Origin of the sequence: Bacillus cereus group sp. BfR-BA-01360, from assembly GCF_022663595.1 — a bacterium.
GTDB lineage: Bacteria > Bacillota > Bacilli > Bacillales > Bacillaceae_G > Bacillus_A > Bacillus_A cytotoxicus.
Window position 1 is genome coordinate 57,672 of the sequence record NZ_JAKUFV010000014.1, and the last position, 47,669, is coordinate 105,340.

Genomic DNA, 47,669 nt, shown 5'->3' on the forward strand with positions numbered 1-47,669 from the left:
GACGAATCACTTGACGGCTTTTTTTATCACCTGTATTTGTTACAGTACATGTATTAACAACATATACATCTGCTGTTTTTTCAAAATCTACTCTTTCATAACCACTTTGTTTAAACAATTGCCAAATCGCTTCTGTTTCGTAGTGGTTTACTTTACAACCTAACGTATGGAACGCAACAGTTGCCATTGATATCACCCCATCAATTCAAAATGATAAGAAGCGGCGCTTAACGCATAGAGCGGTGCCGTTTCTGTTCTTAAAATTCTTGGTCCTAAACTACATGGTACAAATTTATATTCACGAAGTGCGGATACTTCTTCCTCACTTAAACCACCTTCTGGACCAAATACAATGAGCAGTTTTTGGCCAGGTTCAATGGTTGTAAGAGCTTTTGCAAAATTTGCTTTTTCACCTTGCTTCGCCTCTTCTTCATAGGCAACAAGACAAACATCATACTCTTTACTCATTTCAAGCAATTGTTTAAATGATACTGGAGCATATACATGCGGAATTTCTGTCCGGTGTGATTGCTCCGCAGCTTCCTTCACAATCTTTTTTAAACGTTCTACTTTTTTATCCGTTTTTTTCGCATCCCATTTCACGATTGAACGCGATGCTTGAAATGGCAAAAATGCAGCTGCCCCAAGCTCAGTTCCTTTTTGAAAAATTAACTCAAGCTTGTCTCCTTTCGGCAGTCCACTAGCAATCGTTACGAGTATGGGTAACTCGCTCGTTGTCTCTATCCATTCTACAATAGTGCTATCGACAAATTCATTGGTAATTTCAGCAATTGTACACGCTGCCGTTTTCCCATTTACACAACAATAGATGCGGTCTCCAGCTGACATACGCATCACTCTGGCAATATGATGTACATCATCGCCAACGATACGAATCGTTGTACCATTTACATTCTTCTCTTCTACAAAATAACGTTGCATCTCATCACCTTAGTAAAGTTTCGTTCCTTTCGTAAGCCCATACTTACGAAAAGAACGAAACATTCTCATTTTAATAGAACAAACGGCAAGTCCCTCACCTTTATAGCGAGAGACTTTTCCGTTCATATATTTATAAAATATATATTACGCATTTTGTGCAATGATTGCTACCCAATCTTCCATTCTTAACACTTCTTTAATTGTAAATCCAGCTTTCTCTAGCGCTTCAGAAATTGTTTTTTCCTTAGCTGCAATAATGCCAGACGTAATAAATAATCCGCCTTGTTTTACAACCCTTGCTGCGTCTTCAGGGAACATAAGGATAATTTCCGCAAGTAAATTTGCTACAATTAAATCGACCGGTCCTTCAATACCTTCTAACAAGCTATTTTGCCCTACCGATACAACATCATCTGTTTTATTTAATCGGACATTCATCTCCGCGCTTTCCACTGCTACTGGATCTAAATCATAAGCTTGAACAGAAGCTGCCCCTAGTTTAGCCGCCGCAATACTTAATACTCCTGAACCAGTCCCAACGTCAATGACTGTATCCCCAGGCTTTACTGTTTTCTCTAACGCACGAATACACATCGTTGTTGTTGGATGCGTTCCTGTCCCAAAGGCCATACCAGGATCTAACTCAATAATCTTTTCATCTGGAGAAGAAGGTGTATACTCTTCCCACGTTGGCACAATTGTAAATGTATCAGAAATTTGAACTGGATGATAATATTTTTTCCAAGCAGTAGCCCAATCTTCCTCATCAACTTCATTAATTGTAATGTTCCCTGTACCAATTTCAATGTCGTAAGACGGAAGTACATCAATAGATGATTTTAAACTTGCAATTGTTTCTTGTAAAGAATCCGTTTGCGGGAAATACGCTTTTATTACTACTCCATCCGCTGGATACTCAGCTGGGTTGAGTGCATAAATTTCACCATACTGCTGCTCACGTTCTTTTGTAAGCTCTGCCGGGTCTTCAATCGCTACACCGCTAGCACCTGCTTCGTGTAAAATATGAGAAACAGCTTCTACTGCTTCTTCTGTTGTATGAATACTAATTTCTGACCATTTCACAATTTACCAACTCCATTTTTCGTTTCCATTATTCTCCTTTGAAAGCTCGTTTAAGCTTCCCAAACAAGCTGTCGTCTTTGTCTTCTTGCCCTGCAAATTCACGCAATAATTCTTTTTGATGCGCTGTTAAATTTGTCGGTACCACGACGCGAACGACTACATATTGGTCTCCTTGACCATAACCACGTACATTTGGAGCACCTTTTCCTTTTAAGCGGAATTCTGTACCTGTTTGTGTTCCTGCTGGAATTTTCAGCTTCACTTTCCCATGAACAGTTGGCACTTCCACTTCAGCACCAAGTGCTGCTTGCGCAAACGTTAATGGCATTTCACAAATAATATGATCTCCATCACGCTCAAAGAATTCGTGCTCTCTTACATGAACAACTACGTACAAGTCTCCCGCTGGCCCTCCGTTTACGCCAGCTTCCCCTTTACCGGCAACACGAATTTGTTGACCATTATCAATACCTGCTGGAATTTTAACGTTAATTTTTTTACGTTTACGTACTTTTCCAGTTCCGTGACATGTTGTACATTTTTCTTTAATCATTTGGCCTGTTCCTGAACAATGTCTACATGTTTGACGATTTACAATACGACCAAATGGTGTGTTTTGTTCTACACTGATTTGACCTGTTCCTGAACAATATTTACATGTTTCTTTTGTAGTTCCTGGTTTAGCCCCACTACCGTGACATGTATCACAAGGGTCTTCTACTGGAATCTCCACATTTAATTCTTTACCAAAAATCGCCTCTTCAAACTCTAGCGTCACTTGATATTGCAAGTCTGCACCTTGACGCGGTGCATTTGGATCACGACGTCTGCTACCTCCGCCAAAGAATGAGCTAAAGATATCTTCAAATCCAAAACCACCACCAAAGTCTCCGCCGCCGAAACCTTGACTTGAACCAGCGTGACCAAACTGATCATACTGCGCACGTTTTTGCTCATCACTTAGCACTTCGTATGCTTCTTGAACTTCTTTAAATTTTTCTACTGCATTTTCTTCTTTACTTACGTCTGGATGATATTTTTTAGCCAAACGACGATACGCTTTTTTAATTTCATCTTTTGAAGCACTTTTACTTACGCCAAGCACCTCATAATAATCTCGTTTACTCATAAAATCGTAACCCCCGAATCGTTCACATAAACGTAATTTTAACATTGAAAGAAAGTGCTTTGCAACAAACTTCCCTCTCTTACAATATGCAACAAGAAAAACGTAAGAGCCTTCTTAAAAGACTTAGGCTCTTATTAAGCCTTATTCGTGAAAAAAGCCAAAGTCAAGGCACGCTTGACTTTGACTTTTTGTCATCTTACTTATGCTATTTTACTTTATTATTTCTCTTCTTTTACTTCTTCAAACTCAGCATCAACTACATTGTCATTTTTTGCACCAGCGTTTCCTTGTGCACCTTCTGCTTGCTGAGCACCAGCAGCCGCTTGAGCTTGCTCATATAATTTTACAGTTAATTGTTGTACGATTTCTTGAAGAGCATCTTTTTTCGCACGAATTTCATCAAGATCATTTTTCTCAATCGCTGCTTTTAAAGCATCTTTTGCTTCTGTTGCTTTTGCAACTTCAGCTGCATCTACTTTACCTTCTAAATCTTTTACAACTTTATCTGTTTGGAATACAAGTTGATCTGCTTCGTTACGAAGTTCAACTTCTTCTTTACGTTTTTGGTCAGCATCAGCGTTTGCTTCTGCTTCTTTTACCATACGTTCTACTTCTTCATCAGAAAGACCTGAAGAAGATTGAATTGTAATTGCTTGTTCTTTATTTGTTCCTAAGTCTTTTGCACGTACGTTAACGATACCGTTCGCATCGATGTCGAATGTTACTTCGATTTGTGGAATACCACGTGGTGCTGGTGGGATATCAGTTAACTGGAAGCGACCTAATGTCTTATTATCAGCTGCCATTGGGCGTTCACCTTGTAATACGTGAATATCTACCGCAGGTTGGTTGTCAGCTGCAGTTGAGAACACTTGTGATTTGCTTGTTGGAATTGTAGTGTTACGTTCAATTAATTTTGTAAATACTCCGCCCATTGTTTCAATACCTAAAGAAAGTGGAGTTACATCTAATAATAGAACACCTTCTACATCACCAGTAAGCACACCGCCCTGTACAGCAGCACCTAATGCTACTACTTCATCAGGGTTAACGCCTTTATATGGTTCTTTACCAGTTTCACGTTTAATTGCTTCTTGTACAGCTGGAATACGAGTAGAACCACCAACAAGAATAACTTTATCTAAATCACTTGCAGAAAGACCAGCGTCTTTTAAGGCACGACGAGTTGGTTCTAAAGTTCTTTCAACAAGGTTCGCTGAAAGTTCTTCAAATTTCGCTCTTGTTAAGTTTAGTTCTAAGTGTAATGGACCAGCAGCTCCAGCACTAATGAATGGTAATGAAATTTGAGTTTGTGTTACACCAGAAAGATCTTTTTTCGCTTTTTCAGCAGCATCTTTCAAACGTTGAAGTGCCATTTTATCTTGACTTAAATCAATGTTGTTTTCTTTTTTGAATTCAGCAACTAAATAATCTATGATTACTTGGTCAAAGTCGTCACCACCAAGACGGTTGTCACCAGCAGTTGAAATAACTTCGAATGTTCCATCTGCTAACTCAAGGATCGATACGTCGAATGTACCTCCACCTAAATCATATACTAGAATTTTTTGCTCTTCATCTTGTTTTTCTAAACCGTAAGCAAGAGCTGCTGCTGTTGGTTCGTTAATAATACGTTCTACTTCTAAGCCAGCGATACGACCAGCGTCTTTTGTTGCTTGGCGTTCTGCATCGTTAAAGTATGCTGGTACTGTAATAACAGCTTTTGTTACTGGCTCACCTAAGTACGCTTCAGCAGAAGCTTTTAAGTTTTGTAAAATGATTGCAGAAATTTCTTGAGGTGTATATTTTTTACCTTCAATTTCTACTTTGTAGTCTGTACCCATATGACGTTTAATAGACATAATTGTATTTGGGTTTGTAATTGCTTGACGTTTTGCAACCTCCCCAACTTGACGCTCATCATTTTTGAATGCTACAACAGAAGGTGTTGTACGGTTGCCTTCTGGGTTTGGGATAACCTTTGGTTCTCCACCTTCCATAACAGCTACACAAGAGTTTGTTGTACCTAAGTCAATACCGATAATTTTACTCATGGCGAAACCTCCTACATTTATGTAAATTATTGATTTACTTTTACCATTGATGGGCGAATCACACGGTCCTTCAGTTTATAACCTTTTTGAAATTCTTCTACAACCGCGTTAGATTCAAATTCGCTGTCTTCTACTTGCATAACAGCTTGGTGTTCATGAGGATCAAACTGCTTTCCAACAGCTTCAATCATCTCAACACCTTCTTTATTTAACGCTTCTAACAATTGACGATACACCATTTCCATTCCTTGTAATAAGGATTTCGTTTGCTCATCACTTGCTTCCACTTGCATCGCTCTTTCAAAATTATCAAGAGCAGGTAAAATATCTGATACAAGACTTTGCGCTCTATATTTTTCCGCCGCTTGCTTATCAAGCTGAACACGGCGTTTGTAATTTTCAAAATCAGCTTGTAGACGCAACATGCGACCTTCCGTTTCCGTCAATTTCGCTTGCAATTCATCTACTTTTTCTTGTAAAAGAGCCGCCTCACTTTTTTCTTCTACTACAGTTTCTTCAGTTGCTTCTTCTGTTACAGATTCTTCACTGTTTTTTTCTATAGTAGCTTCTTCAGTTTGCGCTTCTTTTGTCTCTTCAACCACTTGTTCGTTACGCTCTTCCACAACTTTCACCTCCTTAAAAGTGTTCAAGTGCTCACACTGAGCATGAGCACCCAAGCATATATTTATGTTACACACCAGCAATGATTTTCTTTCATTACTCGAGCGAATTTATTATTTTGATTTATACAGCCCATTTAATCCCTCTGTAAAGTGTTTTGTGAATAATTGTAAAAGGGTAATAACTCGGGCATAATGCATTCTCGTCGGACCTAATATTGCAATTGTTCCAAGCTGTTCTTCTCCAACAGAATACGTCGCAGAAATCAAGCTGCAATCTTCCATTGCCATTGAGGAATTTTCGCGACCAATGTTCACTTGAATTCCTACTTGTTTCTTACGTAAAATATCGTAAAATTCAGCTTCGTTATCGATCATTTCTAACAAAGAACGCACCTTTTGAATATCATGGAACTCCGGTTGAGCAAGCATATTAGCTTTTCCCCCAAAGTATATCTTTTCCGATAAAGGCACTTGAAATGTACCGTCTAATATTTTCATTGCACTATCATAGTTATGGACATACTTATGAAGAACTGTCACAACTTCTTTCACAATTTTATTGTGTAATTCTACCATAGGTACACCAAATAGTTTTTCATTTAAAATATTAACCATTTTTTCTAAATCTGATAAATCAACAGATTCCGGAACGGTAATCGTCTTGCTTTGTACATGCCCTGTATCAGTTACAATAATTGCGACTGCTGTCTTTTGGCCCAGCGGAATAATTTGTACATTTTTGAGTTTATTTGTACTCAATTTCGGCCCAAGAACGATTGCTGTATAATTTGTGAGTTCGGACAAAATTTGAGCTGATTGCTGTGCAACCTTTTCTGCTTCAAAAATTCTTTCAGCAAATAAATCCTTAATTTGTACAATTTCCTCAGCGGACAAGCGTTGTGGCGCTAATAGATGATCCACATAAAATCTGTATCCTTTTTCTGAAGGAATACGTCCTGAAGAACTATGTGTTTTTTCAATAAACCCTAGTTCTTCTAAATCGGCCATCTCGTTTCGAATGGTAGCCGAACTAAATGTAATTTCATCTTTTTTAGCTAACGTTCTTGATCCAACAGGCTGTGCTGATCCGATAAAATCATCAATGATTGTTTGTAAAATTAAGAGCTGACGTTCCGTAAGCATCTCATCATCACCTCTGTTAGCACTCTTTATCTCCGAGTGCTAAATCTATTACTAACTTACCAAAATTGACATTCAATTGTCAACGGAAACGTCCCGAATTCGTGAAACTTTTTCCACAGAAATAATTTCGTTAATCCACTAAGAACGATTGAAACACTTCATTTCCTAGTAACTTCCCTGTTCTTGTCAAACAAACATGACCATCCTTCTCCTCAAGTAATCCATGTGCTTTATTGTGGGCCAATTGATTCGCAAAGACGTCCTCCATCTTCACCCCAAATTTCTGCTGGAATGCTTTTTTTAAAACGCCTTTTGTTTTTCGAAGTCCTAAGAACAATTCTTCTTCCATTCTCTCTTTTTCCGTTACTTGATGAACATCTAGATAAGGGAACCCTGTTTCGTCGATTTTAGCAAAATATTGTTTCAACGGACCAACATTTTGAATTCGTTCACCATTTATATAACTATGTGCCCCAGCGCCGAACCCATAGTAAGCTTCATTATTCCAGTATGTGAGATTATGTCTACTTTCATGACCTTCTTTTGCAAAATTACTAATTTCATACTGATGATACCCATGTTTCTCCATTTCATCCATGACCATCTCGTACATTTTTGCTTCATGTTCTTCACCTGGTAGCCGTAATTTTCCTTTATTCATTAAATTGTAAAATACCGTTTTCGGTTCAACAATTAAAGAATACGCCGAGAAATGCTGCACTCCAAGTGTAAAAGCGATATTTAACGTTTCTTTTACATCTTCAATTGTTTGCCCTGGCAATGCATAAATTAAATCAATATTAATATTTGCAAATCCTACTTCCTGCGCTTCACGAATGGCAACAAACGCATCTTCTCTCGTATGCTTACGCCCGATTTTTTCCAATAGTTCATCTCGAAATGTTTGCACACCAAAACTAATTCGGTTCACGCCTCCTTCTAATAGAAGGTTTAACTTTTCTTTTGGCAAATCACCAGGATTCGCTTCAAACGTTACTTCACAGTTTGGAGCAAACGGTCGTAAACGACGATTTATAATATCGAGCAATTTTTTTGTCTGCTCCATATTTAACGCTGTCGGTGTCCCTCCTCCTACAAATATCGTTTTCATCTGCTTAAAAGGCACCTTTTGCACCGTATTCACGATTTCCTTTTCCAAATACTCTAAATATTGATCAACAGGCTGACGCTCAATAAATACTTTATTAAAATCACAATAGTGACAAATATGCTGACAAAATGGAATATGGATATATGCAGCTTGCATCAAATTTTACTCCTACCTTTCTAAAAAGAGAACCTCCACGTTTCGGAGGTTCTTTACTTCTCTAACCCATCACGAATTTGTTTCATTCGCATTTTCCCCCAATCATACATCATTTCGACGATTGGTAAAAGCGTCATGCCTAAATCCGTCATAAAATACTCTACACGAGGTGGCACTTCTGGATATACTGTCCGATCCACAATTCCATCTTCCATTAATTCCTTTAATTGATTTGATAGAACTTTATGAGAAATATTCGGAAACAATCGTTGTAACTCACTGAAGCGATGAGGCCCCTCTACCCCCAGGTGCCAAAGAATGACAACCTTCCACTTCCCACTAATAATAGAAAGCGTTAGTTCCTTCTCACAATTAAAATCACCATTTCTTATTTTTTCTTGAATATCTTTACGAATATTTTCAGACATCAGTAGTCTCCTAACTTTTCTTACATAGTTACTTTTTCGTTACCTTGTCACTCAAAAGTGCATTCTTCCATATTACACTTTTATTCCTTACAATAAATAGTGTCATCACTATTGTAAAGGAGAGATATAAAGATGTCTAAAAAAGTATTAATGTTAACTGGCGATGCCGTTGAAGCACTAGAGGCTTACTATCCATATTACCGTTGTCTTGAAGAAGGATTTGATGTAACAATCGCTTCTCCAACAAATACAGAAAAATTACACACTGTTGTTCATGACTTTGAGGATTGGCAAACTTTCACAGAGAAACGCGGCTATCAACTTGAAGCGCATGCGGCTTTCGAAGATGTAAACCCTGAAGAATACGATGCTTTAATTATTCCTGGTGGACGCGCTCCAGAACATATCCGTATGCACCCTAGTTTCCCACATCTTGCTAAACATTTCTTTGAAGCAAATAAACCAATTATGATTTTATGTCATGCCGCTGTTGCTTTAACAGTAATTAAAGACGTTTTAAAGAACCGCGAATTAACAGCGTATACAGCTTGTCGTCCAGAAGTTGAAGCATGCGGTGCAACTTACATCCAAACTCGCTTCCATGTTGATAAAAATTTAATTTCTGGTCACGCATGGAACGACCTTCCACAACTTATGGGCGAATTTATTCACCAACTAAAAAATAAAGGAAACCGCTAAAGCGGCTTCCTTTTTTATTTATCATCGTCCATTCGTAATACAGCCATGAACGCTTCTTGTGGTACTTCTACCGATCCAACAGACTTCATGCGCTTTTTACCTTCTTTTTGTTTTTCAAGCAATTTACGCTTACGAGAAATGTCACCACCGTAACATTTCGCAAGTACGTTTTTACGCATCGCTTTAATTGTAGAACGCGCTACAATTTTATTTCCGATCGCAGCTTGAATTGGTACTTCGAACTGTTGTCTTGGAATTAATTCTTTTAACTTTTCTACGATTACTTTACCGCGATCATACGCAGAGTCTCGATGTACGATAAATGATAATGCATCGACCTGTTCTCCATTTAATAAGATATCCATCTTCACTAGCTTAGACACTTGATATCCGATTAATTCATAATCAAATGAAGCATATCCTTTCGTATTCGATTTCAGCTGATCAAAGAAATCATATACAATTTCTGAAAGCGGGATCTCATACGTTAATGTAACACGTGTTTCATCTAAATATTGCATATCAATAAACGTACCGCGTTTTCCTTGACAAATTTCCATAACCGCACCTACATAATCGTTCGGCACCATAATAGATGCTTTTACATACGGCTCTTCTACACGATCAATAGACTGTGGATCTGGCATATTAGATGGGTTATCTACAACAATTTCTTCACCATTTGTTAAATACACTTTGTAAATAACACTTGGTGCTGTTGTAATTAAATCAATTTTAAATTCACGTTCAATACGCTCTTGAATAATTTCCATATGAAGAAGTCCTAAGAAACCACAGCGGAAACCGAAGCCAAGCGCTTGTGATGTTTCTGGTTCAAACTCTAAAGCTGAGTCATTTAATTGTAGCTTTTCTAACGCTTCACGAAGATCATTATAACGAGCTGTATCAATTGGATATAGACCACAGAATACCATCGGATTTAATTTGCGGTAACCTGGTAATGGTTCTGCTGCTGGACGTTTCGCATGTGTAATTGTATCACCAACACGCGTATCTCCTACGTTTTTAATAGATGCCGCTAAGAAGCCAACATCACCTACCGTTAACTCATCTCGCTGCGTTGTTTTCGGTGTAAACACACCAACTTCGGTTACTTCAAACTCTTTACCAGTTGCCATCATGCGTACTTTATCGCCTACTTTTACTGTACCATTTACAACGCGGATATATGCGATTACACCGCGATATGGGTCATATAAAGAGTCAAATATCATACATTGTAGCGGCTCTTCTGGGTCACCATCTGGAGCTGGTACTTTCTCAACAATTTGTTCCAAAATTTCTTCAATACCAATTCCTGCTTTTGCAGAAGCAAGCACAGCTTCTGAAGCATCCAATCCAATTACGTCTTCTACTTCTTGACGAACACGTTCCGGATCAGCACTTGGTAAATCAATTTTATTAATAACCGGTAAAATTTCTAAATCGTTATCCAATGCTAAATATACGTTCGCTAATGTTTGCGCTTCAATTCCTTGCGCTGCATCTACAACAAGAATTGCACCTTCACAAGCCGCTAAACTACGAGATACTTCGTACGTAAAGTCGACGTGTCCTGGCGTATCGATTAGATGAAGGATATATTCCTCACCATCTTTCGCCTTATACGTTAATTGAACTGCATTTAATTTAATTGTAATACCGCGCTCACGCTCTAAATCCATAGAGTCAAGCAATTGAGCTTTCATTTCGCGCTGTGTTAACGCATTTGTTTTCTCTAAAATACGGTCTGCTAACGTTGACTTTCCGTGGTCAATGTGAGCAATGATAGAGAAGTTACGAATTTTGGACTGTCTTTTTGCTCTTTCTTCTTTGTTCATCTATGTTCTCAACTCCTAATAGTCTCGCCAATATACACTAGCACTGATTATATCAATAGAGCAGCAAAGATTCAATGAAAACTCGTGCTACTTGCAAGACAAATCATTCTATTTTTATCTTATGCGAGTACACATTAAGAGACAAATCTTTTTCAAACAAAGAGCTCGTCACAACAGTATAGCTTTTTGGACGAGCTGAACAAAAATAATAAGTGTCAATTCCTATTTCTATTTTTCGCTAGAGGCAAAAGGATGAATTTCATCTCGCTATTTTAGGGCAGTAACATCCCGATTGGCAAGGGCTCATAATCAATGGAGGGTGAAGAGCTCCCGCTAATTAAAATTTCACTTTGTCGGTCCATCGCTATCTCATGTCGAAGTGATGATATATTTTGATTTTGTGCTCACGCCATCATAAAAGGGGGCTTTTTACAACTTTCTAAATTAGAATGCTCCTAACGCATTAAAAATTCCTCTAATTTTTCCAATTGTTATATCTAGTCCAAACTTTACAATGTTACGAGTCAATTCCGCAATTTTCATTCCAACACCTTCTACTATATTAAAACTTCTAATTTTTTCTAACTGTTTTTGTTTTTCACTTGCAGAAAACGTCTCGCTCAAAATCTCTGTTTCCATATTTCCTTGTTTCGTTCCTGTCATATGAGCTATTTGTTCATATGTCGGCTGCCGATATCCTTTCATACTCTTCAATCCATAGTTTGCCATTCCAATTCCAGCAAGCATGATAAACAAACAGAAAATCACACCGCACACACATTGCAACGAAAAGCGACTCAATGTGTATATGCTCCTGTATTATCTTGATCAATTTGATGATGAAGCGCTGCATTTAAACCACTTGCGATTACATTTGCCATATCTTCAATAAATGCATCTACTTCTTTTGGTGTCACCATTAAGTTATGTCCAAGCGGAGCCAATACTTCATAAATTAATTTTCGCTTTTCCTCTTCTTCTAACATACCTACAGCCCCTAAAAACATATTTCGACTTTTTTCATCCGGCATATCTTCCTCTGTTAATTTCTTTTTCTCACCAAATGTAAATCCTGCTGGTAATAAAGAACGAGAAGGCTTATCTCCTTCCTTCATTTCGCGTCCAAAATGTTTTAAAATAAAGTCAATCGTGTCACTCGTAATAGAAACAGCATCTACAACTGTTGGAACACCAATTGCGATTACAGGAATACCAAGCGTTTCTTGACTAAGTTCTTTTCTTTTATTCCCTACTCCAGAACCTGGGTGAATCCCTGTATCTGAAATCTGTATCGTACTATTTACTCGTTCAATAGAACGTGCCGCCAAGGCATCAATTGCAATTACAAAATCTGGCTTTGTTTTTTCGATAATACCGAAAATCACATCGCTCGTTTCAATTCCGGTAATCCCCATGACACCCGGCCGAATCGCACTAACAGGACGATATCCATCCTCCACACTTTCAGGTTGCAATTTAAAAAGATGGCGCGTTACAAGGACATTCTCTACAACAATCGGACCAAGTGCATCTGGTGTTACATTCCAATTCCCTAATCCAACGATTAAACAACTCGCTTCCTTCTTAACCCCAATCTCTTCCAAAAAATAAGCAAATTCTTTTGCGAAAATACGCTCTACTTTTCGTTGCAGTTCTGTATCTTGCTGACGAATCCCCTGCACTTCAAGTGTTAAATAATTTCCAGCCTTTTTACCCATTGCTTCCGAAGCACTCTCATCAATCGTCACTTTCGTAATCGTCATCCCTTCTTCTTCACGCTCTTTTATAATCACCCCTTGAATACCGGTGTTTTCTTGTTGCCGTTCTTGCAACATTTGATGCGCCTCTACCGCAAGGTCAGTTCTAACAGCATATTTACTTAAATCCAATGGTTCTTTCATCGTATCTCCTCCATAATTTATAGTAAATATAGTTAGATTTCCCAAAGTTCTACGGAGCCATTCTTTCCTTTATATGAAATTTCATCGATATCGCTATTGCAATTATCTCCACCGTTTGATAGAATATCACTTGTTCTATGTAAGTATCGAGTCACTCGATCGCACCAGGGAGGTGAAAAGTATGGCAAACATCAAATCTGCTATCAAACGCGCTAAACTTAGCGAAGAGCGTCGTGCACATAACGCTTCTATCAAATCTGACATGCGTACTGCTGTTAAAACTGTAGAAGCTTTAGTTTCTAATAACGATCTTGAAAATGCTAAAGAAGCTTTCAAAACTGCTTCTAAAAAACTTGACAAAGCAGCTCGTAAAGGTCTTATCCACCAAAACGCTGCAGCTCGTCAAAAATCTCGCTTAGCGAAAAAAGTAAACGCGTAAGACGTTTAAAAACGATCCATTTGGGTCGTTTTTTTATATACAAAAAGTTCATGCTAATTGTCGCATGAACTTTTCCGGTCACATATGATTCAGTCTCATTAAGAAAAATTCTAGAACTAACTTCTTATCCATTTTCCCTGTCTTCATACTATAGTCCGCTTCCGCTAACTCGAAAATTACCTTTTTCAATTCTTCAAATGAGAAAAGTTTCGTTTGATTCATCGCCAATTTTACTCGGTACGGATGAACACCAATATGCGAAGCAATTTGATTTTGTCCGTATCCTCGCTGCTGTAGTTCTTTTACTTGATGTAATAAACGGAATTGACTCACTAGCAACGCTAATAATTTAATTGGTTCTTCCTGTTGTGTAAATAAGCCATCTAATATTTTCATTGCTCCTGCTATATCTTTTTTTACGACTTTTTCTGTTAAGGCAAAAACATTTTGCTCAACTGACTTCGGTACAAGTTCACTTACAAGTTTTGTTGTAATGTCTCCGCCCGTTCCAACATACAGTGTTAACTTATCCATTTCCTTTGCTAACATTGTTACATTGCTCCCTACGAGCTCCAAAAGCAAACTTACAGCCGCCTCTTCAACATGCACATGAACTTCTTCAGCACGCTTTACAATCCATTTCCTAACATCTTGTACTTGCATAGCATTCGCTTCTACTACCTCAGCCGTTTTCTTTAATAACTTCGTAATTTTTTTTCGCTCATCTAACTTTTCATATGGAGCGATAAAAATCATGATCGAAAATGGAGATGGTTCAGCAATATATTCCTCAAGGATTTTTATATTTTGCTCCAATTTTTCTTTCTGTGATGTTAAAAATAACGGGGACTTTATTAATAATATTTTTCGCTCTCCAAAGAATGGAAGCGTCCTTGCATCCTCTACTACATCCTCTAAATACGCCTCTTCTAAATCATATGTAACAATATTAAAATCACGATCTTCTTCGGCAAGTGCCTCTACTGTAATTAAATCGATTGTTTCATTTATAAAATAGGCTTCCGTTCCATACAATAAATAAAACGGAGCAAACTGTTTCTTTTTAATTTTCTTATGTATATCACTCATACTTTTCCTACTCCCTAATTTGGCAATATACCTTTATACTACTGGTGGATGTAATGTTTTACAAGTCCAAAGGAACAGGTATTTGCCTGTTCCTTTATTTATATAAAACGCCACGCAATAAGCCCCGGGAATCTTATTGGTGTGCGGTAAACCACTTTACTTTTATTATTTACAGCAACTCTCCAAGTATAAGTACCAACTGTTAACATGCTTGGTAATGTAAATCTTTCTTATTTTTTGGGATATTCACCTTCTAAAAAAGAGAATACACGGGATACTCTTACTATCTATGCGGAGAAATTGTAGATTTTTTTCTGACAATATTTTATACTAAAGTGGAATGTTGGGGAGGGATGCTAAATGAATGAATTTGAGCAAAACGTTCAAAGCAAACGTAATGATGCTGTTGATTCAGGGGTAGGATTTATCGTCTCATTTGGTTTTTTCGCAACACTTTTTATTATTGCAACAATCATTAAATTTATAGGTTCCTAAAGACCGCTACTTGCGGTCTTTTTTCATCCTTTTCTGTGTTTCATCATATGTTAATTTGCTTTGAAATGTTCCATTCTTTCCTTGAAAAGTATACAAAATGGCTCCTTCCCTATCTGTCCGCCACACTTCCACTTGCATTTCCTCAAGGCGCTTTAATACTTGGTCATGCGGATGTCCATATCGATTATGCTCTCCTACCGAAATAATCGCTTTCTTCGGCTGAATAAGCCGCAAAAACGGAGCAGTAGAAGATGTCTTGCTCCCATGATGCCCAACTTTTAGTATGTCCGCTCGCAAGTTTGGATATTGTTTTACTATACGTTCCTCACCCTTTTCTTCTAAATCTCCTGTAAACAACCATGTAAATTCTCCTATTTTCGCCCATAGAACAATAGAAGAATCATTATCACTTGTTTCGCTTCCCTCCGGTGATAATACTCTAAATTCCACTTCATCAACTTTCCATCCGTCGCCTTCTTTCACCTTATTGATTCGCATGTCTTTTTTCTGCGCAAGGTACTTCAATTCAGCTTCTAATACAGAATCTTTTCTCTTTTTTCCAAATATAATTTCTTTTACATCAAGAGCTGATACTACCTCTTTAGCCGCTCCCATATGATCGACATCACCATGTGTCACAATCAACTTATCAATCGTGCGAATTCCTTGCTTTTGTAAAAAAGGAATGAGCACATCATCCCCAATAGAAAATTCATGTTTCTTCTGTTGCCAATGTTCTTTTTTTATCGGAATTGTCCCTCCTGTATCAATAAGATACACTTCTTTATCATACGGAAGGCGAATCAATATCGCATCACCTTGTCCCACATCAATAAATGTCACGCTGCCACTTGCGCGAAAATATGGAGATAGATAATGACACATACATAAAAAAAAGAAGATACCAAAGGCGAAATATAAAAATATTTTCCTAATCGCTCTTTCCCACACGATACATATAATAATGATACTAAAGGAATAAAGCACTACAAGAAATGGAGGAGTTTGTCCAAACGTAAACCGTACAAAAGGAAAGGCTTCACAATACTGCAAAACATCATTAGACATGCGTAAACATATAGATAGTAGATGTGCAATTCCTTTTGCCAGTGGAGGGAAAATCATCATACATAAAAAAATAATGATGCTACACGGTAATACAATACAAGACAGGAATGGAACATAAATCAAATTGAGGGGAATACTGTATGGAGAAAAATAACCGAAATGATAGAGCGTAATCGGGATACTGGCAAGTTGTGAAATAAGAGAAAGGATGATTGCATTTTGAATCACTCCGCGGTTATGCTGTAACAATGTATTTGCAGATAACAATAACGCCAAACTACCAATAAACGAAAATTGAAATCCAATATCAAAAAGCATATATGGATCATATATGAGCATGAATATAGCTGTTACACTAATCGCATCTATACTGAATAAACGAAAGGAATGCATCACCCCTATGAGCAATAAAGTACCCATAATAGAGGCTCGCATAACAGAAGGAGATGCCCCCGCAAAAAACATATACAGCGGGATACAAATTATAAGAGCAGTTGTTGTTCTTTCCCTTGTTACACCAATTCGAAGCAAAACAAAATATACAATTGCCGATAGTAATACAATGTGTGAACCTGAAATAGCAAGCAAGTGAATCAAACCAAACTGTTGATATTGTTGTTCCACTTCATATGACATGAATTGGCGGTCTCCAAATAATAGTGCATTCATAAATGCACCCGATTGTTCGGGAAACATTTCTGCAACTGCCAACGTTGCTTTTTGTCTCAATTGAAAAAGCCAATTTACAAATGTAACATGATTGTTGCTACAATCCATTATTGCGGTTGCCTCAAACAAAAAATGAATCCTTTGTTTGTACAAGTAATTTTTATAATCAAATCCATAAAAATTCCGAGCGCTTGGCGGTTCCTTTAACGCTCCTCTAAAAGTACATACCATCCCCACACGTAACCCGCGCAGCACATTCTTTTCCTTCTCTGACTGCATGTTATAAAATAGTTGCACTTTATTTTTTGAGTTATCTTCTATTTGAAAAGAGAGGCGATTCCCATTAATAAGAGGAGTATTTTGAATCAAACCCGTTATGGATTCTAAATCATAACGTATAGAAGGCTTATTTTCCTGTTCAATATATGATGTATAAAGAAAACTACTAAGACACGCTACTATACAGAACATGAGGGTTTGACGCGAAGTACGGCATGTGCAGAATAAAAAATAGCACCCAAATAAAATCGTACCCAATAATTGGGACGAGGAACAGGCAATTGCAATTCCTATTACAAAAGAAATTGCAATATAGCCCCATTGCCTACGCAACTCATTCTCACTCCTTATAGCATTTGTTTCGCTTTTGTGAATACTCGTTGTAGTTCGTCCATTGTTAAATCTTCTTTTTCTAACGAAGAAAACAGTTCTTTCAATTGCGTATGACGCTCTTGTTGCTCTAATGATGCAATATCATATTCTAAAGGAACATGTTTTACAGTCACATTTGCTTGTTTAAATAACTCTATCGCATACGGATGATTTTTATAATCTTGCGCATAATACACGGCCGTAATACCGCTTTGAATAATCGCTTTACAGCATTGCAAACAAGGAAAATGCGTGACGTAAATTTCAGCACCCTCTGTTTTTACACCAAATTTCGCACACTGTAATAAAGCATTCATTTCTGCATGTATTGTACGCACACAATGATTATCAATGACATAGCACCCTTCATCTATACAATGAACACCGCCCTTAATTGAACCGTTATAACCACCTGCAATAATTCGCTTGTCGCGGACAATTGTCGCTCCTACTGCAAGCCTTGTACATGTGCTACGTAGCGATAACAAATGGCTTTGCGTCATAAAATATTGATCCCAAGAAATTCGTTCCATATCTTCACCCACCTTTTTGTCTATCTGTAGTGTAGCGAAAGAAGAAAAAGCTCGTCAATATTTTATTATATTCCCATAAAATTTGCAGTCGTATAATCAAAGAGGGCTTTACACTCCTTTCATCTTTTGCAATTCATATGGTACGACTCCCGTTTTGCTTTATGGAATCATAATTTGATCTTTCATCTTTTCAAGTGATTTCTCTCCAATCCCATCTATCTCCAACAAATCTTCTATCTTTTGAAATGCTCCATGCTCTTCGCGATATTTTATAATTGCCTCCGCTTTCCTCGGACCGATTCCTGTTATGTTTTCAAGCTGTTCTTTTGAAGCTTGATTGATCGGTATCTTTCCAGATTGTTGAACCGGTAGCGTTGTTTCATGTAATCGCTCTCCTTTTTTAGGAATATATAAAAGCATTTGATCCTGCATAATTTGAGCTAAATTTACTTGTGTTACATCCGCTTCTGGCAAAAACCCTCCTGCTTTTTCAATACCATCTTTCACGCGAGAACCTTCTCTTAGCTCATAAACTCCCTCTCTTTGCACAGCCCCTTTTATATCAACTATAATTTCTTTTTTCTGTTCTTTTGTTTCCAATTCTTTTGATTTATTTTTCTCTTCGCGTTTCATAGCTGTCGCTGATTGAAGTTGAACCGTTGCTTTCTCTTCTTGATTGTTTGTCTGCCATAAAAAAAGAACAATCACACATCCAGCAGCTCCTAATAAAGCAAACCACTTCTTTTGTAAATTCCACATCATTTTATTCCTCCAATTCATAAATTCACAACATAGTTCATATTGTTTAGGAGAAAGATGTTACGAAGGAGGGATGAAACATTGAACATCGGAATCATAGGGACAGGAAGCATGGGAAATATACTCATTGATGCTTTTTTAGAAACACGCGCTGTCAAACCTTCGTGCCTCACTATTATTAATCGTACGCCTGCCAAAGCATATCATATAAAAGAGAAGTATCCTTCTATTTGTATAGCAAAAACAGTGCAAGAAGTAATAGAACGTTCAGAACTTGTTTTTATTTGCGTCAAACCTTTAGATATTTATCCTATTTTAAAACAACATACCGCCTACTTGACCGATGAAAAATGTTTAATTTCTATCACTAGTCCTATATCAGCCAGCCAATTAGAAAAAGTGGTTTCTTGTCACGTTGCACGCATTATTCCAAGCATTACAAACCGAGCATTCTCTGGCGCTTCCCTATTCACATTTGGAAAAAACTGTTCTGAGGAATGGAAAGAACAATTACTGAACTTATTCAAAAATATTTCTACACCTATAATCATTGAAGAAGATATTACGCGCGTTTCATCTGATATTGCAAGTTGCGGACCAGCGTTCTTTAGTTATTTATTACAGGCCTTTATTGACGCAGCGGTAGAGCAAACAAAAATTACTCACGAAGAAGCTACTACTTTAGCAAGTGAAATGGTCATTGGGATGGGGAAATTGCTTGAAAAGGAAATTTTCACATTACCGACATTACAAGAAAAAGTATGTGTAAAAGGTGGGGTCACTGGAGAAGGAATCCAAATTTTAAAAGAACACGGCGGGGATATGTTCCACAAGTTATTCGAACGAACACATAAAAAATATGCAGAAGATTTAGCTGGTGCAGAAGAGCAATTTAGCAGGCACACGTAAAGAATACGCCATCTATATATAAAATCCTTTATTTTCTTCTCTTATTTTTGCAAAATAAAACGAAAAGCAACCAATGAATAGGTTGCTTTTCGTTTTATCCATTCTTTTTCACCATAAAAAAGATGCGTTCTGTCTGTTCTGTTACTTCCATACGTTCAAAATCACCCATAACACGGATTACAGAAAAACCCGCTTCTTCAAGCCATTTCGTAATCAATTCAACCGGATATGCACGCTGGATATGATATTCATCAAATCGGTGATATACCCCTTCTTCTGGATCTTGGACAAAGAATGATAATTCATGTTCCACACTATCTGGTACTTCTCCAGGAAAACAGTTCCAAATAAGGGCTATCTCTTCTCCATTTACTGTATACGTTTCATTTTGAAAGATGTGATGAACTTTATATAAAGAATGCACATCAAATAAAAATAAACCATCTTTCCGTAAATGTTGAAATACTCTCTTAAATGTTTCTTGTATCCCTTCTTCTTGCAATACATAATTTAATGAATCACAAAAAATCGTTACACAATCGAATTCTCCAGGAACATCTAACTCTCTCATATCCTGTTGATAAAATGGGATGAAATGCCCTTTTGCTCCTAATTTTTGCTGGGCAACTGCTAACATTTCTTCCGAAAGGTCTACACCAGTCATATCATAGCCTTTTTGTACAAGTGGAAGCGTTACATTCCCAGTACCACAAGCTACATCAAGGATTTTCGCTTCTTTCATCCCCGCCTGCTGCAAACTCTCCTCTGTAAACTCTACCCACTTGTCGTATGGGACATCATTCATAAGTTCATCGTACAGTAATGCGAATTGCTCATATCTCATTGGCTTAACTCTTCTGTAATATCTTCGCGCGGTACGTCGCCCCATAGGCGCTCTAGATTATAATGATCACGCTCATCTTTATGGAATACATGTGCTACAACATCACCAAGATCTACAAGAACCCAGCGCGCCTCATCAAACCCTTCCATACGCTTTACATCAATTTGAAATTCATGTGCCTTCGCTTTAATTTCACGCGCGATTGCTTGTACTTGCTTATCAGAATTCCCATGACAAATGATAAAGTAATCAGCAATTGGTGAAATCCCTTGCATATTTAATACTACGATGTCCTCTGCTCGTTTATCATCAGCTGCCTTTGCTGCTAGCATTAATAAGTCTTTATTATTCATCCAGTAATTTCCTCCTTTACAACTGCATTATACGTTTGAAATGTTAACGGATAAATCGTTTGGTTCTTTTCCATTAAAAATTGAATCGTACGCTTTAATGCAAATAATAATGCTTTATTTATATCCTCCTGCGCTAACTTTCGCGCCTCATCCACGCCTGGAAACTTGCGTCCAGGTTCAATATAGTCCGCTACATAAATAACCTTATCAAGCATTGTCATCTTCTCATGTCCACTCGTATGATATGTAATAGCTTGCAAAATTTCTGGATCTGTAATGCCTACTTCTTTTTCTACTAAGTATGCCCCAACCGGTGCATGCCATAACTCTTTATTATATTGAAGCAAATCTTTTGGCAAATCCGTCCGTTTAATGATATCTTCCATTTCTTGAATTGGTTTACACTTCGCATAATCATGAAAAATAGCAGCCATCTCTGCTTTTTTCTCATCCACACCATATCGCTGAGCCAATTCAATCGCTGTTTCCATTACACCAATCGTATGTATATAGCGCTTTTCATGCATTTGTTTTTTTACAATCTCAAGAGCTTTGTCACGATTCATACAACCCATTCCTCTCAATATATGACTGTACTTGTTCTGGAAGCAAATATTTACACGTCTTCTTATTCTTATACCTCTCTCGCAGTAAAGATGAAGAAACAGCAAATTCCGGAATTTCTATCGTCATAATTTTATAAGGTGTCTGTAAAGTATAGCCCGGCCTTGCAACGCCAACAAACGTTACAAGTTCAAGCAGTTTTTCGATGTTATACCACTTTGGCAAATACTCCACCATATCACCGCCAATAATAAAATAAAACGTTGTATCCGGGTGCTTCTTCGTTAATTGTAACATAGTGTCATATGTATAAGATGGTCCTTCTCTCTCAAGCTCCTCTAAACAAAGTGAAAAATAGCCTTCTTTCTCTATTGCTAACTCCAACATCTTTCGTCGATCTTCTACGCTTGTAACATTTCGATTCCGCTTATGAGGCGGTATTTGATTAGGTAAAAACCAAACTTCATCCAATTCTAATGTATGATACACTTCATTCGCAATTAACAAATGTCCATAATGCGGCGGGTCAAATGTACCACCAATAATTCCGATCTTTTTCAAAGGAAATGCCTCCTTTATTTTATCCCGCTATTTTGGGGCAACCCGATTCATGAGGGCCTTTAATCAGCGAGGAATCCTCCCTACTGATCAAAGTTTCACTTTCTCCCCCTCAAGAACTGCTCTTTTGGAAAAGCTTACTTCTGTTCATTTCATCTACAATACGTATTTTTTCGAAAAAAACTATACAAGTCCTCGACGATTATGGAAGTTGAATTTGCTTATTTTCTCTTGATTCTTTATATAAAACGATTGTACTTCCAATCACCTGAACAATTTCTGCCCCCGCACCTTGTGCTAGTTCTTCTGCAACTTCACGGCGGTCAAACTCACAGTTTTGTAATACGCTCACTTTAAATAATTCACGAGCCTCTAATGCATCTGCAATTTGTTTAATCATATTTTCATTTACGCCACCTTTTCCTACTTGAAAAATCGGTGTTAAATGATGCGCCTTTGCACGTAAAAATCTTTTTTGTTTTCCTGTTAACATATCATTATCCTCCAAGCTTTCTTATTACTAATTGTTTCATTCTATTAATGTCTGGCATCATTCCAGTCCACATCTCAAAGGCAAGTGCCCCTTGATAAACAAACATATCAATACCGCTTTGAATAATCGCTCCACTCAATTTTGCATCATGTAAGAACTTCGTTTCAAAAGGATTATAAATAATATCAGAAACAATTGCCCCTTGTTTTAAAGAGCCAATTTGCATTGGCGTATGTTGTACATGTGGATGCATACCTATCGTTGTCGTTTGAATCAGCACATCATAATTCTCTTGTGCTTCCGTCGCTTTCTCTAGTGAAAGCGCCTTTGAAACAACCCGTTCTTTGCTACTTGCAATCAACTGCTTTGCTGTTTCTACCGTCCGGTTGGCAATATCGATTTCTTTTACTCCTGCAGCTACTAGCGAACAATAAATAGCACGACATGCACCACCTGCACCGAGTAATAACATACGTTTGTGACGTAAGGGTTCTTTACTAATAGCCTGCAAAGAACGAACATACCCAATTCCATCTGTATTATAACCAACAAGCTTGCCGTTTCGATGAACAACAGTATTTACTGCACCGATTTGCTTTGCTAACGGATCGATTTCATCTAAATATTTCATAATAGCAACTTTATGTGGAGTCGTTACATTGATCCCTGAAACTCCTAACGCCTTTAACCCTTTCACAGCTTCCCCTAGCATCTCTTCTTCTACAAGAAACGCATGATAATGAGCATCTATTCCTAAATGTTCAAACGCATCATTATGCATAAGCGGTGATAAGGAATGTCCTATTGGATTTCCGATTACACCATATAATTGTTTCATAAATCCCTCTCCATTTAAATTAAAGATTTACGTAATGAAACACTAACTCCTTTTGGTATATGAGCAACAATTTTTGCTCCTGGTTCGTTCACAGTAACCCATCCTAATCCAGAAAATACAACATCTGTTTTTGGCTCACGAATATTAAATTCATATTTCACAAATTCAGGCATGCTTTCTAATTCCTCTGGAGTTGGTGGATTTAATAATTCCCCAGCATGTTTTTCATGTAATTGATCTGCTTTTTCTAGCTTTGTACGATGAATTGTTAAACGGTTTGAGAAATAGCAAGTAAATGAACGACGACCACCGCTCACATAATCAAAGCGTGCCAATCCACTAAAGAATAATGTTTGTTCTTCATTTAATTGGAATACCATTGGCTTAATCTCTTTTGTTGGTGTAATTATTTTTAAGCTTTGCTTCCCAACATAATGAGCCATTTGATGATGATTAATAATTCCCGGTGTATCATATAAAGAAGACGTATCATCTAATGGGATATCAATTAAATCTAACGTTGTTCCTGGAAAATGAGATGTTGTAATCACATTTTCAGTTTCTTCACTAAATTCTTTAATCATGCGATTAATAAATGTTGATTTCCCAACATTCGTACATCCTACAACATATACATCTTTACCGTTTCGATACTTTTCAATCGCCTCTGCAAGTTCTTGAATACCTTGCCCTTTCGCTGCACTAATTAAAAAGACATCTTCCGCTTTTAAACCAAGCTGCTTTGCACTATAGCGCATCCAATGTTTCATCTTATCATGTTTTACAGATTTCGGAATTAAATCTGCCTTATTTCCTACAAGTAACACTTTGTTGTTCCCAACAAAGCGATGTAATCCTGGTAACCAACTTCCATTAAAATCAAAAATATCAACAATTTTAACAACTAATGCCTCTGACTGGCCAATTCCATTTAAAATACGTAAAAAGTCATCATCCGTTAGCGGCACGTCCTGGATTTCATTATAATTCTTTAAACGGAAACAACGTTGACAAATTACTTGCTCTTTTTGCAAAGATGAAGCCGGTGCATATCCAACTTCATTTTTGTTTTCTGTCTGAATCTCTACACCACAACCAATACATTTAATCGTTTCAATCAAACTTTATTCCTCCCAATGAATTAAACCTTTTTTCTTCATGTTTTTCATAATTCTTCGCTCAATTTTTCGATTGAAGCGCGTTACTAATCCATCCGTTTGTGCAACTGGTACAACTAAAATCGTATGTAGCCCAACTCGATTGCCACCTAATACATCTGTTAAAATCTGATCTCCAATGACTACAACTTCCTCTGGCTTCAAATTCATTTGTTCTATTGCACGTTTAAACGCACGAACAAACGGCTTACGTGCACTATGAATAAATGGAATACCAAGTGGTTCTGCAAAATCCTTTACTCGTTTTTCATTATTATTTGACACAACCGTTACTTGAATGTTTTGTTCCTTCATTTTCAAAAACCATTGTTCAAGCTGCGGCGTGGCATTAGGACGATCCCATTCAATTAACGTGTTATCTAAATCTGTAATAACGCCTTTAATTCCACGTTTTTTTAGCTCTTCTGGTTGAATATGATATACGTTTTTCACGTATTCATTTGGTAAAAATAGTTTCAATTTCTTTCACCTCTTTGAGGATTTTTCATAAAATTTTTCGACAACATTTTTCGATAGACAGCATGTGGATAAACTTGTACACATTTTCCACATTAATATTTCAGTCGATTTAGAAATTATTAACATTTCATACACAATTTATCCACGACACTTTGTGGATAACCATGCGTTTGTGACCATCATATTTTTTTGATACATTAGATGCAACAAAGAACCTATCCTTAATTACTAGGAGGTGACTCATCTTGAATACAAATCATATAGAACAGTTATCTACCGAATTACTCACTGAGTCTTATTATAAAGCAAAAGAACTAAAATTAAATCCTGACTTTATTTTACTTATAAAACAAGAAATCATTAGACGTTCATTAGAGGACAAGCTTGTCAAATCTTCTTAAGTACATATAAAATAATGCCTTATTTGTAAAAAGAGCCATCGGTAAGATGGCTCTTAACTAAAATGAACTTTCCAACTTTCAGGAATTTTCATTAGACACATTGACACATCTCACTTCCTTGAGTCCATACAAGCTTATTATAGACTTCTACTGTTCACTACTATGAGGTTAATCGAGTTGCAATCTTTTCGCCTACACGGAGTTCTTGACCGCTTGTTAACGTTGAAACAGCTTCGATCATTCCTTTTTCAAACAGCAGAACAACTGTCGACCCAAATGTAAAGTATGCCATCTCTTCACCTTTTTGAACAGTGTTTCGTTTATGAAGAAGTTCAATACTGTTTACAAACATAGCTCCTACTTTTACTAGCGCCATACGCTTTCCTTCACTATCTACTTCTGTAACAGAACGATAATTCTTTGACAAAGGTTCTTTCCCATATTTCATGCCTGCTGCATTTACAGGATATGATTTTCCCCCTAGCTCAAACCGCTCTGTCACAGTACCGGAAAGTGGACTATGAATGCGATGATAATGACTTGGACTTAAATAAATCACCACATATGTACCGCCGGCATAACGACTTGCTCTTTCTTCATTGCCAAGCATATCTACAATCGAATAGCGCTTCCCTTTAATATCAAATGTTTTCGATTCTTCAATCGGTCCAAAATCTGCAAAAATTCCATCAACAGGGCTAACAACAGCTGCTGCCTCTGCATGAATCATTCGCTTTCCTTCTTTTAATTTACGTGTAAATAACTCATGTAACGTTCGATATTCTTTTAAATCTTTTTCCATCTCATCTTGATTAATTTGAAACACTTTTGCATAAGAGGGAATAATAATAGAACTGAAACGAGACTGTGCAAATTTACGTAATATATAAGAAGTAAAACGCCCATTTGTAAGTTCAATCATCAGTCGATATAATGTACGTCGCAAACTGCGAAACCTCCTAATCATTCTTAAAATAACAATTACATATAGCTTTCCCTTCTTTTCTTGCGATATCATGCCGTTTATCTAAATAAACACCTTTACGTTATTACAGACAGTCTACATATTATACAAGAAAAATATAGCCTCTTTCATAAAGTGAAACTATAAGCAGCAAGATTTTCCCTTTCCCGCTGATTATGAACCTTTACCAATCAAACGATTACGGACAATCAAACTCCTATCTATCATCTTTATTTTTCTTTCAATCTACAATGAAAGTCTCACTGCCCTATACTGTTGGATAAATTCGTTAGCACCTTCTAATATTACAGATAGAATCCATCATTTTCAACAGTGAACATATATTTCTTCTTTTCGCTTCGCTTTTTATCACCTGCATCAAAAGAAAAAGGAACGACTGCCGTATCAATGCAGTCGTTCCTTTTTCTTATTCCTTTGCTTTCATCTCTTTCTCCGCCCTCACAAATTCATGAAACATTTTCATCAGTGCTCGCTTCTCAATTCTTGATACATAGCTCCTGGAAATTCCAAGCGCCTTTGCGATTTCTCGCTGCGTTTTCTCCTTATCCAGTCCGAGTCCAAAACGCTTTACAATAACTTCTTTCTCCCTCTCATCTAAAATATCAATGTACTCTTTAATTTTTTCTAACTCCATACTAAGTTGAATCATATCGATCACGTCTTCTGATTCAGATTTCAAAATATCGATAAGTGATATTTCATTACCCTCTTTATCTTGCCCAATCGGGTCATGAAGTGAAACATCCTTTTTTGTTTTCTTCAAAACGCGGAGATGCATTAAAATTTCATTTTCAATACAGCGTGCTGCATATGTTGCAAGCTTTGTTCCTTTCCCTGCTGAATAGCTTTCAATCGCTTTAATAAGCCCAATTGTGCCGATTGAGATTAAATCTTCTGCATCTTCACCTGTGTTTTCAAATTTCTTAACAATGTGGGCTACAAGCCGCAAGTTATGTTCAATCAATAAGTTTCTCGCTTGAGCATCCCCTTGCTCCATTAACTCTAAGTACTTTTTTTCGTCATCTGGTGACAATGGTTGTGGAAACGCATTGTTTTTCACATAAGAAACAAACACAAACACTTCACGAACCATATATCCAATTGCGGCGAATAAACTCAAACCCTTCACCCCCGCCAAAATAGTGGTCTTTACTATATGTATGTGGGCGTGAAGTTGTTTGTGTCTGTACCCATTTAAATATGAAAATTCATCATTAAAACATATTACCTGTGCGTGGAGAAGTTAAACATCAACGTGCTCACGATTTTGCGGTAGAGACTGATGATAAATATATATGCTGTAGAAAAAGGAATACTTAAATTTCATTAAAACCAATTCACTTACTATTTGAGAGAGGTATTAAAAAGTCCATCGAGAGTCCTCAATGGACTTTTTGGCAAACTTACTTACTCCAAATCTTTTCTCCTGTATGGGCGTCAATATAGCGAATTTCTTTTCTATTTTCATAATCTGCACCATATCCCTCACTTATGTTCCCGGTCGTTGGCACATAGACAAGCTGATACTGAGGCGGATTGGTCTCACATTCTTCAAACCATTTCAACCGTACATGAAGCGCCTGACAGTACGTATCTAATGCTGTTTCTTGATTTACTTTTACATTTGTGTCATAACTGAGTAGCTGTTCAATTACCTGTTGCGATACGCCACGATACATGTCTACTTCTCCTGATGATGCATCAATAACAACGCTCACCATCTCACCTTCAATACGAATCCCATTCACGTACACATAAAAATTAAAATGCCCTAGATCCTCATCATCCTCTTGGTTCTTCCAAATGCGAAGATGTTCTTCAAAATGTGGAAACACTTTCCCTAAAAATTGCAATGCTTTTTCCAAACATTGCTTACGTGTTAATATTGGTTCTTCGCACGCAGTCTTTCCCCACTTACAGTATGTAAGCAATTGATTTGTCTCTTGATCAATTGTTATAGTCGTTGCCTCTTCATACTGCAAGATAGGAATGTGTTGTCTACAATATGTATCAAAAGATTTATCGTTATCTTTTCGATGCTTTTCTTCCGTTGACACCTTTGTCCAAACGCTTGTCAATTCTCTTCCTTCTGACTTTTCATGTACTTTTTTCATTTTTGTCGTATCTATATGCAGTAGTTGATAAACGTCGGTTGCCATTTCCACTTTTTCTTTCAAAGATGGCAATGAGGCTGTTTCAATTATATAATGACTTCTATCATGTAAGTCTGCTCCTGTGCACGGATTGATAAAAGCATGTGCTGTAATCGGCTCATATACAAGATTGTATCCATCCTTCATTTCGCGATTTTCATATGCAAGCCATTCGTGAGAAAGATGTACAAAAACAAGTTCCACTTCCTGTTTTTTTCGCAATTTGTCTAAAATAACCTCCTTCTTAATAATGGAACTTGGCCAAGTTGGTCTTTCTTTTATTCCTTCGTTTCTAAATGTAATAATATTTCCGAGTAGATCTATTTCCACTACGCAACCCGTTCGAGGTAAAGGGCATCCATGTACTTCTTGTTTATATTCAACGGCAATACACTCTTTTTTTGAAGTTACATATATAAAGTTACACTCTCCATGTATATAAGGTGCATGTTTTTTTATAAATGCATCTGCAATTTCCTTCGCTTTTGGCTCAGCAATTCCGTTTTGTTTTTGCATTATTTCTTTACAAATAGATAATTCTAATAATTCTCCATCCTCTTTCCGCAAACATACTTGAATGCTTTCCTCTGGTTTACCACATTTCTCCCACCAAAGAAGATGTACCTCTTCATTCATTTTTTTATCATCTACAACAAGCACATATTCATCTGGAATTTCAATAATATGTGCAACTTGCTCTTTTCTTTTTTGATCGTTTGCATTCATCATATCCTCTCCCATCCTCTGTCTATTCTTTTTATTATTCCATAAAAAGGAATGGACATCTATAAAAAAACAGCTAGATATTTCTAGCTGCCTTACTTCGTTTCACGATGCAATGTTACTCGCTTTAATCGTGGACAATATTTTTTTAATTCGATACGTTCCGGATTATTTCGTTTATTCTTTTTGGTAATATAATTACGATCTCCACATTCTGTACAAGCTAATGTAATATTGACACGCATATGCCCCCTCCTTTCTAATTCAAGTTTACAACTAAAACGTAATCATTACGATTTATATCATATACAGAAACATCCCTTTTGTCAATTACATACGAAAAATTTTCTATGCATATTATCTATACTCTATCGTTTTCCGACAGAAAACTTCCACTTCAAGGAATATGAAGGGCATCTCCCAATGATTACTTGAGAGATGAATGTCGATTGGCATTAGCCAACATCTTTGCTACAACGGAATTTCTATATCTTTAAAAATTTTATCGCAGATCGTCTAGCATTTGCTAATTTTTCAAAACCAACAATCATTTTTATTCAATATACAAATAAGAGGTTAACTAACCTATCATGCGTAAAGATGTAATTAAAATATCTCAGATCCAAGTAATTCTTGTACTCACTATAAAAAAGACAAACAATCGAAACAATTAGTTCATACGAAATTCACATCAATCTATTACTATTACAATTGTACATAATCAATTTGCTAACAATTTTTTAAATCGATATAGAAAATGGAGATGAAAGGAGTTAAAGAATATGAAAGCCAAATATCGTTTCATGATTTCATCATTTGCAGCATGTGCTTATATGATTTGGTATTTAGTATAATAAGCAACCTAAGTTGTAAATATGAAAAAGGTGTGTATATAAATGGAGTATAACCAATCAACTATTAACTATTGGAAAACATTTGTATTACCATATACATTTGCTTTAGAAGAATTAAAAACAAAATTTGAAATTATGAATCGGGAAGCTCAGTTCCTAGAAGACTATAACCCGTTTGAACATATAAAAACAAGACTAAAACAACCAGAAAGCATTATAAAGAAGTTAGAACGTAAAAATTTGGCTCCAACAATCGCAAATGCTCAAAAACATTTACATGATATTATCGGCATTCGAATTACATGTTGCTTTGTAGAAGACATTTATCATTTAAAACAAGTGATTGAAAATCGTGAAGATATGCAAGTCATAGAGGTAAAAGATTATATAGCCTCTCCGAAGCAAAATGGGTATAAAAGTTTGCATATGATCATCAAGTATCCATTATTATTGAATTCTGGTACAAAGGGTGTCTTTGCTGAAATTCAGTTACGTACACTGGCAATGGATTTTTGGGCAAGCTTAGAACATAAGCTCTATTATAAATACGAAGGAAACATCCCTGAATATTTAAAGGATGAACTACATGATGCTGCCATGAAAGCTGAAGAGTTGGATAATAAAATGGCAACAATTCGTCAAGATATCGATGAAATTGAAGCATGTGCAAATCAAATTTCATTGCCATTATAAGGTTAAAAATTAATCCATGTTTTTTCCTTCTAAAAAAATAAAGTGAAACTTTAATCAGTGGGGGGTTTCTTCATCCCCCACTGATTATGAGCCCTCACCAATCAGGCTGCCCTAAAATAGCGGGATAAAAAAGCGAGGCAAATTGCCTCGCTTTTTTTCACAATTAGCGTCTACCTTTATTCGGGTCACCACCACCCACAATATCAAATACACGTTTTGCTAAGTTTGTATTTTCTTGAACACCTGAGAATAAGTATTTACCTGGACCAAATGCATATACATTTACATCCTCGCCGGTATGTCCGCCTGTTGTCCATCCCGTAACAGATCGTTTATTGAAGATATTTTCAATTGCGTTATCAATCTTCGTCACATCTTTTGACGGAGCAATCTCATTTACTGCTTGAATTTCTTCTGGCGTTAGTTCTAAATCAATATACTTTTTCAATGTCTCTTCTACATTGGCACCTTTTGCAATTTCATTTGCCATGAAATCTGGCGTACGTTTAGCAGCTTTCAGAGGATCTACTTTAAAGTTATATTCACCATTTGCACCTAAAGAGAAGCCTCCTGTAGAATGATCAGCCGTTGCTACAACTAACGTATGCTTATCCTTTTTCGCAAATTCAATTGCCGCTTTAAATGCTTTTTCAAAGTCTTCCATTTCACTCATCGCTGCAACAACATCATTATCGTGACCAGCCCAATCGATTTGGCTCCCTTCTACCATCAAGAAGAAACCTTTATCATTTTTCTTTAAGCGATCAATTGCTGCATTTGTCATTTCTTCTAATGAAGGTGTTTTATCATTGCGATCAATCATTTTATCTAAACCACCTGGTGCAAATAAACCAAGAATTTGATCGTTTTTATCCTTTAACAATTGCTCTCGATCTGTTACATAACTATAACCAGATTTTTCAAATTCCTCTGTAAGGTTACGATCCTTTCTCGCAAAGTTTTTCATACCGCCACCAAGCATAACATCTATTTTATGTTTTCCATTAATTTTTTCATCAAAGTAATCATCTGCAATACCATCCATATTTTTACGGTTCGTATCATGAGCACCAAACGCAGCTGGCGTTGCATGCGTAATTTCAGAAGTCGCAACTAACCCTGTTGCTTTCCCTTGTTCTTTTGCCTGCTCAAGCACGGTTTTGACTTCCGCTTTATCATTATCAACTGAAATTGCTGCATTATATGTTTTGATACCAGCTGACATTGCTGTTGCAGCCGATGCAGAGTCCGTAATATTTTCATGCTCGTCTTCTGGATATGTTTTTTGCGTCCCTACAAGATGTTTATCAAATTCTGTCGGCTCCATTCCAAATGTTTTTGGATCGTCCTTCATATAACGATGAGCTGTCATATAAGAAGGGCCCATCCCATCCCCAATTAATACAATAACGTTCTTGATTTTCGCGTTATTCTCTTTGCTATCTGCTTTAATTGTTTCCGAATGTGTAAAGTTCCATGTTGCAACTGAAGTAATTGCTAACGATGCAACAACAGCAAATGGCCATGCTTTCTTTATCATTTTCTTCACTTTTTGTCCCCCCAACAGATTATTCAGTTCCCACTACCCAATCTACTGAAAAACTGTTAAGAAAAGATTAGGCTCACGTAAACATTTTGTTAAGTTATGTAAATTATCGTTATAATTTGTATAACTTTGTCCTTTCCTATCAAGTATTTTGACCTTTACAAAAAACGAGTTTATCTTCCTTTTCTTATGATAAAATATTTGTATCCATTTTAGACAAAGCAAGCAGTATAAACCGAAATATCTTTCATAACTAAAGTTTACTTAACTAAAAAGAAATGAGGTGCGATTCTATGAAAATACAACGATTAAACAACTTTGACATTCCAGATTTACTATCCCTTTGTGAGTCCGTTGGATGGTTGCAACCTAAGTCTTTCATGCAAAAACAATTTGAACTGTATCTTTCAATCGGGACATTATTAGGCTATATAAAAAATAAAAAACTCATTGCCGCTGGCGGGGTATTTCCCTTTCAACCAGCATATTCTTCTATCGGTATGTTAATCGTTCATCCAAATTTTCAGAGACAAGGTATTGGCCGCGCCTTACTAGAACATTGTTTACAATTCGCCGATTCTTCTCTTCCTACTATTCTTATTGCTACCGACGCCGGCGTACCTTTATATCAATCATTTAGGTTTGAAACAATAACAAATGTCCATCGCTTTGAAAAACTCGTTATAAATCCAACTATGAAATCCCGCCATTTTAAGACAATTACGCCACGCGATTTTGACTCTCTCATCCAGCTTGATCAAACCGCAACAGGTGCCAATCGACGGCAACTTTATTCATTATTACTCCCTAGAATAGCATTCTCTCTCAAACTCGAAACGAATGGTACTATAGATGCCTTTACACTCTGTATACAAAAAGGAAATATTCTATGTGTAACACCTCTTATCGCGAAAAAGGAAGAAGATGCTATTCTATTGTTACAGCAACTCTCTCAAATGTGGAATGGTGTGATTCGGATTGATGTCCCGCAATCACACATCACATTTCGCACTTCCTTACAAAATGAACAATTTCAGGAAACATTACGTTCTCCACTTATGATAAGAAATGGAAAACACCTTCCTGGAAATCGTGATATGCTATTTACTATGATAGATGCAGCCTTATGCTAGAAAGGGGACACATCTTTGAATAAAATAAAATGCTATATCGTCGGCTGTCTCGCTCTTATGCTATTCGCATCATGTAGCGCGGCAGAAAAACCGGTAAAACAAGCAAAAGATATCTTTACCGCTGCAGTCACTACCAATGAAAAAATGGTAGAAATAGATGGACAAACCATTTATTTTAAACAAATCGGTGACAAAAAACCTCCGCTACTTATGATTCATGGTTTCGGCGGATCATCAGATGGCTTTCAAAAAATTTACTCAAATTTAGCAAAAGATCATACAATTATTGCTGTTGATGCTTTAGGATTTGGAAAATCATCAAAACCGATGGATTTTTACTATTCTTTCCCAACTCACGCAAATTTATATTATAAATTAATGAAAAAACTAGGTTATGATAAATTTGCAATACTCGGCCATTCTATGGGGGGAGAAATTTCTCTCAATTTAACATATTTATACCCTGAAGCAGTCACGCACCTTATTTTAGCAGATGCTACAGGCGCTACTTCATTAACGAATAAAAACGGATCACCTAAACCAAAGTTATCTGCAGATTTAAGCAATGTTTCTTCTATTTCCGATTACGATGAAAATAAAGTGAAATTTAAACGAAATGATGAAAAGCATTACAACAAAATGAAATTATGGCCTCGCCGTCTAAATATTAATGCGGCGGAAATAACCACTCCGACCTTAATTATTTGGGGAAGAAATGACAATCGCGTTTCTTGGAAAGAAGGAGAAATATATCATCAATTCTTGAAAAATAGCACTTTCCATATTATCGAAAAAGGCTATCATGCTCCATTCCGTCAAGAGCCAGAAGAATTTGTCGGGTATGTAAACAAGTTCTTTGAAAAAAATCCTATTTCACCAATAAAATAATCAAAAGGGTATCCCGTATATGAGATACCCTTTTCCTATATTAAGCAACTTGTTTCTGTCGCTTTTTTTGTTTTGAACCGAATAATTTTGCTACAATCCAGCCGTCAAGTCCCAGTTTGCCAGCATTCATACTCGAAACAAGAATAAGCATAGATAAAATAACCATTTGCGGATTCACACCAATAGACCCACTAAACATATAGGAAAAGTTCATTACAAGACCAAAAAAGATAGCTGTTTTTGTTAAACAACCTACGATTAAGCCTATTCCAACTAGAATTTCTCCCCATGTTACAAGCGTATTGAATAGATCTACATTCGGAATTGCGAAATCTTGTAAAAATGATGCCCACCAAGTTTGTACAGCCGGTTGTGCTCCTTTTGATTTTTCAATGGCTCCTTGTAAATACCCTGTCGCATCAAATCCCTTTCCTTGTAATTTACCGATTCCAGCCATTAGCCATGTATAACCAAGATAAACACGAATAATCGCTAATACAAAAGAAACCGCTTTGTTTTCTCTTAAAAATTGAATAAACATTTCTTCCTCCTATAGTTGTAATTGATTTAGTTACATTAAATATAATAACATTAGTTACTTATTTTTTAAATGTTAATTATGAATAGTTTTTGACAATTATATAAAACATCTAAAGCTAATATTTATATAGTTACTTCTATTACATATAAAAACTTGAAAATATCATACCACAATTGATAATTATTTTCATTAAAAGAATGTAAAAAAATTATGTAATAAATGTGAAACGTGCTCATCCTATATGGAATAAGCACGCCATTTTTTTCATCTATATAATTGGAAAGTATACGTTTCATCATCTATTGTTTTTGCTGTTTGAAATGCTTCCGTAATCGTTTGTTTATGATTAATTAGCCCATAAAATAGGCGAATGATAAACATTAATGCTGCATTTCCATCGACATCATCTACCGAACCAATATAAGTTTTTGCTCCGCTATTTAGAAATGCTTCTGCAAGTTTCCTATTTCCTAATGTACATCCACTATTAAAAATATGCTTATTATGCAATCTTGCATATTTGCTAATTTCTGTTACACCAAAGTTTCCTCTCGGTTCATTTTCTTCATATACTTCTTCAGCTAATTCTCCCATTATCATTTCTCCTTCGTCGCCATGGAAACAAAAAACAATATAATTTATATCGTCATACAAAACTTCTCCCGAAAGAACTTCCATCAAATCTCGCGGCCGGCCAATCCAATAGGTAATCACTCTCGCCCCAAAACACTCAAGTGTCGATCGCAGTGATTGTGCTTCTAGATCGGAATAATCACCGACTACTAATGCAATATTCATATACTCCCTCCACTCATCGCTTTCATTCATATATACCTGTTTCTTCTAAAAAATCCTCTCTTGTTAACATGTTTTTTTTTGCAAATACTGCCTATATGCTGTAATTGTTCCCTCATGGGATACAAGATAAATTCTGTTTGCATATAATGTATAGCACCATCTTATGCATTCGTCTGCTAGATTCATAAAGTCTTGTTCTAATATTGTATTGATTCCTTCCATAACAGATTATTCTTACTATCTCCTACTAAGAAATTAGGAAATAACTTTTGAATGAGCTTCCAATTTAACAACTAATCACATGGTAAAGTTCGAAGGATCGGACTTACAATTAGCACATTATTTTCATTCAGAGGTAAATTCTTTCGAAGTAACAACGCTTGTTGCTTCCCTTCTGTTGTCAAATAAGGATGCTCGATTTGCAAGCTTGCTGGCACATTTTTGGTATGTACTCCTTGACCATGCCTTACAAAAAAGTTTCATCTCTCACCTCTTTTGTATGAAATTCTATATATACTATCATACTAGTTTCAATAACGACAGCCTAATCCCTTCCACTTACAGTATTCCCCTCAAAAAATTTCATACATAAAATCATTTATCTCCCCCTAAACCTCTAATCATCATTTCTACCACAATTGGTTATAGTAACAGAGAGAACACGAAACTTTGAGGAGGAATCATTCATGAATAGTTCAAATGATTACTTAAACACATTGCATGAAAAGCAAGCAAAAGATGAACAAAACAGAAAGCGGCAAGGAAATGGAAACCCTGGAAAAAAGAAGCCAAATAAAACGCATAAATAATTAGAAGAAACCCACCTAAAAGTATATTTTAGGTGGGTTTCTTAAACTTCTTTAACAGAAGCGACCATTTCGGTTTTGTAATATGTTCTCCTTTTGTTACTTGTGTTTCCTTACCGTTTATTTTTACCCATAAATCATGATCGCGGATAAAATATACAAATTATAAGAAAAAACCACTTTTTACACATTTTCTTTCTCTCCTTATCATTCCCCCATCGCTATATTTTAGATAAGATACAATTTTAATCAGTGGCGCTTCCTTCATCTCTACTCAGTACGAACCTTCGCCAACTAAGCTATCCTAAAATAGCAGGATGAATAGGGTACTACTATTTCATCTTCCTGATCAAATAATCTAGCACTAACTTTTTTGTTTCTCACAAAACAAATGTTAAATAATTCAAAATTTTATGATAAAATTTTTATAAGCGATTATATTTTTTTTAACTGGTGGTGATAGATTTTGTAAAGGGCGATATTTCAGTGAATTTCTACTGACAGAAAGAACTTACAATCAATTGATTAGAGAAAAAAGGAGGATGTAGAAATGAAGAAGACAGAAATTCCAGCGCATTTAAAGCCTTTTGTGTCTAAGCAACATTATGATCAGTACACACCCATTAATCATGCTGTATGGCGCTATATTATGAGGCAAAACCATAACTTTCTAAAAGATGTGGCTCATCCAGCTTATGTGAACGGATTAAAATCATCTGGTATTAATATAGACGCAATTCCAAAAGTGGAAGAAATGAATGAATGTTTAGCACCAAGCGGATGGGGAGCTGTAACGATTGATGGTCTGATTCCCGGAGTCGCATTTTTTGACTTTCAAGGTCATGGTTTACTACCAATCGCAACAGATATTCGCAAAGTAGAAAATATTGAATATACACCAGCACCTGATATCGTTCATGAAGCAGCAGGTCATGCTCCCATCTTACTTGATCCTACATATGCCAAGTATGTAAAACGCTTTGGACAAATTGGAGCAAAAGCTTTCTCAACAAAGGAAGAGCATGATGCCTTTGAAGCAGTTCGTACACTCACCATTGTAAAAGAAAGTCCAACTTCAACACCTGAAGAAATTGAAGCAGCGGAAAAAGAAGTAATCGAAAAACAAAAACTAGTTTCAGGTGTATCAGAAGCGGAACAAATTTCTCGCCTTTTTTGGTGGACAGTTGAATATGGACTGATTGGCGATCTAGACAATCCTAAAATTTACGGAGCTGGTCTACTGTCTTCTGTAGGCGAAAGTAAGTATTGTTTAACAGATGCTGTTGAAAAAGTTCCATTCTCGCTCGAAGCTTGCATAAAGACAACATACGATGTGACGAAAATGCAGCCGCAATTATTTGTCTGTCAGTCATTTGAAGAACTGATAGAAGCACTTGAAGCATTTTCTAAAACAATGGCTTTTCAGACGGGTGGTGCGGAAGGATTAGAAAAAGCAATTCGCTCTGAAAACATAGCGACTGCTGAACTAAGTAGTGGTTTACAAATTACAGGTACATTCTCAGAGATGGTGCAAAATGAGGTTGGTGAAGTAATTTATCTAAAAACCAATACACCAACCGCTTTAGCATTCAATCATAAGCAACTGCCTCATCACTCAACAGCTGTACACGAAGATGGATTTGGTACACCAATTGGTTTATTGCAAAACAATATAGCATTAGAAGATTGTACAGAGGAATCTTTACAATCATTAGGTATTCTAATTGGAAACAATACTGATCTTTCCTTTGCAAGCGGTGTTCACGTAAAAGGAACTGTAACTGATATTATAAAACAGGATGAGAAAGTCGTTCTTATTTCCTTTACAAATTGCACTGTTGTTTATAAAGATCGCTTATTATTTGATGCTTCATGGGGAACATTTGATATGGCAGTTGGTTCTAACATTACATCTGTATTCCCAGGTGCAGCCGATGCAGCCTCATTCTTCCCCATGGATGAAGAAATAGAAAAAACCCCCGCACCACTTTCACTATCAGAGCTAGATCGTATGTATCAAATGGTTCGAGATATTCGAAATAAAGGTGAGCTGCAAGATTCAGATGTAGCACAATTAGTAGCCATACATGAAGTATTAAATCAATTCTATAAAAAAGAATGGCTACTCCGCCTTGAAATATTAGAGTTACTTGTGGAACATAACAAAGATCAAAAAACAGCCTCTTTCTTACTGCAACAACTCTCTACATTTACAGAAAATGAGTCTGTACAACGTTTAATCCATAATGGACTTGCTTTACTTCCAATAAAGGATGTGAAAAATAATGCAACGATTAACAGATCATGAAGTACAAGAGGAATTAAAGAAGCTAGATAAATGGACAGTGAAAGATGAAAAATGGATTGAAAGAAAATATATGTTTTCCGACTACTTAAAAGGTGTCGCATTTGTCTCTGAAGCCGCCAAACTATCAGAAGAACATAATCACCATCCATTTATCCTTATTCAGTATAAAGCAGTAATTCTCACTTTGTCATCATGGAATGCAAAAGGACTAACAAAACTTGATTTTGATTTAGCAAAACAATTTGATGACCTCTTTTTACAGAATGAAAAAGCGATTATAAAAAAATAAGAAGAAGCCGCGCTTAGGCTTCTTCTTTTGTAATCAAGTGAATACGATGACCAAATGGATCCTCAACTTGTAATACTCCCTCTTTGTACGTTGCAATAATACCAATATCTTTTAAGCTTTTACATACCTTTTCTGTTTCCGTTTCATTTGCTAATACAATTGTGAAATATTTCAAGCCGATAGAATTTGGCATTTGTGATGGCACTCCTTCACCTTGCCATGTATTTAAACCGACATGATGATGATACCCACCAGCAGAAACAAACAACGCACCATTTCGAGGTGGAATCGTTATATCAAATCCTAGACCATCTACATAAAATTGTCTTGCTTCTCCTAAATCAGATACATGGAAATGAATATGTCCTATCACTGTACCACTCGGGAATCCACTCCATGCCTCTCCTTGCTGTAATAATCCTTCACCATCTAACGGGTTACTAACAAACGGGATCTCTCCATTTTCATCACGCCATACTTCTCTTTGGCGATCATGATAAATTTCTATTCCATTCCCATCTGGGTCAGCTAAATAAAGAGCCTCACTAAAGTAATGATCTGCCCCACCATGCAACGGATATATCTTCTCTACAAGATGACGCAGAACATTTGCTAACTCTTGTCTCGTCGGTAATAAAATTGCATAGTGATATAGACCTGTGCGATTTTTCTGTTTCGGTAAAGCATCTTTCTGTTCTTCTATTATAAGAAGTGGTTCATTTGCATTTGTACCAAGTGTAACGATTGTCTCTTCTTCTTGAATTACTGTGAATTGTAATACATTCGTATAAAACTCTAGTGATCTTTTTATATTTGATACGTATAGATGAACAATACCAAGTGCTGTGTTGGGATGAAGCTGAAAGCTCATATTGTTATACCCCCGCAAAGATTAGTCTTTTTTAAACATAGTTGCTTTTAAGAAATTATCTATAAAACCATCAGCTTTTGCAATAAATAGGTGAAGTCCCATTGCTAATAATGCAAGATCTAATTCAAAACCAGGATTTTTCCCATCTCCTAATAAACCAGCTGACCATTTTACTTTTACAATTGCTCCAACCATAATGATTGCAAATAATAGTCCAACATATCTTACACCTAAACCGATAATTAATAATAAGCCGCCAATTAATTCCATTGTTGCTACGCCATAAGCAAGTCCACCCGGTAAACCGATACTTGTAAACCATCCTGCAATATTTTCAATTCCTGATTGGAATTTTACTAAACCGTGCATGAAGAACGTTACTCCTAACACGATACGAATAATTAAGTTACCAATACGTTGATTCATTTCTTTCTCTCCTTTATAGTTTTGTTATATAAAACTTTTATTAACATTACAAAACATATAATAAATTTTTTTATTCGTCAATTCATTTTTTAAGAAAAAATATATTTTTTTTGCTATGATACAAATAGTTGTTACAAAAAGGAGATTGATTTTATGAATATTGGTTCTGCAATACGCGAAATTCGTCAACGCAGAGGCATCACAATCGCTCAAATTTGTGAAGGGACAGGACTTTCTAAAGGGTTTATGAGCCAGGTTGAAAATAATAAAACTTCACCATCTATCTCAACTTTAGAAACGATTTCCAATTTCCTAAATGTTCCTCTTCCTTATTTATTGCTTGAACAAAAAAATCGTATGAAAATTGTCAAAAAAGAAGAGCGGAAATATAGCGTATATGGAAAAGATAAGCAAAGAATTGAACATGTAGCAGAACAAGGTGGTCTGCGCTTATCTTTAGTAGAGATTCCTGTTGAATTCCCGAAAGAGAATAAACCAAACGCTCATGAAGGAGAAGAATGTCATCTTGTTTTACGTGGAAAATTAGAAGTACAGCATGGAGAAGATATTGCAATTGTAGAAGAAGGTGATTCGTTTTCTTGGAGTGCTTGTGTGCCTCATATTGTTCGAAATATTGGGGAAGAACCTGCATTACTACTCATCTCTAGCCATGCAGAAAATCGAAAACACATTTACTAATTACTCTAAAACCAATAAAGTGAAACTTTGATCATTGAGGGCTTCTTCCTCACCAATCGAGCTGTTACGAACAGGAAAAAAGCTTGTTTTTCCTTTGAAAACAAGCCTTTTTCCTGCTCTTATCCCTTTAAATATATAGATTTTCCAACGCATTGTCATTCGCTTTATCCTAATATATCTACTCCTCAAGGTTGTTCTTATTGTATAATATATCATAATATTCTTATATGTTTTATACAACTCTAGAAGTATCACTTTCTGCTCCTCATCACTCCGCTCTCTTGATCGCATAGACAAGAACATCCTTCCCATGAAATGAGGCTGTTTGTTCATAGCTCAATCCCGTTTTTCTAGCAACAAAGATAGAAGCGGGATGATCTGGGTTGATAAGGGAAATTAATTTTTTTAGTCTTAGCGCTTGAAATCCATAGTCCCGAAATGCTACTGCTGCTTCTTTTGCATAACCTTTTCTCCAATATGCAGGAAGTAACCAATAGCCAATTTCAATTTCTTCTTTACCGTCTACTTGTTGCCGCACAAGTCCCGCATGTCCAATCGGTACTGCTGTCTCTTTTTCGATCATTAGAAATAGTCCTAAACCATTTTGATAACCTGGAAGAACCCAGTTTTCGAGGTTTTTTTTGCACTGCATATATGTTTTAGGTGTCCCATTTCCAATATAGCGCATTACTTTTTCATTTCCCCATAACGAAGCATAAAAGTCTAAATCAGCCATTGTATATTTCCGAAACTGCAAACGATCTGTATGAAACATACTACTACCTCCTTCTTGTAGATTCTCTTTCTATTATCGCAACTGGCAATCGGATTTGCTGTACATGTTCTTTTCGCGACTGTTTGTGCAATAAAAAAATTGAATGTTGGGCCATGCTTCTAATAGATGTCTGTATTGTTGTTATGTTAGGAGTCATAATCATTGAAAGAGGTTGATTATCAAATCCAATCACTCCTAAATCTTGTGGAACATGAATATGTAATCGTTGTGCTGTCATAATCATACCTGCAGCTATTTCATCACTACCTGTAAAGATTGCATCTGGAATATCGCGCATGGAGGAAATACTATATATCACCTTTTCTCCATCCTTTAATTCAAAACAGTTTGAAAACACCCATTCTTGCTGTAACTGTAGGCCATATTCCTTTAATGCTCTTTTATAACCTTTATACCTTTGGCGCTGTGCTTTACTTTTTAATGTATCGTAACAAAAACCTATCCTTGTATATCCTTTTTCAATCAAATGTTTCGTTCCCATATATCCCGCTAACTCTTCATTAAATTGAACTGTACAAATCTTTTCTGTTTCAACATGTTCATTACAAATAACAATTTTCCCGAAGTGCATTGCCTCTTCTACTTCTCCAATCGGTAACGAAAGTGTCATAAAAATTAATGCATCTAATTTTTTCGTCTTAATGTAGTGTAAAAATTCTCTCTCCTTATCCATCTCATAATTTGACTGTAAAATCACAATATCGTAATGATCTTTTTTTAATATATAACTTAATTCTTGAATTAACTGGCTAAAAAAAGGATGATATATATTTGGAACAACTACACCAACTAAATTTGTTTGAAGACGCCTCAAATCTTTAGCCGTTGCTATTGGTACATAGTTTTGTTCCTCAATAATTGCTTCTACCCTTGCCCGCAATTCTGGACGGACATAAGGATGACGATTGAGTACTCGAGAAACCGTCGCTTTTGATACTCCAGCTAACTTCGCAATATCTTCAATGGTAGAAATGGTAATTCCCCCTTGATCTGTGATACATTTCAGAATGTACAGTATATTGTAAGTTTTACATCTATTATAAACGAGGTGAACAAAAATATGGGGAAAATTCAACTTTTAACAGAAAGAAGTTATTGAGGGAAAAGCAAGTTGCTTTTCATACTGCAAATGATAAACGTGGTGCAGAGGAACTAAATCTCTATGCTGCCTTTATTATTACAGCGATATACAAGTCTTGACGAAAAAAAGCAGTAAACAAAACTTGTTTACTGCTTCCATATGATAACTAGTATAAAGAAAACTACAGGTTTGAGGGGGGTGTAGAATTTTCAGATATATACTAGATATTCCATTTGGTTCTAATCATTCCAAAATCTCACATGAAAACTATCTTCTATTACATTATAATTGATAAAGATTATCATTGTCAATGTAAAACGCTACAAAAAGATATATTCTTCTTGTAGCGTTTCATCTATTCATACTCGTTCTCCTCTAACTGATCACGCAACACTTTAATACGTTTAAAAAAGAAAAACGCCATTCCTAAAAACAAAACAATAACACCCATCATCGCAAAGAATTGTACCGTTTCTCTTCCTCCATTTGGAATCAATAAACCAATCATAAAAAAGGTGGATATTGCAAGGAGGACTTGACCGAAGCGAGTATAATCTGCGATTTTTTGTTGCAATTCTTTCAACTTTTACCACTCCTCCCTATCACTTTATCATATTCTAATAGTTTTTGAAGCAAGTAAATACAGTCAATGAGGGAGAAGTTTGCCAAAAAAAGAGCCGTTATTCACGGCTCTTTCATTATGCCAACGCTTGCGCTAAATCTTCAATTAAATCTTGACCATCTTCAATACCGACAGAAATACGAATTAATGTATCTGTAATACCTAGTTCTTTACGGCGGTCAGCTGGAATAGAAGCATGTGTCATTTGTGCCGGGATTGAAATTAAGCTTTCAACAGCCCCTAAACTTTCAGCAAGTGTGAAATATTGTACTTTCTCAAGTACCTTATTTAATGTTTCTTCACTATCTACATCGAATGAAATAATAGCACCGTATCCGTTTGCCTGTTCCTTTGCTAGTGCATGATTCGGATGCGATTCAAGCCCTGGATAGTATACTTTATTAACCTTTGGATGGTTATTTAAAAACTCGGCAATTGCACGTGAGTTTACTTCATGTTCTTCCATGCGAATACCTAATGTTTTTAAACCGCGTAGTAATAAGAAACTATCTTGTGGTCCAAGAACACCACCTGTTGAATTTTGAACAAAATGAAGATCTTCTGCTAATTGCGGACTATTTACAACAACTAAACCAGCAACTACATCACTATGTCCCCCTAAGTATTTCGTTGCACTGTGAAGGACAATATCTGCTCCCAGAGAAATAGGTGACTGCCAATAAGGAGTCATAAATGTGTTATCAATAATTGTTAGCAAACCTTTTTCTTTGGCAAATGTAGAAATTGCTTTGATATCTGTAATCTTTAATAGTGGGTTTGTTGGTGTTTCAACATAAATCGCTTTTGTATTTGGACGTACTGCCGTAGCTACTTCATCCAAATTTGTCGTATCTACAAATGTATGTTCAACACCAAAGCGGTTCAATACTTTTGTCACAACACGATATGTTCCACCATACACATCATCCGTTAAAATGATATGATCTCCTTTTGAGAATAACATGATTGTTGCTGTAATTGCAGCCATTCCGGATCCAAATGCAAATCCCGCATGACCGTTTTCTAGTACTGCAATCATTTCTTCTAAAGCTGCACGTGTTGGGTTTCCTGTGCGTGAATATTCATAACCTTTATGCTTACCAACTGCTTCTTGTCTGTACGTACTTGTTTGATAAATGGGCACATTGACAGATCCAGTTGAAGGTTCTCCTATGCGAATACCATGAATTAATTTTGTTTTTGCTCTCATTTTTATTCCCATCCTTTGTATATATCTTTACTTAAGTAACGCTCACTGCTATCTGGAAAGATCGTTACAATATTTGTGCCTGGTTTTGCTTTCTCCGCTTCTAGCAAACTTGCATGAAATGCAGCGCCTGATGAACTTCCTACAAGGAGTCCTTCTTTTTGTGCTAATTCTTTCACACGTTTAAAGGCATGTTTATCAGAAATCGTATAAATTTCATTAAAGTAAGACGGCTTTAAAAACGGCGGAATAAATTCAAGACCAATCCCTTCCGTTTCATGTGAACCTGCTTCACCACCATTTAAAATAGATCCTTCTGGTTCTACAATAACCGTTTTTACATTGGAATTTTGTTCTTTTAAATACGATGCAGTACCCATAAATGTACCACCAGTACCTGCACCTGCTACAAATATATCTACTTCTCCGTTTAAAGCTTCCCAAATTTCAGGTCCCAGTGTTTTAAAATAAGCACGTGGGTTTGCCTCGTTAGCAAACTGACTTGGAGAATATGAATTTGGAATTTCTTTGGCTAACTCTTTTGCTTTTTCAATTGCCCCTGTCATTCCTTGTTCAGTTGGTGTGTGAACAACTTTTGCACCAAGTGCTTTCATTAACTCTTGTTTTTCAATGCTAAATTTCTCTGGCACACAAACAATAACATGTAAGCCATGCTCTAGTGCAGCAAGTGCCAGTCCAATACCAGTATTCCCTGCTGTTGGCTCAATAAGCGTTCCACCTTTTGTGACAAGCCCTTTCGCTAATGCATCTTCAATTAATTCTTTTCCGAGACGATCTTTCACACTTCCACCTGGATTATAAAATTCAAGTTTCGCAAATAATCGAACACCATCTGGAAGTGAAAAACGAGTAATTTCTACCATCGGTGTATGACCAATTAATTCATGAACCCCACGATACACCTTCATCATGTTCTCCTCCTTACTTGCCAATAAAGAAAAGGCAACTGTATGTAATTCTTTATATGAAACAGTTGCCTTTTTGTTACATTACTTTAACTCTTTCAATACTTTTACGATAAAGTTTGTAGAATGAAGAGCTGCTTGATCTAAAAATTGGTCAAATGAAACATTTGATTCTTTACCAGCAATATCAGAAAGTGCACGAATAATAACAAACGGAACGTTATATTGATGGCATACTTGTGCAACAGCTGCTGCTTCCATTTCTACTGCGTAAAGATTTTCAAATTTACCACGAATTGCTGCAACTCGGTTTGGATCACTCATAAATGAGTCACCCGTTGCAATCATTCCTTTAACCACTTGAATATTTTCTTCTTCCTTCATGCATTGCTCTGCCAATGCAACTAATTCTTTATCCGCTTTAAATCCTGGTGGCATGCCTGGCACTTGACCGTATTCATAATTAAATGCCGTTACATCCACATCATGATGACGAACCTCAGTTGAAATGACAACATCCCCAACATTTAAAGCGTGATGGAAGCCACCAGCTGAACCTGTATTGATTACTTTTTCAGGTTGATATCTTTCTAACAAAATTGTCGTAGACATCGCTGCGTTCACTTTACCAATACCGGATTTTAACAAGATTACTTCATGTCCTACTAACATTCCTTTTGTAAATTCACAGCCAGCAACGCTTTCTGTTTCTGCTTGTTCTAATTTATCACGTAAAATACGCACTTCTTCTTCCATTGCTCCAATTACAGCAATTCTCAATCTAATCCCTCTTTCTATTGCTTAGTTGCCTCCATAACCCAAACGAAATGATTTAGTCTCGTAAATGTAACATGGAAGCCATTCTTTTCAAAAATAGATTGCATGATTGGAATACGTGTATAGTATTCTGTTTGCAAATCATTGGCTAACTGATGAAAACCTCGTTGTTTTGCAGTTTCTACAGTCTTATCATATGCTTCTTGATCTACAAATATCGTATCAGCAAAGACTATTTTACCACCTTTGTTTAGTAATTGACTATATTTCGCAATCGCCCTATCTTTTTCTTCATCTGTTAAATGATGAAATGCATAAGTACTAACAATCGTATCAATCGTATTTGGGACATCAAATTTGAGAAAATCTCCCTCTGTAATTGTAAATCCTTCTGGCAATTTTTCTTTTGCAATTGCACGCATTTCACGCGACGGTTCTATACCATAAACAGTGCGGCCAGCAAGTAATAATTTATTTGTTAAGTTGCCAGTGCCAACACCAAATTCCAATACATTTCCAAATGATTTGTTTACTACATCCTCTAAAATTTCCTCATAATGAGCGAAAACTTCTTTATATTGTATATCTTCACCCTGTACGAATGAGTCGTATGTATGAGCCCATTCATCAAATAAACCATTAAATTCTGTACCCATGAAAATTCCCCTTTTTCTTATCGGTTTTATCAGTATGATATGCTTTCTTTCCTAAAATGTCAATCTAAATGTACATGGTATTTCTGTCTTTTCTTTGCTACACTAAGTGTGATTAATACAGGAGAGGAGTGTTTCTTCATGTCATTCACCTTTGAAATGTTAGAGGATAAAGTAGAATTTTTTGAAGCAACCGACTTAGTTTCTTTAGAGAAAAAGATTAACGAACAAATAGATAATAACAAAGCACTGATGCTTGAAGTTCATCGCGTTTCTCACCAAATGGTTATGGATCCAGAAAGCAAACGTCCATATTATAGTGCCGTTGTTCATTTTAAGCTAAAAAAATTACGTTAACTAAAAAAGAGAAAGGTTCTTTTAAGAACCTTTCTCTTCACGTTGTTGAAAAAAGATCTTGTCAATGAAACTGTCACCTAAAATGTGACAGTTTCACTTTCTATTTCATCTGAAATTTGATAAGTTA

The 47,669-nt window shown here is 36.3% G+C and carries 53 protein-coding genes and 1 pseudogene (1 of these 54 only partly in view); 13 read left to right on the forward strand and 41 right to left on the reverse strand.

Going from position 1 to position 47,669, the window contains the following annotated elements; all coding sequences use genetic code 11:
- The 9 genes from mtaB to MR056_RS13970 all read right to left on the reverse strand — a co-directional run.
- Nucleotides 1–187 carry the 5' end (the start) of a tRNA (N(6)-L-threonylcarbamoyladenosine(37)-C(2))-methylthiotransferase MtaB gene (gene mtaB / locus MR056_RS13930; protein ID WP_012095499.1) on the reverse strand. Its footprint begins 1,166 nt before the window's first position, so 187 of the gene's 1,353 nt are visible here — the first part of the coding sequence; the start codon lies at nucleotides 185–187; the stop codon falls past the left edge of the window.
- Nucleotides 188–192: 5 nt separating this feature from the next.
- Entirely contained in the window at nucleotides 193–942 is a 750-nt protein-coding gene (locus MR056_RS13935) for a 16S rRNA (uracil(1498)-N(3))-methyltransferase (protein ID WP_048723860.1), read from the reverse strand.
- Between the two features lie 144 nt (nucleotides 943–1,086).
- Nucleotides 1,087–2,025 carry a 50S ribosomal protein L11 methyltransferase gene (gene prmA, locus MR056_RS13940; protein ID WP_012095501.1) on the reverse strand — a complete coding sequence of 313 codons (939 nt, stop codon included), beginning with the start codon at nucleotides 2,023–2,025 and terminating at the stop codon, nucleotides 1,087–1,089.
- 28 nt (nucleotides 2,026–2,053) lie between these two features.
- On the reverse strand, nucleotides 2,054–3,154 hold the full coding sequence (gene dnaJ / locus MR056_RS13945) for a molecular chaperone DnaJ (RefSeq protein WP_012095502.1): 1,101 nt from the start codon (nucleotides 3,152–3,154) through the stop codon (nucleotides 2,054–2,056).
- A 218-nt stretch (nucleotides 3,155–3,372) separates the two neighbouring features.
- A complete protein-coding gene (gene dnaK, locus MR056_RS13950) occupies nucleotides 3,373–5,208 on the reverse strand; it encodes a chaperone protein DnaK (RefSeq protein WP_048723858.1) in 1,836 nt (611 codons plus the stop codon).
- A gap of 26 nt (nucleotides 5,209–5,234) precedes the next feature.
- Nucleotides 5,235–5,831 (reverse strand): nucleotide exchange factor GrpE, encoded by a 597-nt coding sequence (grpE, locus tag MR056_RS13955; RefSeq protein ID WP_012095504.1) that lies wholly within the window; start codon nucleotides 5,829–5,831, stop codon nucleotides 5,235–5,237.
- Nucleotides 5,832–5,942: 111 nt separating this feature from the next.
- Nucleotides 5,943–6,974, reverse strand: coding sequence for a heat-inducible transcriptional repressor HrcA (gene hrcA, locus MR056_RS13960; RefSeq protein WP_048723856.1), 1,032 nt, complete (start codon nucleotides 6,972–6,974; stop codon nucleotides 5,943–5,945).
- A 130-nt stretch (nucleotides 6,975–7,104) separates the two neighbouring features.
- Nucleotides 7,105–8,244 carry a radical SAM family heme chaperone HemW gene (gene hemW, locus MR056_RS13965; RefSeq protein ID WP_094398388.1) on the reverse strand — a complete coding sequence of 380 codons (1,140 nt, stop codon included), beginning with the start codon at nucleotides 8,242–8,244 and terminating at the stop codon, nucleotides 7,105–7,107.
- A 50-nt stretch (nucleotides 8,245–8,294) separates the two neighbouring features.
- Nucleotides 8,295–8,669: a winged helix-turn-helix transcriptional regulator gene (locus MR056_RS13970; RefSeq protein ID WP_012095507.1), complete on the reverse strand. Its 375-nt coding sequence runs from the start codon at nucleotides 8,667–8,669 to the stop codon at nucleotides 8,295–8,297.
- Nucleotides 8,670–8,801: 132 nt separating this feature from the next.
- Here MR056_RS13970 and MR056_RS13975 point away from each other — a divergent pair, with 132 nt between their 5' ends.
- Entirely contained in the window at nucleotides 8,802–9,368 is a 567-nt protein-coding gene (locus tag MR056_RS13975; RefSeq protein WP_048723853.1) for a DJ-1/PfpI family protein, read from the forward strand.
- Between the two features lie 14 nt (nucleotides 9,369–9,382).
- Here MR056_RS13975 and lepA read toward each other — a convergent pair whose 3' ends face one another.
- From lepA to gpr, 3 genes are all read right to left on the reverse strand, one after another.
- The gene (lepA, locus tag MR056_RS13980; protein WP_012095509.1) at nucleotides 9,383–11,209 is read right to left on the reverse strand and encodes an elongation factor 4; all 1,827 of its coding nucleotides are present in this window, start codon (nucleotides 11,207–11,209) and stop codon (nucleotides 9,383–9,385) included.
- Nucleotides 11,210–11,653: 444 nt separating this feature from the next.
- Nucleotides 11,654–12,010 (reverse strand): DUF3679 domain-containing protein, encoded by a 357-nt coding sequence (locus tag MR056_RS13985; protein WP_048723851.1) that lies wholly within the window; start codon nucleotides 12,008–12,010, stop codon nucleotides 11,654–11,656.
- Nucleotides 12,007–13,110: a GPR endopeptidase gene (gene gpr, locus MR056_RS13990; RefSeq protein WP_012095512.1), complete on the reverse strand. Its 1,104-nt coding sequence runs from the start codon at nucleotides 13,108–13,110 to the stop codon at nucleotides 12,007–12,009. Before gpr ends, MR056_RS13985 begins: the two co-directional genes overlap by 4 nt.
- 181 nt (nucleotides 13,111–13,291) lie before the next feature.
- Here gpr and rpsT point away from each other — a divergent pair, with 181 nt between their 5' ends.
- On the forward strand, nucleotides 13,292–13,549 hold the full coding sequence (gene rpsT / locus MR056_RS13995) for a 30S ribosomal protein S20 (protein WP_012095513.1): 258 nt from the start codon (nucleotides 13,292–13,294) through the stop codon (nucleotides 13,547–13,549).
- A gap of 78 nt (nucleotides 13,550–13,627) precedes the next feature.
- Here rpsT and holA read toward each other — a convergent pair whose 3' ends face one another.
- On the reverse strand, nucleotides 13,628–14,638 hold the full coding sequence (gene holA, locus MR056_RS14000) for a DNA polymerase III subunit delta (protein WP_012095514.1): 1,011 nt from the start codon (nucleotides 14,636–14,638) through the stop codon (nucleotides 13,628–13,630).
- Between the two features lie 360 nt (nucleotides 14,639–14,998).
- On the opposite strand from holA, the gene MR056_RS14005 reads away from it, so the two are divergent.
- On the forward strand, nucleotides 14,999–15,133 hold the full coding sequence (locus MR056_RS14005) for a YqzM family protein (RefSeq protein WP_041810028.1): 135 nt from the start codon (nucleotides 14,999–15,001) through the stop codon (nucleotides 15,131–15,133).
- A 6-nt stretch (nucleotides 15,134–15,139) separates the two neighbouring features.
- Here MR056_RS14005 and MR056_RS14010 read toward each other — a convergent pair whose 3' ends face one another.
- The 3 genes from MR056_RS14010 to MR056_RS14020 form a co-directional block, all read right to left on the reverse strand.
- Nucleotides 15,140–17,482, reverse strand: coding sequence for a DNA internalization-related competence protein ComEC/Rec2 (locus tag MR056_RS14010; RefSeq protein WP_048723848.1), 2,343 nt, complete (start codon nucleotides 17,480–17,482; stop codon nucleotides 15,140–15,142).
- A gap of 14 nt (nucleotides 17,483–17,496) precedes the next feature.
- Entirely contained in the window at nucleotides 17,497–18,054 is a 558-nt protein-coding gene (locus MR056_RS14015; protein ID WP_012095516.1) for a ComE operon protein 2, read from the reverse strand.
- Between the two features lie 159 nt (nucleotides 18,055–18,213).
- On the reverse strand, nucleotides 18,214–18,816 hold the full coding sequence (locus MR056_RS14020) for a helix-hairpin-helix domain-containing protein (protein ID WP_048723846.1): 603 nt from the start codon (nucleotides 18,814–18,816) through the stop codon (nucleotides 18,214–18,216).
- 78 nt (nucleotides 18,817–18,894) lie between these two features.
- Between MR056_RS14020 and comER the strand changes: the two genes are divergently transcribed.
- Complete coding sequence (comER, locus tag MR056_RS14025) at nucleotides 18,895–19,722, forward strand: late competence protein ComER (RefSeq protein WP_048723844.1); 828 nt, start codon at nucleotides 18,895–18,897, stop codon at nucleotides 19,720–19,722.
- Between the two features lie 94 nt (nucleotides 19,723–19,816).
- On the opposite strand, the gene MR056_RS14030 is transcribed toward comER, so the two are convergent.
- The 8 genes from MR056_RS14030 to MR056_RS14065 form a co-directional block, all read right to left on the reverse strand.
- Complete coding sequence (locus tag MR056_RS14030; RefSeq protein WP_048723842.1) at nucleotides 19,817–20,566, reverse strand: class I SAM-dependent methyltransferase; 750 nt, start codon at nucleotides 20,564–20,566, stop codon at nucleotides 19,817–19,819.
- A complete protein-coding gene (rsfS, locus tag MR056_RS14035) occupies nucleotides 20,563–20,919 on the reverse strand; it encodes a ribosome silencing factor (RefSeq protein WP_012095520.1) in 357 nt (118 codons plus the stop codon). The genes MR056_RS14030 and rsfS overlap by 4 nt, the downstream gene beginning before the upstream one ends.
- Nucleotides 20,916–21,485, reverse strand: coding sequence for a bis(5'-nucleosyl)-tetraphosphatase (symmetrical) YqeK (gene yqeK, locus MR056_RS14040; RefSeq protein ID WP_012095521.1), 570 nt, complete (start codon nucleotides 21,483–21,485; stop codon nucleotides 20,916–20,918). Before yqeK ends, rsfS begins: the two co-directional genes overlap by 4 nt.
- Entirely contained in the window at nucleotides 21,475–22,044 is a 570-nt protein-coding gene (locus MR056_RS14045; RefSeq protein WP_048723840.1) for a nicotinate-nucleotide adenylyltransferase, read from the reverse strand. Before MR056_RS14045 ends, yqeK begins: the two co-directional genes overlap by 11 nt.
- 199 nt (nucleotides 22,045–22,243) lie before the next feature.
- Nucleotides 22,244–22,534, reverse strand: a complete 291-nt coding sequence (gene yhbY / locus MR056_RS14050) for a ribosome assembly RNA-binding protein YhbY (protein ID WP_012095523.1) — start codon at nucleotides 22,532–22,534, stop codon at nucleotides 22,244–22,246.
- Nucleotides 22,535–22,538: 4 nt separating this feature from the next.
- Nucleotides 22,539–23,372, reverse strand: coding sequence for a shikimate dehydrogenase (gene aroE, locus MR056_RS14055; protein ID WP_048723839.1), 834 nt, complete (start codon nucleotides 23,370–23,372; stop codon nucleotides 22,539–22,541).
- A 14-nt stretch (nucleotides 23,373–23,386) separates the two neighbouring features.
- Complete coding sequence (gene yqeH, locus MR056_RS14060; RefSeq protein WP_048723838.1) at nucleotides 23,387–24,493, reverse strand: ribosome biogenesis GTPase YqeH; 1,107 nt, start codon at nucleotides 24,491–24,493, stop codon at nucleotides 23,387–23,389.
- A 3-nt stretch (nucleotides 24,494–24,496) separates the two neighbouring features.
- Nucleotides 24,497–25,009, reverse strand: a complete 513-nt coding sequence (locus MR056_RS14065; protein ID WP_012095526.1) for a YqeG family HAD IIIA-type phosphatase — start codon at nucleotides 25,007–25,009, stop codon at nucleotides 24,497–24,499.
- A 245-nt stretch (nucleotides 25,010–25,254) separates the two neighbouring features.
- Here MR056_RS14065 and sda point away from each other — a divergent pair, with 245 nt between their 5' ends.
- On the forward strand, nucleotides 25,255–25,410 hold the full coding sequence (gene sda, locus MR056_RS14070; protein ID WP_012095527.1) for a sporulation histidine kinase inhibitor Sda: 156 nt from the start codon (nucleotides 25,255–25,257) through the stop codon (nucleotides 25,408–25,410).
- Between the two features lie 160 nt (nucleotides 25,411–25,570).
- On the opposite strand, the gene MR056_RS14075 is transcribed toward sda, so the two are convergent.
- The 4 genes from MR056_RS14075 to rpmG all read right to left on the reverse strand — a co-directional run bounded on the left by MR056_RS14075 (nucleotide 25,571) and on the right by rpmG (nucleotide 29,516).
- Complete coding sequence (locus MR056_RS14075; protein ID WP_012095528.1) at nucleotides 25,571–26,356, reverse strand: phosphatidylserine decarboxylase; 786 nt, start codon at nucleotides 26,354–26,356, stop codon at nucleotides 25,571–25,573.
- Between the two features lie 445 nt (nucleotides 26,357–26,801).
- Nucleotides 26,802–27,515 (reverse strand): RNA polymerase sporulation sigma factor SigK, encoded by a 714-nt coding sequence (gene sigK, locus MR056_RS14080; RefSeq protein ID WP_012095529.1) that lies wholly within the window; start codon nucleotides 27,513–27,515, stop codon nucleotides 26,802–26,804.
- 283 nt (nucleotides 27,516–27,798) lie between these two features.
- Nucleotides 27,799–29,277, reverse strand: coding sequence for a YcdB/YcdC domain-containing protein (locus tag MR056_RS14085; protein ID WP_210370610.1), 1,479 nt, complete (start codon nucleotides 29,275–29,277; stop codon nucleotides 27,799–27,801).
- An 89-nt stretch (nucleotides 29,278–29,366) separates the two neighbouring features.
- A complete protein-coding gene (gene rpmG / locus MR056_RS14090; protein ID WP_001265619.1) occupies nucleotides 29,367–29,516 on the reverse strand; it encodes a 50S ribosomal protein L33 in 150 nt (49 codons plus the stop codon).
- 651 nt (nucleotides 29,517–30,167) lie between these two features.
- On the opposite strand from rpmG, the gene MR056_RS14095 reads away from it, so the two are divergent.
- A complete protein-coding gene (locus MR056_RS14095) occupies nucleotides 30,168–30,818 on the forward strand; it encodes a GTP pyrophosphokinase (RefSeq protein WP_048723830.1) in 651 nt (216 codons plus the stop codon).
- Between the two features lie 163 nt (nucleotides 30,819–30,981).
- Here MR056_RS14095 and MR056_RS14100 read toward each other — a convergent pair whose 3' ends face one another.
- On the reverse strand, nucleotides 30,982–32,367 hold the full coding sequence (locus MR056_RS14100; RefSeq protein WP_048723827.1) for an alkaline phosphatase: 1,386 nt from the start codon (nucleotides 32,365–32,367) through the stop codon (nucleotides 30,982–30,984).
- Nucleotides 32,368–32,657: 290 nt separating this feature from the next.
- On the opposite strand from MR056_RS14100, the gene MR056_RS14105 reads away from it, so the two are divergent.
- Entirely contained in the window at nucleotides 32,658–33,497 is an 840-nt protein-coding gene (locus MR056_RS14105) for a GNAT family N-acetyltransferase (protein WP_012095533.1), read from the forward strand.
- Nucleotides 33,498–33,554: 57 nt separating this feature from the next.
- A complete protein-coding gene (locus tag MR056_RS14110; protein ID WP_048723930.1) occupies nucleotides 33,555–34,385 on the forward strand; it encodes an alpha/beta fold hydrolase in 831 nt (276 codons plus the stop codon).
- Nucleotides 34,386–34,425: 40 nt separating this feature from the next.
- Here the strand turns inward: MR056_RS14110 and MR056_RS14115 are convergent, their stop codons facing one another.
- From MR056_RS14115 to MR056_RS14125, 3 genes and pseudogenes are all read right to left on the reverse strand, one after another.
- Nucleotides 34,426–34,926 (reverse strand): DoxX family protein, encoded by a 501-nt coding sequence (locus MR056_RS14115; protein ID WP_012095535.1) that lies wholly within the window; start codon nucleotides 34,924–34,926, stop codon nucleotides 34,426–34,428.
- Nucleotides 34,927–35,190: 264 nt separating this feature from the next.
- Nucleotides 35,191–35,724, reverse strand: a complete 534-nt coding sequence (locus MR056_RS14120; RefSeq protein WP_012095536.1) for a hypothetical protein — start codon at nucleotides 35,722–35,724, stop codon at nucleotides 35,191–35,193.
- 22 nt (nucleotides 35,725–35,746) lie between these two features.
- Nucleotides 35,747–36,161, reverse strand: a pseudogene (locus tag MR056_RS14125) (histidine phosphatase family protein).
- A gap of 249 nt (nucleotides 36,162–36,410) precedes the next feature.
- On the opposite strand from MR056_RS14125, the gene MR056_RS14130 reads away from it, so the two are divergent.
- The 3 genes from MR056_RS14130 (at nucleotide 36,411) to MR056_RS14140 (ending at nucleotide 39,127) form a co-directional block, all read left to right on the forward strand.
- Entirely contained in the window at nucleotides 36,411–36,533 is a 123-nt protein-coding gene (locus tag MR056_RS14130; RefSeq protein WP_041810033.1) for a DUF4023 domain-containing protein, read from the forward strand.
- Between the two features lie 547 nt (nucleotides 36,534–37,080).
- The gene (locus MR056_RS14135; RefSeq protein WP_048723824.1) at nucleotides 37,081–38,838 is read left to right on the forward strand and encodes an aromatic amino acid hydroxylase; all 1,758 of its coding nucleotides are present in this window, start codon (nucleotides 37,081–37,083) and stop codon (nucleotides 38,836–38,838) included.
- On the forward strand, nucleotides 38,813–39,127 hold the full coding sequence (locus MR056_RS14140; RefSeq protein ID WP_048723821.1) for a 4a-hydroxytetrahydrobiopterin dehydratase: 315 nt from the start codon (nucleotides 38,813–38,815) through the stop codon (nucleotides 39,125–39,127). The genes MR056_RS14135 and MR056_RS14140 overlap by 26 nt, the downstream gene beginning before the upstream one ends.
- A gap of 13 nt (nucleotides 39,128–39,140) precedes the next feature.
- On the opposite strand, the gene MR056_RS14145 is transcribed toward MR056_RS14140, so the two are convergent.
- Entirely contained in the window at nucleotides 39,141–39,998 is an 858-nt protein-coding gene (locus MR056_RS14145; RefSeq protein ID WP_012095539.1) for a VOC family protein, read from the reverse strand.
- Between the two features lie 21 nt (nucleotides 39,999–40,019).
- Nucleotides 40,020–40,424, reverse strand: coding sequence for a DoxX family protein (locus MR056_RS14150; protein ID WP_012095540.1), 405 nt, complete (start codon nucleotides 40,422–40,424; stop codon nucleotides 40,020–40,022).
- A 153-nt stretch (nucleotides 40,425–40,577) separates the two neighbouring features.
- Between MR056_RS14150 and MR056_RS14155 the strand changes: the two genes are divergently transcribed.
- Nucleotides 40,578–41,123: a helix-turn-helix domain-containing protein gene (locus MR056_RS14155; RefSeq protein ID WP_012095541.1), complete on the forward strand. Its 546-nt coding sequence runs from the start codon at nucleotides 40,578–40,580 to the stop codon at nucleotides 41,121–41,123.
- 268 nt (nucleotides 41,124–41,391) lie between these two features.
- On the opposite strand, the gene MR056_RS14160 is transcribed toward MR056_RS14155, so the two are convergent.
- From MR056_RS14160 to MR056_RS14190, 7 genes are all read right to left on the reverse strand, one after another.
- Nucleotides 41,392–41,898: a GNAT family N-acetyltransferase gene (locus tag MR056_RS14160; RefSeq protein ID WP_012095542.1), complete on the reverse strand. Its 507-nt coding sequence runs from the start codon at nucleotides 41,896–41,898 to the stop codon at nucleotides 41,392–41,394.
- A 4-nt stretch (nucleotides 41,899–41,902) separates the two neighbouring features.
- Complete coding sequence (locus MR056_RS14165) at nucleotides 41,903–42,994, reverse strand: LacI family DNA-binding transcriptional regulator (RefSeq protein WP_012095543.1); 1,092 nt, start codon at nucleotides 42,992–42,994, stop codon at nucleotides 41,903–41,905.
- Nucleotides 42,995–43,355: 361 nt separating this feature from the next.
- Nucleotides 43,356–43,583, reverse strand: coding sequence for a YrhC family protein (locus MR056_RS14170; RefSeq protein ID WP_012095544.1), 228 nt, complete (start codon nucleotides 43,581–43,583; stop codon nucleotides 43,356–43,358).
- A 115-nt stretch (nucleotides 43,584–43,698) separates the two neighbouring features.
- Entirely contained in the window at nucleotides 43,699–44,832 is a 1,134-nt protein-coding gene (locus tag MR056_RS14175) for a bifunctional cystathionine gamma-lyase/homocysteine desulfhydrase (protein ID WP_012095545.1), read from the reverse strand.
- Between the two features lie 2 nt (nucleotides 44,833–44,834).
- Complete coding sequence (locus tag MR056_RS14180) at nucleotides 44,835–45,758, reverse strand: O-acetylserine dependent cystathionine beta-synthase (RefSeq protein WP_048723817.1); 924 nt, start codon at nucleotides 45,756–45,758, stop codon at nucleotides 44,835–44,837.
- Between the two features lie 81 nt (nucleotides 45,759–45,839).
- The gene (mtnN, locus tag MR056_RS14185) at nucleotides 45,840–46,535 is read right to left on the reverse strand and encodes a 5'-methylthioadenosine/S-adenosylhomocysteine nucleosidase (protein WP_048723815.1); all 696 of its coding nucleotides are present in this window, start codon (nucleotides 46,533–46,535) and stop codon (nucleotides 45,840–45,842) included.
- Between the two features lie 14 nt (nucleotides 46,536–46,549).
- Nucleotides 46,550–47,188 carry a class I SAM-dependent DNA methyltransferase gene (locus MR056_RS14190; RefSeq protein ID WP_012095548.1) on the reverse strand — a complete coding sequence of 213 codons (639 nt, stop codon included), beginning with the start codon at nucleotides 47,186–47,188 and terminating at the stop codon, nucleotides 46,550–46,552.
- A 138-nt stretch (nucleotides 47,189–47,326) separates the two neighbouring features.
- Between MR056_RS14190 and MR056_RS14195 the strand changes: the two genes are divergently transcribed.
- Nucleotides 47,327–47,542: a YrzA family protein gene (locus MR056_RS14195; RefSeq protein WP_012095549.1), complete on the forward strand. Its 216-nt coding sequence runs from the start codon at nucleotides 47,327–47,329 to the stop codon at nucleotides 47,540–47,542.
- Nucleotides 47,543–47,669 lie beyond the last annotated feature (127 nt).

Excerpts from the sequence above, each read along its gene's own strand:
- MR056_RS13935 (WP_048723860.1), bottom strand. The coding sequence starts at position 942 with ATGCAACGTTATTTTGTAGAAGAGAAGAATGTAAATGGTACAACGATT.
- dnaJ (WP_012095502.1), bottom strand. The coding sequence starts at position 3,154 with ATGAGTAAACGAGATTATTATGAGGTGCTTGGCGTAAGTAAAAGTGCT.
- dnaK (WP_048723858.1), bottom strand. The coding sequence starts at position 5,208 with ATGAGTAAAATTATCGGTATTGACTTAGGTACAACAAACTCTTGTGTA.
- hrcA (WP_048723856.1), bottom strand. The coding sequence starts at position 6,974 with ATGCTTACGGAACGTCAGCTCTTAATTTTACAAACAATCATTGATGAT.
- MR056_RS13970 (WP_012095507.1), bottom strand. The coding sequence starts at position 8,669 with ATGTCTGAAAATATTCGTAAAGATATTCAAGAAAAAATAAGAAATGGT.
- MR056_RS13975 (WP_048723853.1), top strand. The coding sequence starts at position 8,802 with ATGTCTAAAAAAGTATTAATGTTAACTGGCGATGCCGTTGAAGCACTA.
- lepA (WP_012095509.1), bottom strand. The coding sequence starts at position 11,209 with ATGAACAAAGAAGAAAGAGCAAAAAGACAGTCCAAAATTCGTAACTTC.
- gpr (WP_012095512.1), bottom strand. The coding sequence starts at position 13,110 with ATGAAAGAACCATTGGATTTAAGTAAATATGCTGTTAGAACTGACCTT.
- rpsT (WP_012095513.1), top strand. The coding sequence starts at position 13,292 with ATGGCAAACATCAAATCTGCTATCAAACGCGCTAAACTTAGCGAAGAG.
- holA (WP_012095514.1), bottom strand. The coding sequence starts at position 14,638 with ATGAGTGATATACATAAGAAAATTAAAAAGAAACAGTTTGCTCCGTTT.
- MR056_RS14005 (WP_041810028.1), top strand. The coding sequence starts at position 14,999 with ATGAATGAATTTGAGCAAAACGTTCAAAGCAAACGTAATGATGCTGTT.
- MR056_RS14015 (WP_012095516.1), bottom strand. The coding sequence starts at position 18,054 with ATGGAACGAATTTCTTGGGATCAATATTTTATGACGCAAAGCCATTTG.
- MR056_RS14020 (WP_048723846.1), bottom strand. The coding sequence starts at position 18,816 with ATGATGTGGAATTTACAAAAGAAGTGGTTTGCTTTATTAGGAGCTGCT.
- MR056_RS14030 (WP_048723842.1), bottom strand. The coding sequence starts at position 20,566 with ATGAGATATGAGCAATTCGCATTACTGTACGATGAACTTATGAATGAT.
- rsfS (WP_012095520.1), bottom strand. The coding sequence starts at position 20,919 with ATGAATAATAAAGACTTATTAATGCTAGCAGCAAAGGCAGCTGATGAT.
- yqeK (WP_012095521.1), bottom strand. The coding sequence starts at position 21,485 with ATGAATCGTGACAAAGCTCTTGAGATTGTAAAAAAACAAATGCATGAA.
- yhbY (WP_012095523.1), bottom strand. The coding sequence starts at position 22,534 with ATGTTAACAGGAAAACAAAAAAGATTTTTACGTGCAAAGGCGCATCAT.
- aroE (WP_048723839.1), bottom strand. The coding sequence starts at position 23,372 with ATGAAACAATTATATGGTGTAATCGGAAATCCAATAGGACATTCCTTA.
- MR056_RS14085 (WP_210370610.1), bottom strand. The coding sequence starts at position 29,277 with ATGATGAATGCAAACGATCAAAAAAGAAAAGAGCAAGTTGCACATATT.
- rpmG (WP_001265619.1), bottom strand. The coding sequence starts at position 29,516 with ATGCGTGTCAATATTACATTAGCTTGTACAGAATGTGGAGATCGTAAT.
- MR056_RS14095 (WP_048723830.1), top strand. The coding sequence starts at position 30,168 with ATGGAGTATAACCAATCAACTATTAACTATTGGAAAACATTTGTATTA.
- MR056_RS14105 (WP_012095533.1), top strand. The coding sequence starts at position 32,658 with ATGAAAATACAACGATTAAACAACTTTGACATTCCAGATTTACTATCC.
- MR056_RS14110 (WP_048723930.1), top strand. The coding sequence starts at position 33,555 with ATGCTATTCGCATCATGTAGCGCGGCAGAAAAACCGGTAAAACAAGCA.
- MR056_RS14115 (WP_012095535.1), bottom strand. The coding sequence starts at position 34,926 with ATGTTTATTCAATTTTTAAGAGAAAACAAAGCGGTTTCTTTTGTATTA.
- MR056_RS14120 (WP_012095536.1), bottom strand. The coding sequence starts at position 35,724 with ATGAATATTGCATTAGTAGTCGGTGATTATTCCGATCTAGAAGCACAA.
- MR056_RS14130 (WP_041810033.1), top strand. The coding sequence starts at position 36,411 with ATGAATAGTTCAAATGATTACTTAAACACATTGCATGAAAAGCAAGCA.
- MR056_RS14135 (WP_048723824.1), top strand. The coding sequence starts at position 37,081 with ATGAAGAAGACAGAAATTCCAGCGCATTTAAAGCCTTTTGTGTCTAAG.
- MR056_RS14145 (WP_012095539.1), bottom strand. The coding sequence starts at position 39,998 with ATGAGCTTTCAGCTTCATCCCAACACAGCACTTGGTATTGTTCATCTA.
- MR056_RS14150 (WP_012095540.1), bottom strand. The coding sequence starts at position 40,424 with ATGAATCAACGTATTGGTAACTTAATTATTCGTATCGTGTTAGGAGTA.
- MR056_RS14155 (WP_012095541.1), top strand. The coding sequence starts at position 40,578 with ATGAATATTGGTTCTGCAATACGCGAAATTCGTCAACGCAGAGGCATC.
- MR056_RS14160 (WP_012095542.1), bottom strand. The coding sequence starts at position 41,898 with ATGTTTCATACAGATCGTTTGCAGTTTCGGAAATATACAATGGCTGAT.
- MR056_RS14175 (WP_012095545.1), bottom strand. The coding sequence starts at position 44,832 with ATGAGAGCAAAAACAAAATTAATTCATGGTATTCGCATAGGAGAACCT.
- MR056_RS14180 (WP_048723817.1), bottom strand. The coding sequence starts at position 45,758 with ATGAAGGTGTATCGTGGGGTTCATGAATTAATTGGTCATACACCGATG.
- MR056_RS14190 (WP_012095548.1), bottom strand. The coding sequence starts at position 47,188 with ATGGGTACAGAATTTAATGGTTTATTTGATGAATGGGCTCATACATAC.
- MR056_RS14195 (WP_012095549.1), top strand. The coding sequence starts at position 47,327 with ATGTCATTCACCTTTGAAATGTTAGAGGATAAAGTAGAATTTTTTGAA.